At 54.6% G+C, this 57,671-nt stretch carries 39 protein-coding genes (1 of these 39 running past the window's edge); 27 read left to right on the top strand and 12 right to left on the bottom strand.

Translation table 11 applies throughout. The features are described from left to right. Positions 1-117 carry the beginning of an N-acyl amino acid synthase FeeM domain-containing protein gene (locus ACUHMQ_RS02525; RefSeq protein WP_445293872.1) on the bottom strand. It extends 717 nt beyond the left edge of the window, so 117 of the gene's 834 nt are visible here — the first part of the coding sequence; its start codon is at positions 115-117; the stop codon falls past the left edge of the window. Between the two features lie 447 nt (positions 118-564). Here ACUHMQ_RS02525 and ACUHMQ_RS02520 point away from each other — a divergent pair, with 447 nt between their 5' ends. The 24 genes from ACUHMQ_RS02520 (at position 565) to ACUHMQ_RS02405 (ending at position 29,915) form a co-directional block, all read left to right on the top strand. Then, positions 565-1,197, top strand: a complete 633-nt coding sequence (locus tag ACUHMQ_RS02520; protein WP_445293871.1) for an XrtA/PEP-CTERM system exopolysaccharide export protein — start codon at positions 565-567, stop codon at positions 1,195-1,197. 64 nt (positions 1,198-1,261) lie between these two features. Further along, positions 1,262-2,821: an XrtA system polysaccharide chain length determinant gene (locus ACUHMQ_RS02515; RefSeq protein ID WP_445293870.1), complete on the top strand. Its 1,560-nt coding sequence runs from the start codon at positions 1,262-1,264 to the stop codon at positions 2,819-2,821. Between the two features lie 9 nt (positions 2,822-2,830). After that, the gene (locus ACUHMQ_RS02510; RefSeq protein WP_445293869.1) at positions 2,831-3,814 is read left to right on the top strand and encodes an XrtA-associated tyrosine autokinase; all 984 of its coding nucleotides are present in this window, start codon (positions 2,831-2,833) and stop codon (positions 3,812-3,814) included. Next, complete coding sequence (locus tag ACUHMQ_RS02505; RefSeq protein ID WP_445293868.1) at positions 3,786-5,360, top strand: TIGR03016 family PEP-CTERM system-associated outer membrane protein; 1,575 nt, start codon at positions 3,786-3,788, stop codon at positions 5,358-5,360. Before ACUHMQ_RS02510 ends, ACUHMQ_RS02505 begins: the two co-directional genes overlap by 29 nt. A 9-nt stretch (positions 5,361-5,369) precedes the next feature. Next, the gene (locus ACUHMQ_RS02500; protein ID WP_445293867.1) at positions 5,370-6,509 is read left to right on the top strand and encodes an XrtA/PEP-CTERM system-associated ATPase; all 1,140 of its coding nucleotides are present in this window, start codon (positions 5,370-5,372) and stop codon (positions 6,507-6,509) included. Continuing rightward, the gene (wecB, locus tag ACUHMQ_RS02495) at positions 6,506-7,666 is read left to right on the top strand and encodes a non-hydrolyzing UDP-N-acetylglucosamine 2-epimerase (protein WP_445293866.1); all 1,161 of its coding nucleotides are present in this window, start codon (positions 6,506-6,508) and stop codon (positions 7,664-7,666) included. The genes ACUHMQ_RS02500 and wecB overlap by 4 nt, the downstream gene beginning before the upstream one ends. A 19-nt stretch (positions 7,667-7,685) precedes the next feature. Beyond that, positions 7,686-8,576, top strand: a complete 891-nt coding sequence (locus ACUHMQ_RS02490) for an XrtA system polysaccharide deacetylase (RefSeq protein ID WP_445293865.1) — start codon at positions 7,686-7,688, stop codon at positions 8,574-8,576. After that, positions 8,569-9,681: a FemAB family XrtA/PEP-CTERM system-associated protein gene (locus tag ACUHMQ_RS02485; protein ID WP_445293864.1), complete on the top strand. Its 1,113-nt coding sequence runs from the start codon at positions 8,569-8,571 to the stop codon at positions 9,679-9,681. Before ACUHMQ_RS02490 ends, ACUHMQ_RS02485 begins: the two co-directional genes overlap by 8 nt. A 12-nt stretch (positions 9,682-9,693) precedes the next feature. Further along, on the top strand, positions 9,694-11,292 hold the full coding sequence (xrtA, locus tag ACUHMQ_RS02480; protein WP_445293863.1) for an exosortase A: 1,599 nt from the start codon (positions 9,694-9,696) through the stop codon (positions 11,290-11,292). After that, positions 11,289-12,497 (top strand): TIGR03088 family PEP-CTERM/XrtA system glycosyltransferase, encoded by a 1,209-nt coding sequence (locus ACUHMQ_RS02475; RefSeq protein WP_445293862.1) that lies wholly within the window; start codon positions 11,289-11,291, stop codon positions 12,495-12,497. Before xrtA ends, ACUHMQ_RS02475 begins: the two co-directional genes overlap by 4 nt. Before the next feature lie 14 nt (positions 12,498-12,511). Next, positions 12,512-14,452 carry an XrtA/PEP-CTERM system amidotransferase gene (locus ACUHMQ_RS02470; RefSeq protein ID WP_445293861.1) on the top strand — a complete coding sequence of 647 codons (1,941 nt, stop codon included), beginning with the start codon at positions 12,512-12,514 and terminating at the stop codon, positions 14,450-14,452. After that, positions 14,449-15,666 carry a TIGR04063 family PEP-CTERM/XrtA system glycosyltransferase gene (locus ACUHMQ_RS02465; protein ID WP_445293860.1) on the top strand — a complete coding sequence of 406 codons (1,218 nt, stop codon included), beginning with the start codon at positions 14,449-14,451 and terminating at the stop codon, positions 15,664-15,666. Before ACUHMQ_RS02470 ends, ACUHMQ_RS02465 begins: the two co-directional genes overlap by 4 nt. 9 nt (positions 15,667-15,675) lie before the next feature. Beyond that, positions 15,676-17,598: an asparagine synthase (glutamine-hydrolyzing) gene (gene asnB / locus ACUHMQ_RS02460; protein ID WP_445293859.1), complete on the top strand. Its 1,923-nt coding sequence runs from the start codon at positions 15,676-15,678 to the stop codon at positions 17,596-17,598. Further along, positions 17,595-18,812 carry a TIGR03087 family PEP-CTERM/XrtA system glycosyltransferase gene (locus ACUHMQ_RS02455; protein WP_445293858.1) on the top strand — a complete coding sequence of 406 codons (1,218 nt, stop codon included), beginning with the start codon at positions 17,595-17,597 and terminating at the stop codon, positions 18,810-18,812. Before asnB ends, ACUHMQ_RS02455 begins: the two co-directional genes overlap by 4 nt. Continuing rightward, positions 18,809-20,125: a nucleotide sugar dehydrogenase gene (locus ACUHMQ_RS02450; protein WP_445293857.1), complete on the top strand. Its 1,317-nt coding sequence runs from the start codon at positions 18,809-18,811 to the stop codon at positions 20,123-20,125. Before ACUHMQ_RS02455 ends, ACUHMQ_RS02450 begins: the two co-directional genes overlap by 4 nt. After that, a complete protein-coding gene (locus ACUHMQ_RS02445; RefSeq protein WP_445293856.1) occupies positions 20,116-21,174 on the top strand; it encodes a transglutaminase-like domain-containing protein in 1,059 nt (352 codons plus the stop codon). Before ACUHMQ_RS02450 ends, ACUHMQ_RS02445 begins: the two co-directional genes overlap by 10 nt. Then, on the top strand, positions 21,171-22,304 hold the full coding sequence (locus ACUHMQ_RS02440) for a glycosyltransferase family 4 protein (protein WP_445293855.1): 1,134 nt from the start codon (positions 21,171-21,173) through the stop codon (positions 22,302-22,304). Before ACUHMQ_RS02445 ends, ACUHMQ_RS02440 begins: the two co-directional genes overlap by 4 nt. Continuing rightward, the gene (locus ACUHMQ_RS02435) at positions 22,301-23,680 is read left to right on the top strand and encodes a phenylacetate--CoA ligase family protein (RefSeq protein WP_445293854.1); all 1,380 of its coding nucleotides are present in this window, start codon (positions 22,301-22,303) and stop codon (positions 23,678-23,680) included. The genes ACUHMQ_RS02440 and ACUHMQ_RS02435 overlap by 4 nt, the downstream gene beginning before the upstream one ends. A gap of 1 nt (position 23,681) precedes the next feature. After that, entirely contained in the window at positions 23,682-24,995 is a 1,314-nt protein-coding gene (locus tag ACUHMQ_RS02430; protein ID WP_445293922.1) for a putative O-glycosylation ligase, exosortase A system-associated, read from the top strand. Further along, complete coding sequence (locus ACUHMQ_RS02425) at positions 24,992-25,954, top strand: polysaccharide deacetylase family protein (protein WP_445293853.1); 963 nt, start codon at positions 24,992-24,994, stop codon at positions 25,952-25,954. Before ACUHMQ_RS02430 ends, ACUHMQ_RS02425 begins: the two co-directional genes overlap by 4 nt. Before the next feature lie 72 nt (positions 25,955-26,026). Further along, complete coding sequence (locus ACUHMQ_RS02420) at positions 26,027-26,632, top strand: arsenate-mycothiol transferase ArsC (RefSeq protein ID WP_445293852.1); 606 nt, start codon at positions 26,027-26,029, stop codon at positions 26,630-26,632. After that, a complete protein-coding gene (locus ACUHMQ_RS02415) occupies positions 26,629-27,585 on the top strand; it encodes a polysaccharide deacetylase family protein (RefSeq protein ID WP_445293851.1) in 957 nt (318 codons plus the stop codon). Before ACUHMQ_RS02420 ends, ACUHMQ_RS02415 begins: the two co-directional genes overlap by 4 nt. 9 nt (positions 27,586-27,594) lie before the next feature. After that, positions 27,595-28,689 carry an acyltransferase family protein gene (locus tag ACUHMQ_RS02410; RefSeq protein WP_445293850.1) on the top strand — a complete coding sequence of 365 codons (1,095 nt, stop codon included), beginning with the start codon at positions 27,595-27,597 and terminating at the stop codon, positions 28,687-28,689. Then, positions 28,686-29,915, top strand: coding sequence for a carboxylate--amine ligase (locus tag ACUHMQ_RS02405; protein ID WP_445293849.1), 1,230 nt, complete (start codon positions 28,686-28,688; stop codon positions 29,913-29,915). The genes ACUHMQ_RS02410 and ACUHMQ_RS02405 overlap by 4 nt, the downstream gene beginning before the upstream one ends. 237 nt (positions 29,916-30,152) lie before the next feature. Here ACUHMQ_RS02405 and ACUHMQ_RS02400 read toward each other — a convergent pair whose 3' ends face one another. From ACUHMQ_RS02400 to ACUHMQ_RS02390, 3 genes are all read right to left on the bottom strand, one after another. After that, positions 30,153-30,320 carry a putative adhesin gene (locus ACUHMQ_RS02400; protein ID WP_445293848.1) on the bottom strand — a complete coding sequence of 56 codons (168 nt, stop codon included), beginning with the start codon at positions 30,318-30,320 and terminating at the stop codon, positions 30,153-30,155. Next, a complete protein-coding gene (locus ACUHMQ_RS02395) occupies positions 30,283-30,606 on the bottom strand; it encodes a putative adhesin (protein WP_445293847.1) in 324 nt (107 codons plus the stop codon). Before ACUHMQ_RS02395 ends, ACUHMQ_RS02400 begins: the two co-directional genes overlap by 38 nt. Before the next feature lie 375 nt (positions 30,607-30,981). Next, a complete protein-coding gene (locus tag ACUHMQ_RS02390; RefSeq protein ID WP_445293846.1) occupies positions 30,982-31,782 on the bottom strand; it encodes an AraC family transcriptional regulator in 801 nt (266 codons plus the stop codon). Positions 31,783-31,877: 95 nt separating this feature from the next. Between ACUHMQ_RS02390 and ACUHMQ_RS02385 the strand changes: the two genes are divergently transcribed. Next, positions 31,878-33,077 (top strand): MFS transporter, encoded by a 1,200-nt coding sequence (locus ACUHMQ_RS02385; protein ID WP_445293845.1) that lies wholly within the window; start codon positions 31,878-31,880, stop codon positions 33,075-33,077. Here the strand turns inward: ACUHMQ_RS02385 and ACUHMQ_RS02380 are convergent. From ACUHMQ_RS02380 to ACUHMQ_RS02365, 4 genes are all read right to left on the bottom strand, one after another. After that, positions 33,045-35,471, bottom strand: a complete 2,427-nt coding sequence (locus ACUHMQ_RS02380; RefSeq protein WP_445293844.1) for a two-component system response regulator — start codon at positions 35,469-35,471, stop codon at positions 33,045-33,047. The two genes, ACUHMQ_RS02385 and ACUHMQ_RS02380, sit on opposite strands and share 33 nt — an antisense overlap. After that, positions 35,468-37,237 carry a PAS domain-containing sensor histidine kinase gene (locus ACUHMQ_RS02375; RefSeq protein ID WP_445293843.1) on the bottom strand — a complete coding sequence of 590 codons (1,770 nt, stop codon included), beginning with the start codon at positions 37,235-37,237 and terminating at the stop codon, positions 35,468-35,470. The genes ACUHMQ_RS02380 and ACUHMQ_RS02375 overlap by 4 nt, the downstream gene beginning before the upstream one ends. A 447-nt stretch (positions 37,238-37,684) precedes the next feature. Beyond that, on the bottom strand, positions 37,685-39,172 hold the full coding sequence (locus ACUHMQ_RS02370) for a polysaccharide lyase (protein WP_445293842.1): 1,488 nt from the start codon (positions 39,170-39,172) through the stop codon (positions 37,685-37,687). A 64-nt stretch (positions 39,173-39,236) separates the two neighbouring features. Beyond that, positions 39,237-39,443, bottom strand: coding sequence for a hypothetical protein (locus tag ACUHMQ_RS02365; protein ID WP_445293841.1), 207 nt, complete (start codon positions 39,441-39,443; stop codon positions 39,237-39,239). Between the two features lie 41 nt (positions 39,444-39,484). Here ACUHMQ_RS02365 and ACUHMQ_RS02360 point away from each other — a divergent pair, with 41 nt between their 5' ends. Beyond that, positions 39,485-41,278 carry an ABCB family ABC transporter ATP-binding protein/permease gene (locus ACUHMQ_RS02360; RefSeq protein ID WP_445293840.1) on the top strand — a complete coding sequence of 598 codons (1,794 nt, stop codon included), beginning with the start codon at positions 39,485-39,487 and terminating at the stop codon, positions 41,276-41,278. A gap of 235 nt (positions 41,279-41,513) precedes the next feature. On the opposite strand, the gene ACUHMQ_RS02355 is transcribed toward ACUHMQ_RS02360, so the two are convergent. The 4 genes from ACUHMQ_RS02355 to ACUHMQ_RS02340 form a co-directional block, all read right to left on the bottom strand. Continuing rightward, a complete protein-coding gene (locus ACUHMQ_RS02355) occupies positions 41,514-42,743 on the bottom strand; it encodes a M23 family metallopeptidase (RefSeq protein WP_445293839.1) in 1,230 nt (409 codons plus the stop codon). 656 nt (positions 42,744-43,399) lie between these two features. Then, positions 43,400-46,678, bottom strand: a complete 3,279-nt coding sequence (locus tag ACUHMQ_RS02350; RefSeq protein WP_445293838.1) for a DUF8616 domain-containing protein — start codon at positions 46,676-46,678, stop codon at positions 43,400-43,402. Positions 46,679-46,963: 285 nt separating this feature from the next. Beyond that, on the bottom strand, positions 46,964-50,476 hold the full coding sequence (locus tag ACUHMQ_RS02345; protein ID WP_445293837.1) for a DUF8616 domain-containing protein: 3,513 nt from the start codon (positions 50,474-50,476) through the stop codon (positions 46,964-46,966). Between the two features lie 538 nt (positions 50,477-51,014). Beyond that, positions 51,015-51,194, bottom strand: a complete 180-nt coding sequence (locus tag ACUHMQ_RS02340) for a hypothetical protein (RefSeq protein ID WP_445293836.1) — start codon at positions 51,192-51,194, stop codon at positions 51,015-51,017. A 121-nt stretch (positions 51,195-51,315) separates the two neighbouring features. Between ACUHMQ_RS02340 and ACUHMQ_RS02335 the strand changes: the two genes are divergently transcribed. Then, a partial coding sequence (locus tag ACUHMQ_RS02335) for an FG-GAP-like repeat-containing protein (RefSeq protein ID WP_445293835.1) occupies positions 51,316-57,671 on the top strand: 6,356 nt, incomplete at its 3' end.

Raw genomic sequence — 57,671 nt, 5'->3', positions numbered from 1 at the left:
TTCATGGGTAGTCTTGGGAAGAGGGGTATCACGAACGGCACGACCGGAATGGTAACTAGCTGATTGATAGGTGGATGTGTCGTAAACCGTTGCGCCAAGATCGAAAATCGAGTCCAAGATGAGTGTCCCTGTAGCACTGCCTTGAATAGAAGTGGATTGCTGTGCTCGATGGCACATTTGCAGTGAATTTATGCAATCCGAACAAATGACTTTGCAGTCGGTTATTCGATAAGCATACGTTGTGCCACACAGAGAATTCTTTCATCACTGGCGGTATTGCTAATAATTAGACATAAATAATTTAATTAATTACAGCATTAAATTGTCGTAAATTGGCGACGGGAAAGAGAGGGAATTAGAGATGCTGTTGTAATTATTTACGTTAAGTATGTGATTTAAAATGCTTTGGCATAAGTAGGGCTAATTGTCGTGCCTTGGCGACGCGATGTTTGGATGGTAAGCAAATTTCCACGGGCGGCCATATGTCCTAGAATGTCACCCTGCGTTACGATGTTTGAATTACTCTTAATAAGAACGCAAATCTGAGTATATTGGAGGAAACTTATGAGTATCGACCAGTATCGATTCTTCGGCATTGGCATTCGTAGTGTTGTGACTAGTTTTCTCGCAGTGTTCCTCCTAGTGGGTTGTGCGTCGCATTATCCTCCTGCACCGGCAAAAGCCGCTTCATCTGAATATAATTATTTAATTGGTCCTGGCGATAATGTGAATATCGTTGTATGGCGAAATCCTGAATTATCAATGTCGGTTCCGGTCCGGCCTGATGGAAAAATTTCAGCACCGTTAGTCGAAGATTTACCAGCGTTGGGTAAAGACTCCTCGCAGCTTGCGCGCGACATTGAAAAGGCATTGGGTAAATTCATACGTGATCCAGTTGTAACGGTGGTGGTGACCAATTTCGTGGGCCCTTACAGTGAGCAGATCCGCGTTATTGGCGAAGCTGCCCGGCCACAAACTCTTCCATTCAAGCAAAAAATGACCCTGCTTGATGTGATGATTGCAGTAAATGGCATTACTGACTTTGCAGATGGCAATGGTGCGACTTTGATGCGCACGACCGAAGGCTCCAAGCAATACCGTGTCCGTTTGAAAGATTTGATGAAGCGCGGAGATGTTTCTGCCGATGTGGAAATGAAACCGGGTGATGTGTTGATTATTCCGCGTAGCTGGTTTTGAACGTCATTAATCTTTTATAAGGCGTCGGGATTTATTTCGGCGCCTGTAATGGAATACAAGGCTTATGGATGATTTGATTCGGCAGGTGATAAAAGTATTACGCGATATGTGGACGCGTCGCTGGCTCGGATTGGCCATTGCATGGATCGTCGGCATTATCAGCGTGGCGGTATTACTTAAAATGCCAGACAAATATGAGGCGAGCGCCCGGATATTTGTTGATACTCAATCCATTCTGAAACCACTTATGTCAGGACTGGCGGTTGAGCCTGATGTTGATCAACAGATTTCTATATTAAGCAGAACACTGATCAGCCGGCCGAATGTTGAGAAGCTGGTGCGCATGGCAGATTTGGATCTAAAGATAAAAACAAAAGATGCGCAGGAGGAATTGATTGATGACTTGATGAAGTCATTGGTTATAAAAAGTACCTCCCGCGATAATCTCTATACATTAAGTTACCGGGATACTAAGCCCGACCAAGCAAAGCGTGTGGTGCAATCGTTGGTTTCTATTTTTGTGGAATCCAGCCTAGGTGGTAAGCGAGAGGATTCGGATACAGCAAAGAAATTTATCGACGATCAGATCCGTGTATATGAAAAGAAGCTTGAAGACGCAGAAAACAGATTGAAGGAATTCAAGCTGCGCAATTTCGGTGTGCAGTCGTCCGACGGCAAGGACTATTTCGGGCGGGTCAGTGAAGTTGGCACGGCGTTGGAATTGGCCAAGTTGGAATTGCGTGCAGCCGAGAATTCGCGGGATGCGCTAAAGCGCCAAATCTCTGGGGAAGATGCGGTATTGCTGCCCGATGCACCGCAATCGACAGTCGGGATCTCCATTCCTGAAATCGACGGCCGTATCGAGGTCATGCAAAAGAACCTTGATGCGATGTTGCAGCGGTTTACCGATCAGCATCCCGATGTCGTTAGTACGCGTCGCTTATTAAAAGACCTGGAAGAGCAGAAAAAGCAGGAAATTGCCAACCGCCGTAAGGATGCGCAAAACAATCCTACCGTTTCGGTCAATGCAAACCCGGTCTACCAGCAGTTGAAGATATCCCTGGCGGAAAGTGAAGCCAATGTGGCGTCGTTGCGCGCCAAAGCATCGGAATATCAGTCGCGCTATAACAATCTGCAGGCCTCTGCTCGGTTGATCCCACAGGTCGAAGCCGAATTTACCCAATTGAACCGCGACTACGACATTAATAAGAAGAATTACGAAAGTCTGGTTGCACGGCGCGAGTCGGCCACGATTTCGGGTGAAATGGAAGCCAGTGCAAGCGGGTTGGACTTCCGACTGATTGACCCACCTCGTGTCTCGCCTCAGCCCGTTGCGCCCAACCGTCTGTTGTTACTTCCCCTTACCTTGTTGGCGGCACTGGCTGCGGGTGTATTGGCAAGCTTCCTTGCCAGCCAGATTCGCCCTGTCATTCTCGATTCGCGCACGCTGCGTGAACTGAGCGGGCTTCCTTTGCTGGGCACCATCACGCTGGTGGCCAGCGATGCGGCGAAGCGCCGGGAAAAAAGGAGCCTGTACCGGTTTGTGGCAGGGTTTATTTCGTTGGTCGGGGTGTATGGCGCGGGTATTGCGCTGTTGTTTGTTTTTTCCTCCCGAACGGTTTGAGGACTACTGATGAACCTCATTGAACAAGCAGCAAAACGCCTTGAAGAGTTGCGCTTGGCTGGCGTAGAGGTGCCGGAGTCTACGCATACCGCGCCTGCGCCAGTTGCGCGTCATGCCGACATCAAGCCGGTACCGAACCCGGTGCCCACATCGATGCCGGTACCTGTACCCGCACCTGTCGTGGAGAAAGTAGCTGCCCCAAGCCGTCCTGCACCTGCAGCAGCGCCGCCAGTGCTTACCGAACCGGTATCGATCAAGTCACGCCATATCAATCTTCAGATGGAGCAGCTTGCTGCCGCGGGCCTGATTTACCCGAATGCACCCCGTTCCCAGTTGGCAGATGAATTTCGCGTCATCAAACGCCCATTGATTGCCAATGCAATGGGCAAAGGTGCAGCGCCTGTGAAGAACGGCAATCTGATCATGGTGACCAGTGCGCTCCCGAATGAAGGAAAGAGCTTCACCGCGGCGAATCTGGCCATCAGCATTGCCATGGAGTTGGACAAGACGGTGATGCTGGTCGATGCCGACGTGGCACGGCCCTCGATATTGAAGATGTTGGGCTTACCGCCAGCACCGGGGCTGCTTGATGTGCTCGTCGCTGAATCGAACGATCTGTCCGGCGTGCTGCTGCGTACCAATATCGAAACCTTGACCATATTGCCTAGTGGTACTCCTCATGTACGGGCAACCGAGCTGTTGGCCAGCGATGCGATGAATGAACTGCTGGAGGAAATGGCCTCGCGTTACCCTGATCGGATCATCATCTTCGATTCGCCCCCTTTGCTGGTTACAACAGAAGCGCGCGTGTTGGCGGCGCATATGGGGCAGATCGTCATGGTGGTACGTGCCGAGGGAACGCTGCAGAGCGATGTGCGGCATGCACTGAGCGCTATCGAGGAGTGCCCGGTGAAGATGATGTTGTTGAACCAGGTCAAGTCCTCGAAGCATGGTGGATATGGTTATGGCTATGGTTACGGCTATGGCGCGTAGTCCTGCGCGTAGGCGTACTGTGGCCGAAGTATGTGGGGATCAGAAAGCGAATACGGCATGGGGAGTCACCCGGTCGTTGGCCGTGGCGATGGGGTTGGTATCGGTCCCATCCCTGGCAGGCAATTGGTCTCTGGAACCCAGTGTTTCCGTTACGGAAACCATCACGAACAATGCGGAGCTGAAACAGGGCAAGCAAAAGAGTGAGTCGATCACCGAATTGAGTCCGGGTATCCGGCTGAAGGGGGAGGGCGACAGAGTGAAGCTCAATTTTGACTACCGCCGGCAGAAATACCTGTATGCCGAGGACTCCTCGCGCAATAAGAACACCAACTCGCTGGGGACCAATGGTTGGGTTGAGTTGCTCAACGACTGGATGTTCCTGGATTTTGATGCGGTGATTGCACAGCAGGATATTTCGGCTTTTGGGGGCTCGCCGACGAGTAATGCAAACGTCAACAGCAACCGTACCGAAACGGCGAATTACCGGGTATCGCCCTACATGCGAGGCGTGTTTGGCGGGTTTGCCGCCTACCAGCTTCGGTATCGCGAGTCGTTGACCAGGGCCAAGTCAGCCCAGGTACCCGATGTGGATACCGGAGAGTGGTCTGCCGGGCTTAGCGGGTTGGGTGGTGGCAGCCTGACCTGGTCGCTCGACAGTGGTGGCCAGCAGATCAAGTATGAGAACGGCCGCAAGACCGACTCGGAATACGCCCGCTTAGTGCTGGGTTATCAGCCCATGACACAGTTGAAACTGTCGCTCTTCGGCGGGGTGGAGCGTAACGATTACGCCAGTGAGAAAAAGGAGAGCACCAGTACGCCCGGCGTGGGGGTCGAGTGGAACCCGACAGAGCGGACCCGGCTCGCATCAAGCTGGCAGAAACGGTTTTTTGGCGATAGCACCAGTGTAAGCCTCAGTCATCGGACACCATTGAGCACATGGCAGATCAGTAACAGTCGGGATATTTCAGTGGTGCCCAATCAGTTCACCACAGGCGATATTGGGACTTTCTACGATATGTACTTCAAGCTCTTCGCGACTATCGAGCCGGACCCGATCAAGCGTGAAACCTTGGTCAATAACTTTCTGGCCTTGAATGGCATCCCGCCCAAGGGTGTCATCAAAGGTGGATTTTTGACGTCACGTATCTCAGTGCAGCAGCGGCGTGAAGTTAGCGTTGCTTTGCTGGGCGCGAGCAATACTGTCACTTTCTCTGCGAGCCAGTCTGAATCGCGGGGCCTGCTGGCTGGGGCGAACCTACCTGACGACTTCTCCAACAATGAACGCATCAAACAGAAGAGCTATGCCATGCAGTGGGCGCATCAAATCTCGCCGCTTTCTTCACTGACTGCCATGTTGATGCATCAACAAAGCCAAGGTATAGGCGCCACCCCTTTGGAGACGACTACCGATGGGCTGAGTCTGCTGTTCACCACTCAGCTTTCCCCGTTGACGCGCGCCGTACTCAGCCTGCGCCGGACTCTGGTCGATGGCACCAGTAACTATGCCGAGAGTGCGCTTACCGGCACGCTGTCGCACCAATTCTAGCCAACTGCCATGTACGAATCCTTCTATGGCTTGTCCAGCAAGCCTTTCCAACTGAACCCGGATCCTTCCTTTTATTTTGGAAGCACCCAGCACAAGCGCGCTACGGCTTTCTTGGAATATGGTTTGCACCAGAATGAAGGGTTCATCGTTGTCACAGGGGAAGTGGGGGCTGGGAAGACGACCATCGTGCGAGGACTGCTGAACAAGCTGGACTCCAACAAGGTGGTGGCAGGCCAGCTGGTAAGCACGCAAATGGATGCCGAGGACACGCTCCGCATGGTGGCAGCAGCCTTTGGGGTGCATATCAAGAACAACAGCAAATCCGAAGTATTGCTGGCGTTGGAAGCGTTTCTGGTGGATATCGCGCGTCAGGGCAAACGATGCCTGCTGATTGTCGATGAGGCGCAGAACCTGACGCCACGGGCGGTGGAAGAGCTACGGATGCTGTCGAACTTCCAGTTCGAAACCCATGCTTTGCTGCAGAGTTTCCTGATAGGCCAGCCAGAGTTCCGCAGCATCATGCAAAGCCCGCAGATGCAGCAGCTGCGCCAGCGCGTGATTGCTGCCTGCCATATCGGCCCGATGGATCAGGAAGAGACGCAGGGCTATATCGAACATCGGCTTAAGTGCGCAGGCGCGCAGAACACAGCGTTGTTTGATACAAGCGCAGTAGAGGCGGTATTCGAAGCCAGCGGCGGTGTGCCCCGACGTATCAATACCGTGTGTGACCGCGTGCTCCTCTCGGGTTTTCTGATAGGCAAGTCACACTTCACCCGATCGGATGTTGAAGAGGTGGCGCTGGAAATCAACGAAGAGCTGCTTTCGCCCGCCGCTCGTCACAAGCGTGGAACATTGGGTGGGGAAGATTTGCACGGCTCGCTGATCGACAGCTATCTGCACGACCTCGATATTTCCCGTGGCGTACTCGATGGCACCTTGCCTGAAGAGGCAAACCGGATGATTGCTGAACTGCGTGGTGGGCAGGCTGAGCAGCGGATGATTCGGATGGAACGGTCCATGCTGCGGCTGGAGCGCCATACGGCGTCGCTTATGTCCATTATGCAGCAGCTGGTGAGCGTACTGCGCCCGGCGGCGTCTGAAAGTGCCGCGGAAAAAGAAAAGCATAACGACAAGGAGAAACAGACTTGATCCTCCAGCCTTGGCCGCGAGATCTAGGGCCCGTCATCTGCGTTGTCGGCGCACGTCCCAACTTTATGAAGATGGCGCCCATACTGCGTGCGTTTGCGGGCCATCTGCCGGCGATCCCGACAGTGCTGGTGCATACGGGTCAACACTACGACAAGGACATGAACGACAAGCTGTTCGATGACCTGAAGCTGCCCAAGCCCGATATCAATCTGGGTGTCGGTTCTGGATCGCATACGGTGCAGACCGCCGAGGTCATGCGGCATTTCGAACCGGTTGTGGACGAATACAAACCGTCCTGCGTACTCGTAGTGGGTGATGTGAATTCGACCTTGGCTTGCAGTCTTGTCGCGGCGAAGAAAGGCATCAAGGTCGTACATATCGAAGCAGGTTTGCGCAGCTATGACCGCGCTATGCCCGAGGAAATCAACCGGTTGCTGACCGACCAGCTGGCAGACCGGCTTTACACGACCGAGCTGGGTGCGCAAGACAACCTGGTACGCGAAGGGATTGCGGCTGAGCGGGTCTGCTTCGCCGGCAATGTGATGATCGACTCCTTGCTGCACAACCGTTCCCTGGCGCGGCCGGTAACCCAAACACTGGCTGATGCCGGTTTGCCGACTGACCTGTTGGACAACAAGGACGGCTATGCAGTGGTGACCTTGCATCGCCCATCGAATGTTGACCAGCTGGCAACCCTGCAGCCGTTGTTGAAGGTGTTGCGGGAGATATCGGAACGCCTGCCGATTGCCTTTGCCATCCACCCGCGTACCCGGGCCAATATCGAACGCTTCGGTCTGATGGAATTGATGCGCAGCCCGCGTATTGCTTTGTTGCCACCCCAAGGTTACCTGGAAATGCTGGGTCTGATGTCTGGCGCCAAGCTTGTGCTTACCGATTCGGGCGGGCTGCAGGAGGAAACCACCGCTTTGGGCATCCCTTGCCTGACACTGCGTGAAAATACCGAGCGCCCCATTACGATCGAGCAGGGAACGAACACCCTGGTCGGTATCGACCCGAAAGTGATATGGCAGTACGTGAATGAAGTGCTGGTGCAGGGAGGCAAGTCGGGCCGCGTGCCAGCACTATGGGATGGCAAAGCGGCAGAGCGTATCGCTGACGATCTGGCACGCTGGCTGATGGCCACCGTGTATCCCTAAGTACGGAGGGCCTTGCCCTATGCGTAGCAACGCCATTACCAATGCACTGACAATTGATGTCGAGGATTATTTCCAGGTCTCGGCGTTTGCCCCCTACATCCCGCGTGAAGAATGGGATGCACGCCCATGCCGGGTGGAACGCAATGTCGATCGTATTCTGCAGATGCTGGATGATCGTGGCGTCAAGGCCACGTTCTTCACGCTGGGTTGGATTGCGGAACGCTACCCGCAGGTGGTGAAGCAGATTGTCGCGGGCGGGCATGAATTGGCCAGCCATGGTTATGGCCATGAGCGCGCCAGTGATCTGAGTGAAGCAGCGTTCTACGCAGATATATCAAGCGCAAAGCAGATATTGGAATCTCTGTCTGGTCAGGAGGTAAAAGGTTACCGCGCCCCCAGTTTTTCAATCGGGAAGCGCAATTTGTGGGCGTTCGATTGCCTAAGTCGTGCAGGCTACCGCTACAGTTCGAGCATCTACCCGATTGAGCATGACCATTACGGCATGCCCGATGCGCCGCGCTTTGCGCATTCGGTACGCGATGGACTGCTGGAAATTCCAGTCAGCACCGTGCGCTGGCAAGGGCGTAACTGGCCTTCCAGTGGTGGTGGGTATTTCCGGTTGATGCCGTACCCCCTTTCCCGCTGGTTGTTGCAACGTATCAACCAGACTGACTGCCAGGCTGCGATTTTCTATTTCCATCCTTGGGAGATCGACCCGGATCAGCCACGTATCAAGGGCATCAACGCCAAAACGCGTTTCCGGCATTACCTGAACCTGAACTATATGGAGGCTCGTTTACGCCGCCTGCTCGGTGACTTCCGTTGGGGCCGGATGGACGAAGTGTTTCTGAATCAGAACCGGGCGCAGGCAGCATCGCCACTCAGCCAGGATATTGCCGCTCATGCATGAGTCGAGCTTGTTGATGAAGCAATCTGGGCAGGTGCCCGCTGGCGATGTTGCAGACAGCGATACCCACCCATTGCAGGTGAAATGGCTTCAACCTGAAGACACGGCACTGTGCGCCCGCTGGGACGAGTTCGTGTTGGCTTGCCCGCAGGCGACTTTCTTTCATCGCGCTGGCTGGCTGCAGATCTTCCGCGATGTATTCCGCCATACCACGCATTTCCTGTATGCCGAGCGTGCAGGGGCGATCGAGGCTGTGTTACCGCTGGCGCAGATCAAGAGCTGGCTGTTTGGCAATTCGCTTATCTCGTTGCCCTTTGCTGTATATGGCGGTGTGGCTGCAAACAACCCGGCTGCGGCGGAGCGCCTGGAAATTGAGGCGCAGGTCCTGGCCCGTCGTCTGGGGGTGGAGCACCTGGAGCTGCGCAATGTGAAGCAGCGCCATGCCGATTGGCCCATGCAGGATCTGTACGTGAGCTTTCGCAAGGAGATACTGCCTGAGGTGGAAGCCAATATGCTGGCCATTCCCCGCAAGCAGCGTGCGATGGTACGCAAAGGTATTAAGAATGGTTTGAGCAGCCATATCGACAGTACGGTGGACCGTTTCTTCGCCTTGTATGCCGACAATGTGCACCGCCATGGCACGCCGGCGTTGCCTAAACGTTACTTTGCCGAGTTGCAGAAGGTCTTTGGTGCAGATTGCGAAATCATGAGCGTGCAAGATGAATCAGGCCGCGTGCTCAGCAGTGTGCTCAGTTTCTATTTTCGAGATGAGGTGCTGCCGTATTACGCCGGCGACGATGTGCTGGCGCGCGATATGGCGGCCAATGACTTCAAATATTGGGAGTTGATGCGGCGTTCCTGTGAACGTGGCTTGCATGTCTTCGACTATGGCCGTAGCAAGCAGGGTACGGGTTCGTATTCATTCAAGAAGAACTGGGGGTTCGAACCACAACCCTTGTTCTATGAGTACTGCCTGTATAAACGCGATGCGATTCCCCAGAACAACCCTTCCAACGCCAAATACCGTTACTTCATTGAAGCATGGCGGCGTATGCCGATCGGCCTTGCCAATCGCATCGGCCCTTTGCTCGTGCGGAACCTGGGATGAGTGTGGCGTTGAATGGATGTGGGCCGTGGGATGTGGGGTGCTGCGATGAATGATGTGAACCATCAGGCGGCATTATCGGTACAGGCGGATGACGACACGAAGGCAGCGTCGGCTTGGCAGAAGGCGTTGCCCGCGTTGCTGCTTGTACAGGCATGGCTATTGTTCTGCTACCACGAGACGGTCCGGGACATGGTGGGTGTTTGGTCCCGTTCAGAGACCTTTGCCCATGGTTTTCTTGTGTTGCCCATCAGCCTCTGGTTGGTTTGGCGCAGCCGTGATGCTTTGCGCAGGTTTACCCCGAGCCCCGGTTGGCTGGCTTTCCCGTTGCTTGCGTTGACGGGATTTGCCTGGCTGCTCGGTGCGTTGGCGACGACCAATGTATTGGCGCAGTTTGGCCTGGTATTCAGCTTGATTCTGACGGTGCCGGCAGTGCTTGGGTGGCAGGTTGCCAGGCAGATAGCCTTTCCCCTGCTGTTCCTTTTGTTTGCCGTACCGTTTGGCGAGTTTGTGATTCCCACTTTGATGACCTGGACGGCTGATGTCGTCGTGCTGGGTGTTCGTTTCAGCGGCGTACCGGTTTATCGCGAGGGCCTGGAGTTTGTCATCCCCTCTGGCAACTGGTCGGTGGTGGAGGCCTGCAGCGGTGTGCGTTATCTGATTGCATCGCTGATGGTAGGCACCTTGTTCGCTTATATGAATTACTACTCGCTCAAGCGCCGAGTGATTTTTGTCGTGGTGGCGAGCCTTGTGCCGATAGTGGCCAACTGGGCCCGTGCTTATTCGATTGTGATGATCGGGCATTGGTCGGGCAATAAGTTGGCTGTGGGGGTGGACCACCTGATCTACGGCTGGGTTTTCTTCGGTGTTGTGATTCTGGCGATGTTCTCAATTGGCGCGCGCTGGCAGGAAAATGCACTGCCGGTTGTGGCCTCACCGGTCGATCTGATGGGCGTGAGCCGTGCCGGGCGTGGTCCGGTCTGGCCCGCTGCCATCCTGCTGCTGGGTTTGATCAGTCTTTGGCCTGGCTGGTTTTGGTTCACTGGCAATAAACAGCTGCCGCCCTTGGCTGATCTGTCGGCCCTGACGGGGGGGTGGCAGGTGTCGAATTACCCTATCACCGATTGGCAGCCGGTCATGGAAGCGCCATCGACACAGCACAACGCGGCTTATCAGCAGGGTAAACAGCGCGTGGGCCTATATATGGCCTACTACCGCCAGCAGGACGACAACCACAAGGCGATCAGTTCGCGCAATGTATTGGTCAGACTGGACGACCCGCATTGGAAGCAACTGAGCCACGGCGGGTATCGTGTTGATCTGCCGGACCAGTCTTTGCCGGTACATCAGGCCGAACTGGTCAACCGGCAGGGCGGTAAGTTGCTGATATGGCGTTGGTACTGGGTGGATGGTCGTTGGACTGACAGCCCACGTTGGGCACGTGCTTACACAGCGCTGTCGCAACTGAGCGGGCAAGGCGACGATACCGCGGTGCTGATGCTCTATGCCTTGCAGGACAAGGATAATCCGGCCGAGCCAGCCATGCAGGCATTCCTCACCGCATCGATGTCGGCATTGGTGTCCCGCTTGCAGCAGGTACGGGGGACGCCATGACTTCGCCAGCCGATATCCGCCCACTGGTCGCCCATGTGGTCTACCGCTTTGATGTGGGTGGACTGGAAAATGGGGTGGTGAATCTGATCAACCGTATGCCGTTGGACAGCTACCGCCATGTGGTGATTGCGCTGACGGAGGTGACGGACTTCCGCTACCGCATCTGCCGCGACGATGTCGAATGTATTGCCCTGGCCAAGCCGCCGGGTCACGCCTTGCGTATCTATCCGCAGCTGTACCGTCTGTTCCGCCAGCTGCAGCCTACCATTGTTCATAGCCGTAACCTCGCCGCGCTGGAAGCACAGGTGCCGGCCTGGTTCGCCGGAGTGAAGGTAAGAGTCCACGGCGAGCATGGGCGCGATGTGGATGACCTGGATGGCAGTAGCCGTAAATACCAGTGGTTGCGCCGTTGTTACCGTCCATTTGTCACTCATTACATCGCGTTGTCGCGTGATTTGGCAGACTACCTCACTCAACGTGTCGGGGTGCCGACAGCCAAGGTGACACAAATCTATAACGGCGTGGATGCCGGCAAATTCCTGCCTGCAACCCACCGTAAAGCGATTGAGGGATGCCCGTTCACCGACCCGGCGCATTATCTGGTTGGTACGGTTGGCCGTATGCAGACCGTGAAGGACCAGACCAATCTAGCCAAGGCCTTTATCCGTGTTCTGCAAAAAGTGCCGGCGTTGAAGGCCAGATTGCGATTGGTATTGGTGGGGGATGGTCCCTTGCGCGAACAGGTCATCGCCATGCTGACGAAAGCAGGCGTAGCCGACCTGGCGTGGTTGCCTGGGGGGCGCAGCGATGTCGCCGACATTCTGCAAGGCCTGGACTGCTTCGTGCTGCCTTCGTTGGCTGAGGGAGTATCCAACACGATATTGGAAGCCATGGCCAGCGGCCTGCCGGTGATCGCTACTGAAGTGGGCGGCAACGCCGAGCTGCTTGAACCGGGCGAAAGCGGGTTTCTGGTGCCCGCGGCCGATCCTGAATCACTCGCAAACGCAATATTGCATTACGCCCGGTCGCCCGACGAGGGACATGCAGCAGGCCGGCATGGTCGACAACTGATAGAACGGCGATTCAGCCTCGAAGCCATGGTGGGGCGCTATCAGCAACTCTATGACCAACTCAGACAGGCGCTCAATGGCGCGGCCGGCGCTTTGCCGGTGCAGCATAGCCCGCAACCCCCGATCAACGACTAGAAGCGGACAAGACCATGTGTGGCATTACTGGTATTTTTGATACCCGCAGCCAGCGCGAGATTGACTGCGCGGTACTGCATCGGATGAACGAATCGCAGCATCATCGCGGGCCGGACGAAGGTGGGGTGCATGTTGAGCCGGGTGTGGGCCTGGGGCACCGGCGCTTGTCCATCATTGACCTCTCCACCGGCCAGCAGCCTTTGTACAACGCCGATGGCAGCATCTGTGTGGTCTTCAATGGCGAAATCTATAACTATCAGTCGCTGATCACCGAGCTGCAGGCATTGGGTTTTCTGTTCCGCACCCGTAGCGATACCGAGGTGATCGTGCATGCTTGGGCCGCCTGGGGGGCGGATTGCGTCAAACGTTTTCGCGGCATGTTTGCCTTTGCGCTGTGGGATAGAAAGCAGGAAACGTTGTTCCTCGCGCGCGACCGGTTGGCAGTGAAGCCGCTTCACTACGCGGTTCTGCCTGACGGCACCTTTATCTTTGGTTCGGAACTCAAGTCCCTGCTGGCGCATGGTGGACTCACGCGTGATATCGACCCCTTGGCGGTTGAGGAGTACTTCGCCCTGGGCTATGTGGCCGAGCCTCGGACTATCTTCAAGCAAGCGCGCAAGCTGTCGCCTGCACACACACTGACGCTGCGCCGTGGTCAGCCTGTCTTTGAAGAGCAGCCCTATTGGGATGTGCTTTTCAGTACCGATAAGTCCCTGCCAGTGGAAGAAGCCTGTGCGCAGATGACCGACAAGCTGCGTGAATCCATCCGGCTACGCATGATTGCCGAGGTGCCGCTGGGCGCCTTCCTGTCAGGGGGAGTGGATTCAAGCGCAGTGGTGGCCATGATGGCGGGCTTGTCGCAGGAACCCGTCAATACCTGTTCGATTGCGTTTGACGACCCGGCTTTCAATGAATCGGCATTTGCCGAGATGGTCGCCAAGCGTTACCAGACCAACCACCGTATGGAGACCGTCAAAAGCGATGACTTCGATCTGATCGACACCTTGGCGCGGCTGTACGATGAACCTTATGCCGACAGCTCAGCCATCCCAACCTACCGGGTATGCGAGCTGGCGCGTAAACATGTGACAGTGGCGTTGTCGGGCGATGGTGGGGATGAAAGTTTTGGTGGATACCGGCGCTATCGCCTGCATTTGATGGAGGAGCGGCTGCGCGCTGCCCTGCCGCATGGAGTACGGCGGCCATTGTTCGGTTTGCTGGGCCGCGTGTACCCCAAAGCGGATTGGGCCCCGCGTATCTTCCGCGCCAAGACCACGTTTGAAGGCATGGCGCGCAGCTCGGTCGAGGCGTATTTCCATTCGGTTTCCATCCTGCGTGGTCCGATGCGTGAGCAGCTGTTCAGCTCACGTTTCAAACAGGAGATCGCCGGCTACAACGCTCGTGAGGTGTTTGACCGACACGCTGCCAAAGCGGGAACGGACGACCCGTTGGCATTGATTCAATATCTCGATCTGAAGACCTATCTCGTTGGCGACATCAACACCAAAGTCGATCGCGCCAGCATGGCTCACTCGTTGGAAGTACGCGAACCCTTGATGGACCACGAACTGGTGGAATGGTTGGCCAGTCTGCCATCTTCGCTGAAGATCCGTGGGCAGGAAGGCAAGTTCCTGCTCAAAAAAGGGATGGAGCCTTACCTGCCCGATGATGTGCTGTACCGGCCCAAGATGGGGTTTGCCGTGCCTTTGGCGCGGTGGTTCCGTGGACCACTGAAGCAGCGTGTACGTGATGCGGTACTGGGGCCACGTCTGGCGGCTACTGGTTGGTTCAACCAGGAATACCTACGCCATCTGGTTGATACCCATCAGGCGGGGACACGTGACTACAGTGCGCCGTTGTGGACCCTGCTGATGTTCGAGGCTTTCCTGCGCAATGTGCTTGATGCCGGTACGGTGACGCCGCAACAGCAAGCCGAGGCGGTGGCCTTGTCATGAGCCTGCGTGTGCTTCATGTGCTCGATCATTCGGCGCCATTGCATAGCGGCTATACCTTCCGCACCTTGTCCATTCTGCGCGAACAGCGTGAGCTGGGCTGGGAGACGGTGCATCTGACCACACCCAAGCAAGGGCCAGGCTCAGCGGCGAGTGAGGAGGTGGATGGCCTTATGTTCTATCGCACTCCCAGTGCAGAGGGGACAGGTCTTCTGACGCAGATGCGGCTCACAGCGAAGCGCCTGGCCGAGGTAGTGCGGTCGACCAAACCCGATCTGATCCATGCCCACTCACCAGTGCTTAACGCGCTGCCCAGCCTGTGGGTGGGCCGCAAGCTGAAGTTGCCGGTGGTGTATGAGATGCGTGCTTCCTGGGAGGACGCGGCGGTGGACCATGGTACGACGCAGGAGGGCAGCATTCGTTACCAGGTGTCGCGCGCGCTGGAGAGCTTCGCGCTGCGCCGCGCTGATGAGATCACCACCATTTGCGAGGGGCTGCGTGGCGACATCGCGATCCGCGGCATACCGAAATCGCGCATTACGGTCATTCCCAACGCGGTGGATGTGACTGCTTTCAGCTTTGGTGTGGAGCCCGACCCGGCCCTGCGCAGCAAGCTGGGACTGGATGGCGCGACAGTGCTGGGATTTGCCGGCTCCTTCTATGGCTATGAGGGTTTGAGCCTCTTGCTGGGTGCGGCGCAACGCATGCTGCCACGCCACCCCAATCTGCGTGTGTTGCTGGTTGGTGGCGGCCCGCAGGAGGCGGCGCTGCGCAGTCAGGTGGAAGCGGCCGGTATGCAGCAACAGGTGATTTTCACCGGGCGCGTACCGCATGCCGAGGTACAGCGTTATTACGAATTGATCGATGTATTGGCCTACCCAAGGCTGCCAATCCGCCTGACCGAGCTGGTCACGCCGCTCAAGCCTTTGGAGGCTATGGCGCAGGGACGGATGTTCGTGGCGTCTGATGTGGGTGGGCACCGTGAATTGATTCGCCATGGCGAAACCGGGTTCCTGTTCAAGGCGGGCGATGTGGGCTCGTTGGAAGAGGCTTTGGAGTCGGTTTTGGCGCAGAAGGAACGTTGGCCCCAGGTCAAGGCGCAGGCCCGGCAGTTTGTCGAGCAGGAGCGTACTTGGCGCAGTTCGGTGGCGCGTTATCAGGAAGTCTATGGCCGGGCCCTTGCGGGCCACGGTGTGGTGCAACCCTTTAGCCCTTGAGTGACCGCCATGTGTGGCATACACGGACTTTACCGACTTGATGGCCAGCGCGTCTCATCCGAGGCGCTGTCGGCTATGGGCAATATCACCCGGCACCGCGGCCCGGACGATGAAGGCATGCATATCGATGGCGCCTGCGGCATCGCGATGCGACGCTTGTCGATCATCGACCTTGCTGGCGGCCATCAACCACTATCGAACCAGGATGACACGCTTTGGCTGGTCTGCAATGGCGAGATCTACAACTACCGCGAACTGCGTACCGAGCTGCTGGCCAAGGGGTATACCTTCAAGACCGGATCAGATTGCGAGGTGATGTTGCACCTGTATGCCGAGGAGGGCGACGCCTTCGTACAGCGGCTCAACGGCATGTTCGACTTTGCCTTGTGGGATGCGCGCCGCCGCCGTTTGCTCATCGGCCGTGACCGGATCGGGGTAAAGCCGCTCTATGTGCTGCAGGACAGTCAGCGCCTGGCTTTTGCGACTGAGGCCAAAGCCCTGCTGGCGCTGCCTGGCGTGACGGCGGAGCTCGATCGCAGTGTGCTCGCGTCCTACTTACAACTTGGTTATGTGGCTGCGCCGAACTGTATCTTCAAAGGCATACGCAAACTGCCGCCTGCCACGTTGTTGGCGATAGAGAACAACCAGGTACGTGAATGGCGCTACTGGCAGCTGCCCGACCGGGTCGATGCCATGATGAGCGAAACGGAATGGGTAAGCAGCGTGCGGGCGCAGTTGGAAAAATCTGTCAGCATGCAGATGGTCAGCGATGTGCCGATCGGTGCGTTCCTGTCCGGCGGTGTGGATTCGAGCGCGGTCGTGGGCATGATGGCTAAGCATTCCGACCAGCCTATCCGTACCTATGCCATTGGCTTTGAAGGCGGCGAAGCCGAAACGCTTTACAACGAACTGCCTTATGCGCGCCAGGTGGCAAAGCTGTTTGGTACCCAGCATCGTGAGATCTTGGTCAAACCTGATGTTGTCGGTCTGTTGCCCAAACTTATCTGGCATATGGACGAGCCCATGGCGGATACCGCCTTCATCACGACCTTCCTGGTGTCGGAGTTCGCCCGCCAGGATGTGAAGGTGATTCTGTCCGGTGCCGGGGGCGATGAGATTGCTGCCGGTTACCGGCGGTACCTGGGCGGTCACTATGCCGAGCGCTTTCAAGCGTTGCCAGCATGGCTGCGCCGTTCTGCAAGCTACGCGGCCAAGCACCTGCCGGCAGACCGGCATTCAGGCTTACTCAATACCTTGCGGCTCGCCAAGAGCTTTCTCGCATCGACCGAACTTGGGCCGGATGAGCGCTATCGCAGTTACTTGCAGGTGCTGGGGCGCGAGGCGGTGGCCACCATGCTGCTGCATGACCAGGGTGGGCCCGACCCCTTGCAGGCGGCGTTCGGACGGGTGGGCAACAGCGACGATTTGCATCGCATGTGTGCGGTGGACCTGGAAACCCAGCTACCCGATGACATCCTGATGTTGACCGACAAGATGAGCATGGCGGTGTCGCTTGAATGCCGCGTGCCCCTGCTGGACCATGAGCTGGTAGAGCTGATGGCGGCGATTCCGGCGCATATCAAGGTGCGCGATGGCCGGCTCAAACACATCCTGAAGCAGGCGCTGGCTGATCTGCTCCCCAGCGAGATTCTGGACCGGAAGAAACGTGGTTTCGGTACGCCGATGGGCGCGTGGCTCAAGCGGGAGCTTGCGCCGCTGCTGCAGCGTCTGTTGTCGCCGGAGGTGATTCGCACCCGTGGTTTGTTCCGCAGCGATGCCATTCAGCAGTTGATGGCGGACCACGCCGCTAACCGCGTGGACGGTACGGAGGCGTTGATCGCTTTGCTCAACCTTGAGGTCTGGAGCCGCATCTACCTCGACCGGCGCGACCCGGCCGATGTTGCCGATGAATTGAAGAGCTACCTTGCATGAATATCCTGTACCTGTGCCATCGCTTTCCTTTTCCACCCAAACGCGGCGGCAAGATCCGGCCGTTCAATATGATCCGTCACCTGAGCAGCCAGGGGCATAAGGTCACGGTGTGCTCGCTGGCGCGCAGTCCTGAGGAAGCCGCAGAAGGGCAGGGCATTGCCCCACATTGTGATCGTTTCGAGGTCGGCAATGTATGGAATCCTGTACAGGCGCTACGCATGGTGGCGCGACTGCCGATCACCACGCCATCCTCGATGGGGTTTTTTTACTCGGCGGAGCTGGAAGGCAAGGTGCGCCGGTTGCTGGCTGAACAGAAGTGGGACCTGATCTTCGTACATTGTTCGTCGGTCGCGCAGTATGTCGAGCACGTGGAGGACATCCCGAAGATTCTCGACTTTGGCGACATGGATTCGCAGAAGTGGTTCGAATACGCCAACTACAAGCCTTTCCCGATTTCGCTGGGTTACCGCCTGGAAGGCAGCAAGATGCTGGCGGCGGAAAAGCGATTGGCCAGGCGCTTTGACCTGTGTACTGCCACAACGCGGGCGGAATGGGAGACTTTGAACGAATACGGTACGGGCGCCGCGACAGACTGGTTTCCAAACGGGGTTGATGCCGGCTTTTTCTGCCCAATCGATGAGCCCTACGAGGCTGACACCATCAGCTTTATCGGGCGTATGGACTACTACCCGAATCAGGAATGCATGAGCCGCTTCTGCGAGCAGGTGTGGCCCTTGCTCAAGGCCAAAAAGCCTGAGATGAAGCTCCTGATCGTGGGGGCGGACCCGTCGCCGGCAATGCGCAAACTCGGTGAATTGCCCGGTGTGACGGTAACAGGGTCGGTACCCGATGTGCGGCCGCATATCCGCAAATCCGCCCTGATGGTCGCACCGCTCAATATCGCCCGCGGTACGCAGAACAAGATTCTGGAGGCCATGGCCATGGGCGTGCCGGTGGTGACCAGCAGCATCGCAGCAGGGGGGGTGGATGCGGATGCCGAAACGCATTTTCTGGTGGCCGATACGCCCGACCAGCTCGCGCAGGCCATTCTGCGTGTCGTCGACAGCCCGGAGGAACGCCAGCGCCTGGCTACAGCCGGGCGGGAACGTATGCTGAGCCACCATGCCTGGCCGCATTCGATGGCGCGCCTGGATGGGATCATCGCGCGTGGCGTAAAGAATTTCAGCGATAAACGTGGGGAGAGGAAACAATGAAAATAAGTATCTTTGGCCTGGGTTATGTGGGTGCGGTGTCCTTGGCGTGCCTGTCGCGCGATGGGCACTCGGTCATCGGCGTTGATATTGAGAAAACCAAGCTGGACCTGATCCGCGAGGGCAAGACGCCTGTTGTCGAAGAAGGTATGGTCGAGCTGATGGAACAGGTGGCCAAAAGCGGCCGGGTGTCGGTAACGACCGATGCGCAACAAGCCGTTATGGGTAGCGATATTTCACTTGTGTGTGTTGGTACGCCGTCGGCGACCAATGGCAGCCAGGACCAGGGCGCGGTGCTGCGCCTTGCTGAGCAGATCGGCGTTGCGATCGGCAACAAGGCCGAGCCGCATGTTGTGGTGTTCCGCTCCACCCTGGTGCCCGGTACGGTGGAGGACGTATTGCGCCCTATCATTGAGCGTACTTCGGGCAAGAAGGATGGCGAAGGCTTCTACCTGTGCTTTCAGCCGGAATTCCTACGCGAGGGCACGTCGATCCGCGACTACGACAAACCGCCCTTTACCATCGTCGGCGCGAACCACGCCTACCCGGTCGAGCGTCTACGCGCCTTGTTTGGCCACTTGCCGTGCAATTTCCTGGAGACGTCGGTACGCTCAGCCGAGATGATGAAGTACTGCTGCAACAACTTCCATGCGCTGAAGATCACCTTCGCCAATGAAACCGCCAGGCTGTGCGAGGCATTGGGGGTTGATCCGTTTGAGGTGATGGATCTGGTCTGCCAGGATACCCAGCTCAATATCTCGCGCGCCTATCTCAAGCCCGGTTTTGCGTTTGGCGGTTCCTGCCTGCCCAAGGATTTACGCGCCACGACATATCTGGCGAAAAAGCACGATGTGGAAATTCCGATGCTGGCCGGCATCATGCCGTCGAACCGCGCCCATCTCGACGTAGCGTTGCAAAAGATTCTGGACAGCGGCAAGCGCAAGATTGGCTTTGTCGGCCTTTCATTCAAGACCGGTACTGACGACTTGCGCGAAAGCCCTTTGGTGGCGCTGGCCGAGCAGCTGATCGGCAAAGGCATGCAGCTGTCGATTTATGATCCGGAGGTGCATCTGTCACGTCTCTTGGGGGCCAACCGGCGCTACATCGAAACCACCTTGCCGCACATTGGCCAGTTGTTGCGGCCCGAGCTGGCGGATGTGATTGTAGAGTCGGAGGTGCTCGTCGTGGGCTTGTCGGGCCAGGCTGTTGCCGAAACCTTGGCCAGCATATGCAAGCCCGGACAATTGCTGCTTGATCTGGTCCGCCTGCCCAATGTAGGAGCCATCCATGCCGAGGTGGAGGGCTTGTGTTGGTAACCACGGCAGAACAACTAATGATGCCGGAGGCGGTGCAACCGGGGCGTAATTGGCGAAGAGGCGCTTGGGTTTGCGTCGGTATCCTGCTGTTGGGGGCGTTATCGTTATTGCCGTATGTGCTTGGCGGTGGGGTGGAACTGGTGCGATTGCGCAATGCCTGGGTGTTGGAAGACACGCGTAGCGTCGATTTTGATTGGACCCCGGATTCACTGCCGGCCGATTACAAAGTCGAGCCCGGCCCGCCGATGCCTTTCTTTACGAAGAAGGTAAAAGAGTTGGGGCTGGCGGGTATGGCGGACGATTGGCAACGCGCCACCGCCATCAGTGACGATTTGCTGAGTAGCGCGCCGGCGTTGCGTGGTGGTGCGGTTCAGGACGACTTGCTGTCGACCTATCGTGACATTACTGAGCGTGGTGATGGTTATTGCGGTGATTTTGTGCGTACCTTCTCGGCCTTGGCGTTGGCTGCGGACATACCGGTGCGGCAATGGGCGTTTTCCTTCGATGGGTTTGGCGGATACGGCCATATCTGGCCGGAGATATGGAACCGGCAGCAACGCAAGTGGCAGCTGCTCGATATCTTCAATAATGCTTACTTTACCGGCCCCGATGGCCAGATTCTGTCGGCCCTGGCATTTCGCCAAGCCATGTTGACCAAGCCGGACAGTATCCAGATGCACCGCGTCGTGCCTACAGTCCGGCCAGGCTATATCGATGAAGCCAAGGCGTGGGACTACTACCGACGTGGCCTGAACGAGTGGTACCTGTGGTGGGGTAACAATGTATTTGAATATGACCAGGCTTGGCTGGTGCAGGCGCTGGGTGATATGCATCGGTCCCTGGAGCAGGTTGGCGGCATCGTGCAAGGGGTGCAACCCCATGTCCAGGTACTGGCCGAACCGGCAAACATGACTCAACTGCAAGCGATGTGGGCATTGCATGTCCGCTTGCGTGTGCTGGTAGTGGTCAGCATGCTGGCGCTATTTGGTCTGATTGTCTGCCTGATAGCTGCCTGGCGTGCCAAGCACTTGGGTGGGGCAAAGCCATGAAGCGATGGGAGGCGGGCGTGGCGACTCAATATAGCCAAGGTGTTTTCTTGCCGCGCGTTGGCATTGTCGGGCCGTTGCCGCCACCCTCGGGCGGCATGGCTAACCAATGCGAGCAATTGGTGCGGCTGTTGCGCGCCGAGGGATTGCCGATTGAGCATGTGCGCACCAATTCGCCTTACCACCCAGCCTGGGTGGCCCTGGTGCCGGTGATTCGCGCCGGTTTTCGTTTGTTGCCCTACCTGTGGCAACTTTGGCGCACCGCAGGGCGGGTAGAGGTGCTGCATATCCTTGCCAACTCGGGTTGGGCATGGCACCTGTTTACCGCGCCGGCGGTGTGGCTGGGGCAATTGCGTGGCTGCGCGGTGGTCATCAACTATCGTGGAGGCAATGCCGAGCCTTTCTTCGCGTCCGCCCCTGCCTATGTGTTGAAAATGCTGGGCAAGGTGGCGCTGCGGGTGACGCCCTCCAACTTTTTGTTGCGGGTGTTCGCCAACCATGGCTTGGTCGCAGAGGTGATTCCCAACATCATCGATTTATCGCGTTTTTCAGTTGGGCCGCTGCGCCACTTCGATAATGCGCCGCATATCGTCGTTACCCGGAATCTGGAACCCATCTACGACATCCCCACCGCCATCCTGGCCTTTGCCCAGATACGAATCCATTTCCCAGCCGCCCGGATGACGGTGGCCGGCAGCGGCCCGGAATTGGCCAATCTTCAGGCGCTGGTTGCTGAGCAAGGATTGACCGAGGCCGTGTATTTTTCCGGGCGGATCGAGAACGCCGATATCCCCAAGCTCTATGCCGAAGCCGATTGCATGCTCAACCCCAGCACCGTCGACAATATGCCGATCTCCATCCTCGAATCGTTCGCCAGTGGCGTACCGGTGGTGAGCACGTGTGCGGGCGGCATACCCGATATGCTCAGTGACGGGGTGTCGGGCCTGCTGGTGCCGATAGGCGACCCGGCAGCCATGGCAACCGCTGCACAAAAAGTACTGCAGGATCGCAAGCTTGCAGAACGCTTGCGTCAGGCGGGGCGTGAGGAAGCCGAGCGCTATGCCTGGCCCAGGGTGCGCGAACAGTGGCTGGATGCTTACCGCCGTGCTGCGGCAACAAGGAGTATGTCGTGAGTGTGTATACCGCGCTTTGTTCCGGTGTGTTTTTTCCACTGCACGAGCGGCTGAAAGGGCACGACTCGGTTGCCCTGCGTCGTCGTCTGGAAGCCACTCAGTGGTGGTCGGTGGAGCAGTTGGATGCCTATCGAAGCGAGCGCTTGAAGCAGTTTCTTACCGAAATCGGCCAGCGCGTACCGTATTACCGCGACCTTTTCCGCCAACACCGTTTTGACCCGACTATGGTGCGCAGCACTGCCGACCTGCGCCAGTTGCCGCTTCTGGGCAAACCCGAGATACGCGCGAATGCCGAGCAGCTGAAGGCCGAGGGTCATGGTCCACTGACGCGTTACAACACCGGCGGGTCGTCGGGTGAGCCTTTAATCTTCTACATGGGCAAGGGCCGCAAGAGCCACGATGTTGCTGCCAAGTGGCGCGCTACACGTTGGTGGGGGGTGGATATCGGCGATCGGGAGCTGGTGGTATGGGGCAGCCCGATTGAGCTGGGGGCACAGGACAGGGTACGGCGCATGCGCGATGGTTTGATGCGCAGCCGTCTATTGCCCGCCTTCGAGATGTCGGCAGCGAACCTGGACCGGTTTATCGAGACGATCCGCACCCAGAAGCCGGCGATGCTGTTCGGTTATCCATCGAGCCTGTCGTTGATTGCGCGGCGTGCGCGCGAGCAAGGCATTGCTCTCAATAAGCTTGGTATCAAGGTCGTGTTCGTCACCTCTGAGAAACTGTACGACGAACAGTGTGAATTGATCAGTTCGGTGTTCGGTTGTCCTGTAGCAAATGGTTATGGCGCGCGGGATGCGGGGTTTATCGCCCACCAGTGCCCCGCGGGCAGCCTGCATATCAGTGCGGAGGACATCATCGTCGAAACACTGTTGCCCGATGGCAGACCAGCCCCGGTGGGAGAAGCTGGTGAGATTGTCGTGACGCATATGGGCACGGTGGACTTTCCCTTTGTGCGTTATCGCACCGGCGACATGGGGGTGCTGGGGAGGGAGCTGTGTGCCTGCGGCAGGAGTTTGCCGGTATTGCAGGAAGTGCAGGGCCGCACCACCGACTTCGTGGTGGCGCAGGATGGCACGGTGATGCATGGTTTGGCGCTGATCTATACCGTGCGTGACCTGCCTGGTGTGGAACGCTTCCGTATCGAGCAGCGCTCACTTGCACAGACCGTGGTGAAAGTGGTGGCGGGCGCGGGGTTTGACGACGCCGCCGAAGCACGCATCGTGCGTGATTTCAAGGCGCGCCTGGGGGCTGGGGTCGATATCCAGGTCGAAAAGGTGACCGAAATCGCAGCGGAAAAATCGGGCAAGTTCCGTTATGTGGTCAGCGCGGTGCCTGCATTCGCAACGGATAAGGAGTCCAGCAGTGCGTGATATGGCATTGGTCGCGGTGCTGCTGGTCGCGACGTTCTACGCGTTGCGCCGGCCCTGGGTGGGGGTGCTGATCTGGACCTGGGTCAGCATTATGAATCCGCACAAGCTGGCATTCGGTTTCGCCAACAACGCGCCGTTCGCAGCGATTGCGGCAGCGGTGACTTTTCTGGCCATGGTATTCACCAAGGACAAGATCAAGGTGCCGTGGAGTCCACCCGTCGTGGTGTTGCTGCTGTTTGTACTGTGGATGTGTTTGACGACAGTGTTCGCCATGCATGGCGAGGCTTCGTGGATTCAGCTGAACAAGGTGTTGAAGATCCAGCTGATGACGCTGGTTGCCTTGGCGGTGTTGTATGAGCGCAAGCACATCGAACTGTTTGTCTGGGTCAATATCCTCTCGATCGGGTTCTACGGTTTCAAGGGCGGTATCTTCACGATCACCAGTGGTGGTGGTGCACGGGTGTGGGGGCCGCCGGGCGGGTTTATCGAAGGGAACAATGAACTTGCCGTGGCGCTGATCATGACGATCCCGCTGATGTACTACCTGCGCGTGGTAGCCACACGGGTCTGGGTGCGCCAGGGCTTGCTTGTGCTCATGCTACTTACGGTGGTGGCTGCGTTGGGCACCCAGTCGCGCGGGGCGTTACTGGCGATCTGCGCGATGGGTGTGGTGCTGTGGCTGCGTTCGCAAAGCAAGGTGTTAACCGGGGTGATGGTGGCGGTGGTCGCATCCGGCCTGCTTGCCTTCATGCCGGATAGCTGGAGCAACCGGATGGGGACGATCCAGACCTATGAAACCGATGGTTCTGCCATGGGGCGCATCAATGCATGGCATATGACCTACAACCTTGCCAATGATCGATTTCTCGGCGGTGGTTTCGCCATCTACCAGCCGGATCTGTACGCCATCTATGCACCCAACCCGAATCTGATATTGGGTGCGCACAGCATTTATTTCTCGGTACTGGGTGAGCATGGCTGGGTCGGTCTGGGGCTGTTCTTGCTGGTCTGGATACTGGCGCTGCGTACTGCTGCCCGTGTGCGCAAGGAAGCCAAGCAGCGACCGGAAACGATGTGGCTGTTCCATCTGGCGGGGATGTGCCAGGTATCCATCATCGGTTATGCCGTGGGCGGAGCTTTCCTGGCGCTATCGTATTTCGACCTGCCTTACAACATTCTGGTCGTGCTGCTGGTGTCGGAGCGCTGGCTGAAGGAAAAGCGCTGGGAAACCGAAACGCATGGCGCGTTCGGTTCCGCTGCACCTGCACAGCGCATTCAAAAACCGCAGGGCAAGGCTGGGTGGGCGGGCACATGATTTTGCGCAGCATTGCGGGACTTTTATCGCCGGCAGGGCCGAGAGCCCGTTTGTCGATCCTGACGTTTCACCGGGTGCTGGGCCAGCCTGACCCCTTATTGCCGGACGAGCCGGATATACACCGCTTTGACGAGGAGCTACGTTGGCTGGGCCGCTGGTTCCAGGTTCTGCCCTTGGATGAAGCCGCCAACCGGTTGCAAGCCGGCACCTTGCCGGCTCGCGCCGCGGCGATCACGTTTGATGACGGTTACGCCAACAATGCGCTCCATGCGCTACCGGTTTTGCAGCGGCACGGTATGAGTGCGACCTTCTTCATCGCCACCTCATTCTTGGATGGCGGCCGGATGTGGAACGACGAGATTATCGAGACCGTACGGACCTGCCGGTATGAATTGCTGGATTTAGGGGATATGGGCCTGGGGCAGCATGCTCTGGCGACGGTGGCAGATCGCCGCGTCGCCATCAATGCCTTGATTGGCAAGATCAAATACCTGGAGCCTGTTACGCGCGCCAAGACGGTGGAAACGGTGCGCGAGCGCGCGTCAGTGCAACTGCCTACCGACTTGATGATGCGTTCCGAGCAGGTGGTGCAACTGCATCAGGCAGGTATGCAGATTGGTGCGCATACCTGTACCCACCCCATTCTGAGCAATATTCCGGATATTGAGGCAGACCAGGAGATCGTGCGCAGCAGGCAGCAGCTGGAAGGATTGATTGATGCACCAGTAACGCTTTTTGCCTACCCCAATGGGCGACCCGGCCGTGACTACCACGCCAAGCATGTGGCAATGCTGCGCCATGCAGGCTTCAAGGTGGCGGTTTCCACTGCGGTGGGGGCAGCGACGCAAGCGTGTGATCTGCTCCAGTTGCCACGTTTTAAACCGTGGGACCGTACCGCCCTGCGTTATGGGGTGCGCATGCTCAACAACCTGCGCGCACCGGTCGCGCAACTGGCTTGAGAATGCGGCATACACTCACCAAGCCGTGCTGCGTGACTGCGGCGTTGTTGATCTTCATCGTCTAACTTGTCCATGTTCAAACGACTTAAAGCTACCCGCCAGATGCTGACAGAGCTGACACAAACCAACTACGGTACCTTCCGCGGATGGGTGCGCCATCTGTTGGCGCAGATCGAACTTGTCACCGGGCGGGTGGACCATTGGGTAGGGTTGAACCCAGCCAAAGTGCAGCGCTTGGTATTCGTGTGCCTGGGCAATATCAATCGTAGTGCGTTTGCAGAAGGTGTGGCCCGCTCGCGTGGCGGCAGGGTCTGCTCGCTGGGGCTGGCCACCACGACCGGCGCACCGGCGTTCAAGTTGGCATTGCAGACGGCCCCCCGGTTCGGCATCGACCTGGGTAAACACGCGGCTACCCATATCGGCGACTACGAATACCAGGAAGGGGACCTCCTGCTGGTAATGGAAATACGCCATGCCAAGCAACTCGTGGCTTATGGCATCCCCATCGGTGCGATTGCCTTGCTGGGTGCTTGGGCTACACCCAAGCGCATCCACCTGCACGACCCGCATACTTTGTCGGAACGTTATTTCTATACCTGCTTTACGCTGATCCACGTGGCGGTTATCAACCTGTTGGAGGAGCTGCGCCTGGCTGGCAGCCCTTGTGTGCAGTCATGAAAATATTGCTGACATTCGATGTTGAGGTCTGGTGCAATGGTTGGTACGACCTGGACAAGGCCTTTCCCAAAAGCTTCGAGCGCTATGTGTATGGCCACTCGTCCAAGGGGGACTATGCTCTGCCGAAGACGCTGGAGATCCTGAACCAGCATGGCCTACATGGTGTGTTCTTCGTCGAGCCGTTGTTTGCCGCGCGCTTTGGTCAGCAGTATCTCGATACGATCGTGCAGCTGATTCTCGCAGCCGGACAGGAAGTGCAGTTGCATCTGCACCCGGAGTGGACCGATGAAATCACGCCTGCGCTAATACCCAACAACGAGGACAAGCGCCAGCACCTCAGTTATTACGATCTGGATGAGCAGACAGCCCTGATAGCGCATGGCAAAAAGATGCTGGAGGAAGCGGGCGCTGGGCCGATCACGACCTTCCGCGCGGGCAGTTTTGCTGCGAACCGCGATACCTTCATTGCCTTGCAACGTAACGGCATATATATCGACAGCAGCTTGAATCGTTTTTACGCCGTCAGTGGTTCAGACCTGCGCCCAGAGTACGACCTGCTGACGCCGATGCTGATCGAAGGGGTGTACAGCTATCCGGTCACTGTGTTTCGCGATGGTTTTGGCCGCGAAAAGCCGGCGCAGGTTGCCGGCTGCAGTTTTGCCGAGCTGCGCGGTGCCATGCTCAATGGTTGGCGGGTAGGGCAGGAAATGTTCGTGATTGTTTCCCACAACTTCGAATTGTTGAAACCTGACAGTGCACAGCCTGACATGATCGTGGTGAATCGCTTCGAGCAGCTGTGCACCTTTTTGGCGGCGCAGCAGTATCGATTGCCGACAGTAGGGTATAGCGACTGCGATCCTGTTGTGGTCAAGCCGCCCAGGTTGGCAATGCCACGTGCCAGCAAGCTGGCAACGACACGGCGCTATGCCGAACAGCTGTTGCGTCGACTGTGAGTTGACGCCATGAACCGTGCTTTTTCCGTTTACCTCGACGCTGTCCGCTTTATCGCCGCCTGCCTCGTCTATATCTACCACTCCAACCAGCGTCTGCTGGTGAAGGAGATTCTGCCGGCCAGCACCTATGGCCATAGCTCGGTAATCGTGTTCTTCGTGCTGTCGGGTTTTGTGATCGCCTACATCACCGATACCAAGGAGAAGCATTGGGCCACCTATACCGCCAGCCGGTTGTCGCGGGTGTATTCGGTGGCGTTGCCGGCGCTGTTGCTCACACTGGTGCTCGATAGCATCGGGCGGCAGCTGTATCCGGCGCTGTATGCCTATCCATTCGACCAGTTTCTGGTTCGTTCAATCAGTAGCCTTCTCATGTTGAACGAGATCTGGTTCGTCTCCATCACAAGTTTTTCCAATGTGCCGTATTGGTCGATCTGCTACGAACTTTGGTACTACGTAGGGTTTGGTCTGCTGATGTTCCTGCCGCGCAAGTTAGGGTGGTGGGCTGCGGCTGGATTGGGCCTGGTGCTGGGGCCCAAGATATTGCTGCTTGCGCCCATATGGGCGGCGGGTGTCGTGCTTTACCGCTGGCAACGTTTGCATACCTTGCCGATGGGAGTGGCATGGGCGCTGGTGGTGTTGTCGACCATAGGCATCGTGGCTTTTCATGTCTATGAGGTCGAAGCGCAGGTAAGCGCCGTATTCAAAGGCATCATCGGTAAGGGTTGGCATACCCAGCTGACCTTCTCGAAATTCTTTATCAGCGACTATCTGCTTGCTGTGCTGGTGTTCGCGAATTTTGCAGGCATGAGGCGTGTTGCCCCGGTATTGGGGCCTATGCTGTTGAAGGTCGAGCGGCCTATTCGGTTCCTCGCGGCGTATACCTTCACGCTTTATCTCTTACACCAGCCGCTATTTCTGTTCTGGGCTGCGGTGCTGCGTGGCGACCCGTCAGGCTATGGGTATTGGGCAGCGACAACTGTCTTGTTAGTCTTGTCGGTGTTGGCGGTAGGGTATTTTACCGAGAACAAACGGCATGCCTTGCGTATCTGGCTGGAGGCACAGCTGCGTGGTCTGGGGGCGGCGTTTTCCGTTAGGGCAGCATGAACTCGGTCAGTAAGGCCCAGCCTCCCTGCATTGTGTTGGGCTTGGAAACCCAGATTGGCCTGAGCCTCGTGCGTGAACTTGGGCGGGCGGGTATCCGTGTTATCGGTATTACGCAAGATCCACACGCTATTGGACTGCAATCACGGTTTCTCAGTGAAGGCTTGGTAGTCAAAACTGCGCGCAGCCCCGAGTTGATGGAGACCATCCGTAATCTTGGTGAGCTTTATGGGTCGTGCCGCTTGATGGCGGTAGCGGAAGTGAATCTGAACTGGTTGAGCGAACATCGCGGCCAGTTCGGCAAGGTGGAACCCATCCTGCCCAACGCAGCTGCGCTGGCCACGGTGCTCGACAAGCAGGCCACCTTGCAAACCGCGCAAGCGGTAGGTATTCCGATCCCCCAGTCGGTGGAGCCGAAGTCGCAGGATGAATTGGCAGCGCTGGCTAAACAGTACCCGCTACCTGCTGTATTGAAGTGGAAGGACCCGAACCTGATCGCTCCTCTTCTGGCGCAGCATAGGTTGAGCCTGATCAAAGCAGAATATGTCTATACGGCCGAAGCATTGCAGGCTGCGCTGAGCCGCTACAACGCTATCGGCGCGTGGCCCCTGGTGCAGGAATACTGCGGAGGCTATGGCCTGGGGCAGTTCTTCTTTATGCACGAGGGGCAGGCGCTACGGCGTTTCCAGCACCGACGCGTAGCCGAGTGGCCGCCAGAGGGTGGATTCTCCAGCGTCTGCGATGCGCTACCGTTGCATGAACATGCAGACCTGCAGGAAAAATCCATTGCCCTGCTGCGTGCTATTGGGTGGGAGGGCGTGGCGATGGTTGAGTACCGTTACGACCCTGTCCGCCAGCGTGCAGTGCTGATGGAAATCAACGGTCGGTTCTGGGGCAGCTACCCGTTGGCTTTATACGCCCGGGCGGACTTTGCCCTGCTGAGTTACCAAGTGGGCAGTAACCTGCCAGTCAGTACCTTGCCGGCGCCACGCAGCGATTTGCGTTGTCGCATGGTAGCGACGGAACTGAAACGCCTGGTGCGGATCTGCCTGCAACCGGGCAAGATCGCCGACCGTACATTTCCTATACGGCCTGCGGCTGAACTTGCCCGTTTTATCACCGACTTCTTTCGCCCAGGTGTGCGTTACTACGTGTGGTGCTGGGACGACCCAAAACCATTTTGGGCAGACTTGACCAACTTGCTGCGCGGGGCATTGCGGCACAGATGACCGATAGGGGGCTTTCTGCGCGGCAGGCAAAACCCCGCGAAGCGCCTCTGGCTAGGGGGAAAACGTAGGCACAGAAGGGTTTTGTCCATTGCGCTTAGAACCTGTCTATAGTCTGCTGCGCGTCAGCAATACGGCGTTAAAAACAGCCTCGGAATGCTCATTTACCACGCGTAAACTCTGCTTCCTCGGCTGTTTTCGCCTTGTCTTGCTCTAGCTCGCGAGACTTTAGACAGGTTCTTAGAATAGCGTAAAGCTTCTGCAGAAGTAGCAGTGGATGTCGCGATACAGGTGCAAGGAACGGACGCGTTGGAGCACCGTAGACAGCTTGACGTTGGAGTCCATGAAACGGTTGCGTATCGTGAGTACGTCAAAATCGTTCGCTACCAATGTACCGGGCGGCGCCATAGATATAGGCGAGTTCGCTCTCGATGCTCTGGTAGGTTTCAGCGGGATTGCCTTTGGTGCCGCCATGCTTTCCCTGGTATTTACATAGCGAGTAATCGTAACAGCTAGAGTTGGGTGGCAATGTTTCCACACGCTGGCGTGAATTAGCGTCATACAGGAAATTGCGTAGCCCTTTATCTTGTGTGACTACGCCATGCGGCGAATAAAAGTACAGTGTTCCTGTCGAATTATTGAACTTGGGTGAATGAGACTTGCGTATTCCGCCATGGGCGGAAATGACCAACATATCTGAAAATTAATTGGGATCTTTTTTGAAGAGATACAGATTATTACTAATTACTAAGGGCGATCATCGCCATAACGAATCCTTTGACACTATTTAAACAGACAGACTTCCCGGCTGCATTGCCCTATTTTCATATGACATTGGGTTCCCGGGTAATTGCGGTTTTTCTTAGGGTCTACCCAGAGCCTGCTGTACTTCAGCAATACAAATGTTTCGCGCGCTCAGGGAAAAACTCTGAATAGGTACTTGGTCGGGCAGCGTTGATTGTTATGACAGATTAGTGCCAATTTCTGCGACTGCAAACTTCTCGACGTAAAGTGCCGTGACGGTTATTCGTCTCCTTGCGACGGCTCCCGAGCAGCACATAAGCCCTGATCACGGCTGCGAAGTAAGATCGTCCAGGCCTGACTGCTTGAACTGCCCTGGCGTTTTCCCCGTTACTTTGCGAAACATGGCGATGAAGGCGCTTTCCTGGGCATACCCCAGGTTGAGCGCGGCTGCCGTGATGCTCATTCCTTCGGCCAGATATCGCCTTGCAGCCATGATTTTCAGCTGCTGTCGCCACGCGGAAAAGCTCAGGCCGGTCTGGTTCTGGAACAACCGATTGATGGTGCGGCTACTGGCCCCGGCCTGGGTGGCGAGTTGGTCCAGCGTCGCGGGGTTGCCCGGCTCATCCATCAGCAACCCTGTGATGCGTAGTAGCCGCCGGTCTTCCGGCAAGGGCAGGCTTAGTGGCGCTACCGGCGCATTGCGGATTTCGTCCAGCAACACCTCGATCAGCCGTTGTTGGCATGGATCTGCCGGTGCTAACGGCCATTCGGCGATGCGTACGATCAACTCCCGTAACAGCGGGTCAACAGCCAGGATTTGCGCTTTGGCTGGCAGGCTCGTGAATGCGGCCGGGTCGAAATACAGACTGCGATAGGCAAAGGGTTTGGTGGCCAGGGCCTGGTGCGACGAACCCGCTGGTATCCATGCCGCCATATGGGGAGGAAGCACACAACATAGGTTGTTCACCTGGATTTGCAGCACCCCGCTTACTGCATAGAGCAACTGGGCGCGCTGGTGGCAGTGCAGGCCGGAGTCATGCGGGGCAGGCGTATCGATGGCGAAACCAGCCAGTGGCACCGGCAGTGTGTCGGGGTTGGGGGCCGTAGTCGAAAGGTAGCGAGGCATATTGTCTTGTTTGCGATGCTTTTTGGCATAACATCGATAATGCGCCGTATGTGAATTCCCTACAATCTCCCACAGCTTTTGTTGGGAGTTGTTGTATGGATACGCGTAAGACAGCGGGCCCGCCGCTGATACTGTTAATGTTGCTGCTGGGGTTTCCACAGCTGAGCGAAACGATTTATGCCCCGGTATTGCCGGATATTGCCAGGGTATTCAATGTCACGGCCGGGCAGGCGCAGTGGACGATGAGCATCTATTTCATCGCATTTTCTGCCGGCGTCGTCTGCTGGGGCCGTTTGGCCGACCATTGGGGACGCCGCCCTGCCTTGTGGGCAGCATTGTGTTGTTATGGCGGTGGTGCATTGCTGGCCTTGTATGCCCCCGATTTCAACGTACTGCTGTTGGCAAGGGTGCTGCTGGCTTTCGGTGCGAGTGCCGGGTCTATCGTGGTTCAGACGATCTTGCGTGATACCTACCAGGGTGCCGCACTGGGTGTGGTGTTCTCAACCGTAGCGGCTGTACTGTCGTTGTCGCCAGCGCTTGGCCCGCCGGCTGGTGCATTGTTGGCGGCCGCCTATGGCCATACCGGAGTGTTTGCCGCACTCTGCATATTGGCCCTGTTGCTGCTGGCGTCCAGCAGCCGTCTGGTTGAAACGAAACCGGTTGGTCAACCACCGCCACCGCCTTTTATACAGGTGGCAAGGCGTGTACTGGCAGATCAGCAAATCCTTGCTTCAGCCGTGCTGGTAGCGGGGTTCAATCTGCTGCTGTTTGGTTACTACACCTTGGCACCATTTACGTTGGCACAGCTGGGGATGCCGCATTGGCTATTCGGTGCGAGTGGGTTGATGGTGGCAGCAGCCAGTGCTGGCGGTGCCTGGCTTAATCGCCATGGTTTACGGTGGTATTTACCCACCAGACTGGTCCGGTTTGCGGTGCTCGCAAGCATTGCCGCTTCGGTATTGCAGTGGGTATGTGTGAGCTTATGGGGAAGTATGCCTTTGGCTGCGACAACGGGGCTGTTGTTGACACAAGCCGTGCTACTGGTCGCATATGGCTGTGCGATACCCAATGTACTGTCGACAGCATTGCTCGCCTATCGATCGGTGCAGGGTAGCGCCGGTGCTTTGTTCAGCCTGTTGTATTACTTGGCGATCGCAGGTGGTTTGGGCTTGGTGGGTACGTTGTATCAGCCTGGGCTTTGGTTCCAGCCTTTGGTGATGCTGGTTGTCAGCCTGACGATGTGGCCAGCATTGCGTAGATGGTTAATGGTGCAAAGCGCTGCCGTGCATCAATAGTCGTTCAAAGCTTGCCGCATTGACGGGGGGCGAGAAATAAAAGCCTTGCGCATAGTCGCAGCCAATCGATTTGAGCAGGGTGACGTGCTCTTTCATTTCGACGCCCTCCGCAATCACCTTCAAGCCCAACTTGTGCGCCATGGCGACGATTGCCTCACACAGGGTGAAGTTGCGGCTACCGTCGGTGAGGGTTTTAACAAAGGATTGGTCAATCTTCAGAAAATCCATGTCGAATTTGGAAAGGTAGGAAAGCGATGAGTAACCCGTGCCGAAATCATCAAGTGATATTTGCGCACCTTTCTCCCGGCAATAAGTTAGAAACTCATATACCGTAGAATTTGCTTCTAAAAGCATGTTCTCAGTAATTTCTATCGCTAAAGCCTCTCCACTAATCCCAATATCATCTAATGGCTTTAGTAGATCTAATGCAGCTGCTCGACTACGGATTTGTAAGGGAGAAAGGTTAATGCTGATTTGTAAGTCAGGTACGTTATTACGCCATTGGTGTACCTGCTTGAGTACCTCCAGAAGTGTCCAACTTCCAATGGTAGAAATAAACCCTGTATCTTCTGCAATTTTAATAAAAGTGGCAGGGTCCATTACCCCATATTTTGGGTGTTTCCAACGAATTAAGGCTTCACCCTTATAAATCCGGTAATTGATTAAATCCACTATGGGTTGATATGCAATCCAGAATTGATTAAGCTCAATGGCTTTGTGCAGGTTGTTGGAAATTAACAACCGGCTTTCTGCTGCCTTTTGCATGAAGGGTTCGAAAAAACGGTAACAATTTCGGCCGTTCTTTTTGGCTTCATACATTGCCTGGTCGGCATTCTTGACCAGTAACGATGTTTCACCGCCATCTGCAGGAGCAATCGCAATACCGATACTGCCGCTGATATAGCAAATCTCTTCGCCAAGCCGGAATGGGTTGCTCAGGTGTTCGAGTATGTTTTGCGCAATCTTGTCAACGATGCCGATGGTTTCCAGATCGCTGATGATGATGGTGAATTCATCACCACCCAGTCGTGCTATAGTGTCAGTGTCTCGTATACAGGTTGCCAAGCGCACTGCTACTTCCTTGAGCAGTAGATCGCCCGCAGCATGGCCCAAGGTGTCGTTGACAATCTTGAAGTGATCGAGATCGATCAATATTACCGCCAATGATTTTGCAGTACGCATGCAACGGCTAATTTCAATATTTAGCCGATCCATAAATAACCGCCGATTACTAAGGTTGGTCAGCGTATCATGTTTTGCGAGATATTCTAGCCGTTCTTGGATCGTCAAAATGGCACTGATATCGGAAAACACCAGCACGTAATTAACTTGATCGTCTTCACTTTGTATAACGTTGACGGTCTCCCATACTGCTAATTCGTTACCATCTTTTTTCTTATAGCGAACATGACCATACCAGTGTTGACCTTGTACAACGTGTAATTGTTCGAAAAATTGCTCGCTATGAGGTTGGGAGTATAAGGCATTAACCTTTCCCCAGCCACGTGCTTCGACCTCGCTGTAACCCGTCAGTTCCGAGAAGGCAGGGTTAATTGAGATAATCTGCAACGCTTTATCGAGGATAATAATGCCATCGGAGGTAGTCGCGAAAACTGCGGCGGCTTGGCGTAAACTTTCTTCATTTTTTCGGCGTTCCGTTATGTCCTGTTCAACGCCGATAATCCTGGTTGTATCAGTCCCTAACTTTGTTGCGTGGATCTCAATCCAGCGGGTCTGATTATCATTGCGCTTTTCTCGGAAAGCAGCATTAATACTACCCCCTTCGTTCTTTATCTTTTCAATGGCGGTTTGGATGTTTTCTAGGTCACGCTGGTCGATCCGATTATAAAATTTGGAAAGAGTTTCATTGACTGGAAAGCACATTGAGGAATAATTTGTATCGGTCAGGTTATAGAACTGAAATTGGTTAGACTTAACATCCCATTCCCAGAAATTAACCAGAGCTGCAGTTGAAAGTGCTTGAGTTGCTTTGTCATTGACACTTTCCAGTTGTTTATTCTTGGCATAGCGAGCAGTTGCCATTTTTAAGGTAGCATTCAGTTCCCTTGATGAGACAGGCTTGATCAGATACCCATAGGGTAGTGCAGCAGAAGCCCGTTGCAGAGTTGCATCCTCTGCGAAGGCGGTCAGGAAGACGATTGGAATATTGACTTCGTTGTGAATTTGTTTTGCGGCTTCAATGCCATCCATATCCCCTTCGAGATTAATGTCCATCAAGACAATGTCTGGCCGTAGCTCTATTGCATATTGAATCGCCATTAACCCGGTGGTGGCTGTTTGGCAAACCTCATATCCTAATGAGAGTAAATTTTGCTTAAGATCGAGAGCAATAATACGCTCATCCTCAACGATTAATACCTGAATCGGATTCATGGGCTACTTTCCTCTTCAATCAAGGGAATACGGATCTCATATCGAACACCAGGTTTATTATTATGACAGGATATGATGCCGCCTAATTGGTCTGCCAATATTGGTACTAGCTGCAATCCTAGTGATTTGGAGGTATTCATTTTTGGTTGGTCACCCATACCAATCCCATTGTCTTCGACAATCAATAAGGCTTGCTTTTCACTTAATTTACTAAGTCGCACCCAGATTATTCCATCTCCTTCCGGGTAAGCATGCTTGATGGCATTGGTGACCAGTTCGTTGATGAGAAGTCCACAGGGTGTGGCGCGTTGTAGCTCGATATGGATGGGCTCCTCGGCTGTTACGATCTTCAGTTCGCTTTTTTTAAGTGTTGAGCCAAATGTACTCAGCAAAAGCTGGCCGAATTTCTGGATATATTCACCGAGCTCCACCCGCGAGAAATCATGTCTTTCATATAGCAGTTGGTGGATCAGCGCTATAGACCGTACTCTGATCTGGCTGTCCATCAAGGCATTCTTCGCATCACTTTCCGCCATGGTATGCATCTGCATATTCAGGAGGCTGATGATGATTTGAAGATTGTTTTTTACCCGGTGGTGGATTTCATTCAGCAGAACGGTTTTTTCCTGCAAGGCATTTTCTATTTGCTGCAAGGAGGTTTTACGCGCGGTAATGTCTACAATCGCAGCTAACACCATACGGCCTTCATTTGCTTCAATTGGTGTCAGTCCAATTTCTACCGGAAATTCATTTCCGTCCTGGCGCAGTCCGTACAGCTCCCGCCCCAGGCCCATGGGCCGTGCTTCTGGGCTTGAGAAGTAGCCGCCGCGCAGAGCAGGGTGAGCAGGCCGGTATCGTTCGGGCACCAGTATTTCTATGGACCGGCCGATAACCTCTTGAGCCCGGTACAGGAAGGTATTTTCCGCTTGCCGGTTGAATAGAATGATCTCGCCTTTGGCGTTGATCAGAATCATCGCATTCGGTGCTTCCTGAATGACTTGGCGAAAGTGTTCCTCAAGCTGTTTGCGTTTGGAAATATCCACCACCACGGCAAGCACCATCAGGCCGACTTCGGTTTCGATCGGGTTGAGCCCGATTTCAATCGGAAATTCGCGCCCATCCTGGTGCATACCGTACAGGTCGTGCCCTATACCCATGGGCCGGGGGCTGGGAGCGCTGAAGTAATTGTTACGCAATGTTGGATGCTGTGCGCGGAATCGATGGGGCAACAACACTTCAATCGGCTGACCCAGGATGGCCTCACGTCTATACCCAAACATCTCCTCGGTCTGGGTGTTTACCATTTCTATTTTGCCGGTGGGGTCGATCATGACCATTCCATTCGGCGAGGACTCCACCACCATGCGGAACCGGTCTTCCATGCGCTGGCGCAGCGTGATGTCGCGTACTGCTTTCAGATAGCCGGTTATTTTCTGTCCGCTGCCACGCAGTGGCGTGATGGCAGCCTGCGCCAGGAACAGGCTGCCATCCTTGCGTTTGCACCAGAATTCCATTTCATAGAAACCCAGCTGGCGCGCTTTTTCGAGTTCGTCCTGTGCAGTTTCCAGCGAGGAGAAAACGGAGAAATGCTTACCGATGATGTCTTTCTCGATATAGCCATACAAGCGTTCTGCACCGATGTTCCAGCTGGCGACTAGTCCATCGGCATCGAGCCGGTAAATGGCATATTCCCTGGCGTAATCGATAAGTAGGTGGAAGGCGGCGTCGTCGCTATCGGGGTAGGAGCTGGTGCCTGTTTCTATCATGGGAAGGGCCACAAATCAGATGTGTGATAGAAAAGTACAGCACACGGCTTGGGGGAGCTGGAATGCAGGGAGCTGAACTAAGCGCGATAAACAAAACGCTTTCCGGGTTGCGGTGTAGACTTGCCGTACGCTACGTACAGCCTGTGTTTACACTGCTGGCCAGAACCAGCCTCGCTGGGTTTTGTTGACCGTGCCAGATGCAAATAGTCAGGAAATCCTCCAGAAGCCTCATCCCCATCGCAATAAAGTGCTGCCTGCGGAATCTTCTAATTTTGTTTAATTGGTTTGACAGCCAATACGCCAGAAAGCGCCCGTCATCCACGACATTCGGTTTTTCTCTTCCTATGTCATAGCAAACGGGGGGTGTAACAGGCAAGTACGGCGCAGGAATGGCATCTGCTGTTGGGCGGATAGATAGTTGCTAGGAATTAACCGCCTGATATCCGGCTATGGCTTCATCGGGCCGATGTATTTGCGCGAGATCACGACATTGTCGATATACAGCGACATATCGTGCGGGCTGGGTGAAATACCGCCGTGGTAAACATCGAGCCAGACGGTTTCAATTTTCAGGTCGGGTGTATGTCGAAAGCGGATGTCGGTTTTGTCCATGACCATCTGGCCATTGATCCAGGCGCGCATTACGCCGTCTTTGATGCCCGGTGTGTTGAGCTTGAGATATTGCTCGACCGAGTACCAACGGTTGTTTTCCAGCAGGGCGGCGTGGCCTTTACCCCAGGGCCAGATATCGCCCGATGCATCGTTGATGTCGGCATGGTAGCTATAGGTGTTCAGCGCTGTGAGGTTACGCATATGCTTGGCTTCGGCAGGCCGGGCGAAGAAGCCGCCCCGTGCAGACCAGCCGTTGTAGCCATCGGTTTTGCGCATTCCCCAGCCCGCACGGCCATAGGTGCCGGAAATGCCAGGCATCTTGCCGCCGTCGAGCGAGGGATTCCAGTCGTCGGCAAAACGCAGGTAATAGCGGAAATAGATTTCTTCAGGCTCGGGTTTGCCGTCCTTGGCGAACAGATAACGTAAATCCAACCCCAGGTTTTTGCCTTGCAACAGGGTAATCCGTAACGCCTTGCCTGAAAGTGGGACGAACAACCGCTGCGCGTCTTCACTTACTGCACTGGCTTCGCTACGTAGCGACCAGTCGCTCCATTCGGTCATCCAGAGTTTGCTCTCGAAGCCATGGGCGAAAATGACATCGGGGTCTTTCTCTATGCCTTGGTCACGCGGGTACTTGCTGGCCAGACCGTGCTGAACATCATTGCTGGCCCGCTCGAATGGCGCTTGAACCCGAAACACGCCGATCTTGCCGCCGCTGCCGTATTGCACGTCCGAAGCCAGATACAACGTGGCTTCCTGCAAGGAGCCTTTGTCGGTAGGAAGGTCGAAACGCAGTAAGGCGTTCTGCTTGGTGCTGACTTTTATTTCGGGCCGGCTGCCCAGGCTGGAGAGCGAGGTACAGTCCAGAAAGGTATCGGCAGCGGGAGAGAGCCGGGTGCGCGAGCCATCCTTCCACTGCAGCTTCAACATCGGCCGGCCACTGAGGTCGGGCGATTCTTTGCTCAGAAACTCGATGACCCCGCTTAATGGCCCGGGCAGGCTGCGCAACAGCATGCCCTGGTTTGGTTGGCTGGCAGACAGCCACTGCTCCACCAGGCCGGTGACATTGAATTCCACCAGTTGGCGACCTTTCTGCGCTTTTACATCCTGGGTGGTGTACGGTTGCTCGCCATATAGTTTGCCTGCCTTGTCCACCCAGTCGCCCAGGGGTTTTTCCCAGGGGAATTTGCCCATGAGCAGATAGCTGACGCAGGTTGCCCCCACTATATCGTCACTGACCACAAGGCCCTTGGGTACCGCTAAAACAGGGGAAATGGCCTGCAGCAGGAAGAGTAATAGACAACAAATACGTGGCAGACGCATAGCGGAACAGCCTTGTCGGTTGATTCAAGCCACGTTGGGCTTGTTGTATTCGGCGGCGGATTACCTATAAAGCGTTGCTGAGCACCAACCGGTGCAGTGTCGCCTCTATGCCTATTTTTGCTGCCCAGTATCGTTTTTTTCCGTCGAATCCTGTTTTTTCTTGGGCAGGGTCCACCAGATAATCAACACTAACAATAGGCCGGCAATGCCAGCTTCCAATAGCAACCATGCCATCTTCACACCTTGATATCTGAGAGTAAGCCGCCATCATAGCGGGATCGTCTTCGCTACTGAATGCGCTTCATATCCGCTATGGTTCCGCTTATTCCCGCCCACACAACACGCAGTGATTGGCAAACACTCAAAACCCTGCTCCCCTACCTGTACAACTATAAGGGGCGAGTTGTCCTGGCGCTGACCTGCCTGGTGTTGGCCAAGGTTGCCAACGCGGGGGTGCCGCTGTTATTGAAAGCCATTGTCGACCAGCTTACCGCCAAGCCAGGTCTGATGCTGGCCATTCCTGCGACGCTCATTCTTGGCTATGGCTTGCTGCGCTTGGCGGTGACCAGCTTTGGCGAGCTGCGCGACGCCATTTTCTCCAAGGTGGCGCAAGGCGCTATACGCCAGGTGGCGTTGGAGACTTTTCGCCATCTGCATACGCTGAGCCTACGCTTTCATTTGAACCGCCAGACCGGTGGGGTGACGCGCGACATTGAACGCGGCACCCGCGGTATCGGCATCCTGTTGCGGCTGATGCTTTTCAACATTTTGCCCATCATCCTGGAAATCCTGCTGGTGACAGGCATTCTGGTTTGGATGTACGACTGGCGTTTTGCTGCGGTCACCTTGGTGACCATCCTGCTGTATGGCATGTTCACCATCTGGGTGACGGAGTGGCGTACCCAGAACCGGCGCAAGATGAATGAGCTCGATACCAAAGCCAATGTGCGGGCGGTGGATTCGCTGCTTAATTACGAAACCGTGAAGTATTTCGGTAATGAGCGCTTCGAAGCCCGTCGCTACGATGAATCGATGGCGCGCTGGGAGAAAGCCGCGGTACTGAACGAAACCTCGATCGGCCTGCTCAACAGTGGCCAGAGCGGCATCATTGCGCTGGGGGTGACGGGTCTTGTGTGGCTGGCAGCCGACGGCGTGGTAAAGGGCACAATGACCTTGGGTGATCTTGTCGCGGTCAATGCCTTCCTTATTCAGCTTTATGTGCCGCTTAACTTTCTGGGCATGGCTTACCGCGAGATCAAGCAGTCGCTGACCGACATGGAGAAGATGTTTAGCTTAATGGTCGAGCACGCCGAGATACAAGATACCCCGGGTGCTGTGCCTTTGCAGACCCAGGCCGCAGGGGTGCGGTTTGAGCAGGTGGACTTCGGCTACGAAGGAAATCGCCAGATATTACAGGGGGTGGATTTCACGATTCCAGCTGGTAATACGGTAGCGGTGGTGGGTAGCTCCGGCGCGGGTAAGAGCACGTTGTCACGCTTGCTGTTCCGATTTTACGACGTAAATAGCGGCGCAATCCGCATCAATGGGCAGGACGTACGTCAGCTTACGCAGTCGAGCCTGCGCGCCCATATCGGCATCGTGCCGCAGGACACGGTGCTCTTCAACGACAGCATCTACTACAACATCGCCTATGGCCGGCCTGATGCAACGCGTGCCGAGATTGTTGAAGCAGCGCGGTCCGCGCATATTCTGAGCTTTATCGAACAGTTGCCCGATGGTTGGGAGACCACCGTGGGTGAGCGTGGACTAAAACTCTCGGGCGGCGAGAAACAACGGGTGGCGATTGCCCGCACCATACTCAAGAACCCACCCATCCTGATTTTTGACGAAGCCACTTCGGCTTTGGACTCAAAAACCGAAAAGGCGATACAGGTCGAGTTGTCGGCGATTTCCGCCAACCGCACGACGCTCATCATCGCGCACCGATTGTCTACGGTGGTCGAGGCAGACGAGATACTGGTGTTGGAGCAGGGCAGGGTGGTGGAACGCGGCGGCCATCGCAGCTTGTTGGCGCAGAATGGCGTGTATGCGCGGATGTGGGCGTTGCAGCAGAGTGAGTTGGAGCAGGAGGCGGATGTAGCCTAGCGCAACTTCAAAATCCTTCTGGCGTTGTTGTGCAAACTTGCCGTACCTACGTACTGCTTGCGTTTGCACGCCTAGCCAGAAACGCTACGCTGGCTTTTGTTAGCTGCGCGCTGAGTCTTGTCCGAATCTCCTTCACAGATGTGATCAGGGCTTGTGTGCTGCTCGTGACAGATCAGAAAATCCACGCGATACCCTGCGTGGATTTTTTATTGCTTAGGTCATGTGCTTACACAAGTTAAACATCATTGGGTGATGCCGCGCAAGGTGGCGCAACAGCCTGATTGCTGCCAGTATCAAGGAACCCATCGCTCACCCAGGCGTTGATCGTCAGCCAGTTCCATAATTGGGTGCGTCCCCATACGCCATCCACCCAGTCCCCCTGCGCTGTACAGCTGATGGTGACGGTTTCACCGTTGGGCAAGGAGCCGACAATGGGGGCATTCAACGATGGTGACTGTCGCAGGTTGACCTTGTCGTTTCCTTTCCCTGGTGTAATGCTGCCCATCGGTAAAGAGCTGCCACCCCCGCCATAGTTGCGCAGACTTCCCCCGACATTGACGCGTGTGCCATTGCGTATGGCATAGCCCTCGTAAGGGCGGCCGCCTTCCCTGAATGTCCAGCCGCCGATGATTTTGCTGTCGACCGCTGTCTTATTGCCACCTTGCTTCAAGGCGAAATGCACATGGGGGCCGGTAGTAGAGCCGCCGCAGGGTAGCCCTACCCCGATACGCCCAAGGTAGGTTCCCTTGGCGACAGCCACGCCGTTACCCAAGTTTGTCAGCTCCTTCATGTGGTAATAGCTGGTGCTGAAGCCATTGTCGTGGACGATGGAGATCAGTCCGCTGCCATTGCGTACACAGCTCTGGTATATCCTGCCATCTCTTGGGGCCCGTACTACGCCGTCCCCACCCGCGAAGTCGAGCGAGTTGTAGGGGCGGCTCGTCTGGTCATCGCCATGTGCACCACCCGTCAATCGCCAGCTATCGTTTTCTGCCCACGGCAGACCCAGGCCGGTCTGTATATCTGCGAGCAGCCTGTCCTGTAACTCGGGGGGGAGTGGCGCATTGAGTGACTTGAGTAGCCAAGGCTTCTCTCCACTGACAAAAAGGTTGTCGGGCGCTTGTTCTATCAGCTGTTTGAACTGATCAGTGCCTTCGATGCCAACCAGCCAGTTGTTCTTCACATACTGGCCCATGAAGAGGCGCGTTTCGGGTGCCTCGTCGATATGGTCAGGCAAGAGCAAAGTGGCACTCCCCATCACCCATTGTTTGCTGGGGTGCGTTTTCTGAACCTCGACCAATACCCCTTTATGCTGGGCCGGCTGCAATTGCAGCAGCATGGCCTGGCTGGTGGCCTTTTGTAATTCGGCTTGAAAGTTGGGGCTCGGTTCTGCTGCCAGGACATGGCAAGGTAGAGCACTGGAAAGAAGTAGCAAGGCAAGCTGAGTAACGCGATGACTATGCATACAGACCTCCTAGGAAATACAACAGCGGCCCTGAACGGAGTGTTTGGCCGCCGTCGGGCGTCGTCCTTTTTTGTCTTGCTTGAAAGGGCCGACAAGGTCATGGTCGGCAAATGCGTATACCGAGTCAATGCCGTAGGTTCTGTTAAGTACTTGGCGATAAAGCCATTAATCAACCGGGGCAAGAGTAACGATGGGAGTAAGGAGGGGTGAGGAAACTGTAGGGGAAGTACCAACAACCGGCATTGGGTGTCGATTGAGCGTGCGTTTGATGTTGCGTGCCCAAGAGTTGGCCGTGAGTGGGCCTTGGAACCTGTTTAGAGTCGCTAACAAAACCCCGCGAAGCGATGCTGGCTAGGCACGTAAGCGTAAACAGTACGTGGGTACGGCAAGCTTACGCAACAACGCCAGAAGGGTTTTGTTAGCGACGCTTATGATCTTACTGTGCAGCTTGGTGCAAGGTATTGTGCCAGCATGAGTTTGGCGTTCAGCAGAGCCAGGCGCCACGTTGTCTTATATTCTGCCCTGCAAATCGATGAAATGAATAAAGCCACCTCCAATACAGGGCAGCTTTATTCATTTACTTGTTCATGAACTGATATCTTTCAGATTGATATACAGCCAGGTTGATCTGTTGGATTCAATGCTTGCGTAGAGATTCAGCCTCCAATAGGGTGGAACACTTTGGCATGCTTTTCCAGATATGCTTCGCTAAATGATTGATGAACTTTAATTGTATAAGCTTTTACGGGTACATTCATCGCATTGGCGAAACGCTGTGCAAAGGAAAATCTCCCCCCTCTGGCCGTATTACAGGAAAATAGCCGTATCGGCGTACCTGGTTCGTAATACCTAACATAGCGTCTTATGTGCTCAGCAAACGTTTTTGGCCCCACCACTTTGCCTTCAATAGATCTTACTAGGATAGGGCAACCATGGACATCGATATCGAAATAGGGTTGACCAGGTCTATATTTATTGGCTTTCATTAGATGTATGGCAGGATTGCCTTCCACATCAAAGCTTTGTTCATAACGCTTTTTACCTTTTATATCTTTGTAAATCTGCGCTAATGTTTCCCTTCTGGCGTCGTGAAATTTATCCTTGCTAGCCATTTCAGGGTTGTATAGTTCATTCATGGAAGGGATATTGGCCGGAGTGCCCTCGTTGATCGGGTTGCCACCTTTTATTCCAGTATCGCTATGTATCTCCCATTCACCATTTACGTAGCGAACTGGTACGGCTGGTTTGGTGAGATTTTCAGGGAAATATACCTGCCAGGTTCCATTGTCGGTATCGTAGCGTACCCGATAATAGTGTTCGCCAGACTTGATATATTTTGCACTCTCATCAAGGTAAATGCCGTGGTCATTGGGCAATATACCCTCGCGTGGTCCAGGCGCGTGGTATCTTTCCATATCTGGGCCAAATGCCGAAGCTGATGCAGTGGAACTTGAAGCCTCGGTTTGCAATTCATGCTGTGTGATGTCTGATTCGATGTCGTAAAGGTCCCCTGGTGGGAGAATAGAGCGGGTATGTGGCGAATTCTCTGACAGTGATTCAAGATATTCGGTACCACGTAATGGTATATCCACTGCTTTGCTAAGTGAGAGGTAGTTACGTAAGCCAATGGCATGCGCCGTCGGTAATTCTGTTTCTTTCAGGACTGTATGCCCTTCGGCTTCATCGTCTGTTAAGCCCCCTTTTGCCATGGCCAGATCAAGAATAAAGGCTTCTCCACTCAATGTGACATCGATACCATCTCCCTTACGTAGTGCTTCCTCCAACCGATAGCCACTTCCAATAATAGGAATGGCGCTTATTGCGCGGGCCGTATCGCCATGGCGTACGCCTTCTTCAAATTCATAAACATTGCCAACAACAGGTATGGCGCCAATGATTTCCTCTGGGTTGCCGGTGTAAATGCCTTCGAGAAATCGCCAGATGTTGCTGATAATAGGTTGGTCCTTGATGAATCTTAATACTGCATTCCTTTCCTGATAGGACTCAATTTCGACATGGAAATAGTCGATTAGCTGCACCCGCTCAGTTTGCAATGTATTGGCGTCTAATACTCGCCCGGATACCCTTATTCTTTCTTTGGCGCGGGCCAGTATCCATGAGTTAGTTAATAGTGCTTGATTGTATTCTTGCTTGGCTGTTTGTAATTGTGATTCTGGGTTAAAAACACGTGCTCTAAATTTCCGCCAGCCGACATTAAGAAAAGTTTTTTCAGGTATTCCTAAATTTCTTGAAGCAGCCTTCTTCATAAGCGCCAACAACGCTGTATCCGAGTTGAAACGCTCGGGAGGTTCCCCATAATTAGCAAGCCAACGTTCGGCAAGATAGTCCTCTAACGCAGCTATTTTCTGTTGGGAGGTTGTCATTCCTAGCGTGATATTTTCGCCGCTCGCATGTGTAAGGTATTGTGCCAGCATGAGTTTGGGATTCAGCATGACAGCCTGCTTGGTTTCCCAGGTACGGCAAAGTGCTAGAAATTTCCCGACCATTTCCATTTCTGTGCCAAAGGAGTTGGGTACCACTTTGCCTTGTAATAGCCACGAGCGTTTTAAAACAGTCGCCATACCGTGTTGTAAGGTGCCGAATTTATATTCGGTCGACTCACCTAACCGGTTCAACTTCTGTTTGACCAGATTTTCCCTGGTCTGTTGCGACAGTGTATTCATACCGGGAATACGGGTTATGGATTCATCATTGATTAAATCGGCAATTGTTTTACCCTTTGCGTGAATCAGGGCATTGTGGTCGAAAAAGACGTTGCTGCGCGTACTGTTGGGTAGAAACATCTGCGACATCAGCCATTCGTCACGCAGAGCAGAAAGAAAATTCTTCCTGATATGAAGTAGTTGGTCGCCTAGCGCTAGTGTAGGGTGGTCCTGTAATTTGAGATTGGGATCATTAGCCAGAGCAAATAGTAATGCGGCTTTATCCAGTTGCGCTTTTTGAGGGTTGCTCATTCTAGCTGTTACATGGAAATGCTTATCACCTTTTGCCAGCCCCTCCCCAATAATTAGTCCATCTAGCTTTGGATAGATTCTATTGTAGTTAAACACATATAAAGCATGGATGGCTTGCAAGGGTGTGTGGACATTTCTACTTGCCTTTTTCCAGTCGATCCAGTTGAGGTCCTTGAGTAGTTCATCTGAATAACTGATAAACGGCTCGGAAATATTGACTGGTAAAAGCTCATTTTCATTATTGTTTTTTAGAAGCGACTTGGCAAAGTCAATCAACTCACTATCGATAGCATTTGGATTTACGCTGATGTGGCGACTGATCAAGTTCTTGTTATTCCAGAAGTCGGCAACGCCACGAGCTGCATGCTTTAAACGGTCCTGTATAAATATAACCAATGTTTTTTCTTCGGAAAAATGGGCGTAGATATTTGCGATGTCATCCATAAAGAGTTTGAAATCAAGCTTGATTGCATCAATTTCATTTTCCGTCATCTGCCTACTTTGAATAAGTGCTTGAACCAGAATATGGGTAATACGTCTATCCTGCTCTACTTGTTGATGCAGATATGAAAACATGGTACGGATGGTTTTATTAGAGTCGGATAGCGGTGGAGGAGTAATACCGTCAGTATGGCGCCTGGGACGTCTGGTTCCGGCAACATTTTCAGCGGGTGATTCTGAAGAAGTGCTTAAGTCAGTGCTGCCCGAGAAGCTCAACGAGGCATGACTATTATGAGTAAATTGGGCTTGGTAATTATAAGTTTTTGGATGATTCACATTGCTAGTATCACCAGGTAGGAATACATCCTCCTGTTGTATAACAGAATGACTTTGAGCGATGTTTTTGCCGGTTCTTCTATTTGTGTGATGAGTATCACCAACTGGGTACTTTGCCTCTGGCGTTGTTATTGAATTAACTTGGAAAAAAGGTGCATCTTGTCTTGCAACAATACTGGTCATGTCTAACTATCCGAAAGTCTAAAGTTGAGTCAACGAATAAGTTTTCCTTATGTACAGTGAAGTTGTTTAACCTTGTAGGGGAAATACTAATAAGCGCCATCAATGGATAGATGGATATCGTTTCTAAGATAGTGTTAATGTAAGTTTGATATGAATGAATTTATTCAATAGAGTTAGAGCAGCAATGGGATGGATGGGTTTTTAGGGCGGCACAATGCACCAATACAAAGCCCTTACAAAGGACTTTGCATTGATGCGATAAGGTTTTGTATTAGCTATCTTCGTCTATGTTTCTGGTAGAAAAATCTTTGCAAACTTTTCTCTTGCGAGTTTATTGTCGATGTTTGCGACGTCAGCCATATAAGCTTTGACAGGCACATTCATTGCGTTAGCAAAGCGTTGTGCGAACGATCGACTACCCCCTTTTGCTGTCTCACAAGCAAATAATCGTATTGGCGTGCCGGGTGGGTAGTACTTCACATAGCGTTTGAACTCAGTGGCGAATTCAATAGGGCCAACAGGTTCACCGGTAATGGAAAGAACCTTTTTGGGTGAACCATGCGTGACGATATCGAAGTAGCGAATACTCTTTTTGTCTCTTTCAACGTAAAGCTCTGGGGCCATTTGGTGTCCGGTAATGCTGCCTTCAACATCAAAACTACCTTCATAAGCCTTCTTTCCGAATTGCGCACCATATTTTAGTGGCCCATAATATTCTCCCATACTCTGCTGGCGCCTATTGTAATAGTTGTCGGAAGCACTCATTTCTTCGTTATATAAAGTGCGCATTTCAGGGGGGGGAGGGTCGCGTAGCTCAAGTGGGGTGTTGTCGTTATTGCCAGCATTGCTATGCGAAGTCTCATCATTGGTGGACTTCGGTATTTTGTATGGGCCACCACCTCTTAGGCCAACATCGCTGTGTATTTCCCATTTTCCGTTTACATAACGTACAGGTACTGCAGGTTTAACAGGATTGTCTGGAAAGTAGACTCGCCAGGTAGCGTTATCGATATCGTAGCGTACGGGGTAATAGTGTTCACCTGATTTAAGGTATTTTAGATTTTCATCAATATAAATACCTTCTTCATTAGGTAATATGCCATCCCGTGGTCCTGGCGAGCGATATTTATCCATCTCTTCACCAAAGGCATTGAATGGAGAGATGGGTTCTTCTGTTATATCTAAAGATAATTCACCATGATTGATGAGCGATTCAATACCATAAGGGTCAATTGCAGAAAGACCAGGGCGGGACTGTTTGAAATTCTCGACCATCGTATCGATATGCTCTGGCCCTTTTAACGGTATGTCGAGTGTTTTACTCAGGGTCAGGTAGCTGCGTAAACCAATAGCGTGGGCCGCGGGTAGTTCGGTTTCCTTGAGAAGGGTATGTTCTGTAATACCAAGTTTGGACGCGGCTGACTTTGCTGCACCCTTTAACGTGGCCAGATCAAAAATAAAAGCCTCAGCACTAAGTACAACTTGCAGCCCATCACCCTTACGTAGGGCTTCTTCCAGTTGATAGCCACTACCAAGAACAGGAATGGCGCTTATTGCACGGCTAACATCACCATGGCGTATGCCTTCTTCAAATTCATAAATATTACCTACAACCGGAATAGCACCAATCATTTCCTCGGCGTTGCCATTGTAAAGGCCCTCTACAAACTGCCAGATACTGCCTATGATAGGTTGGCCTTTAATGAATCTTAGTATTGCATGCCAATCCCGCTCTGATTCAGTTTCAGCATGAAATTCACTAATCAATGCCTCTTGCGCAGTTTTTAATGTTTCGGTATTCAACTCACCGCCGGTTATTCTGATATTTTCCTTTGCACGCGCTTGTATCCATGGGTTGATTAGCAGCCCACGGTTATATTCTTCTTCAGCGGCTTGTAAAAGTGCCCGAGGTAGGAGCCTATGGTCTTCAATTGCCATCGAATTATCTATGAGGACTGGATAGTCAGCCACGTAAAGGAACCGGTCCAATGGCGTTTGAGATTTCTGTTCGATGACTGAATTTGTGACCACTCTGGTGTATTCCTGCGGGACTATTGTCAGGTCATACTCTGTCGTACTGGGCCCTACAGTCGTTTTCAGAATATTCAATGCGGCTGCTCGGCGGTCAAAACGCTGGGGTGGTTCGCCATAATTGGCTAACCAACGCTCTGCCAGATAAGTTTGTAAGGCAGTAATTTTTTGTTGGGTACTGGTTGCGCCTACCAAGACATTCTCACCACTCGCGTGTGCGAGATATTGTGCCAGCATCAGTTTGGGATTCAGCATGATAGATTGCTTTGTTTCCCAAGTGCGACAAAGCGTAATAAATTGCCCAACCATTTCCACTTCAGTACCAAAGGAGTCGGGTGTTGCGTTCCCTTGTAATAGTAGGGAACGTTTTAAAATAGTGGCCATGCCGTGTTGTAGCGTGCCAAACTTATATTCAGTTGACTCGCCAAGCCGACCCAACTTTTGTCTGACCAGTCGTTCTATGGCTTGAGGGTGTCGGGTATTGATACCCGGAATACTGGTAATGGTAGTGTCGTTTGCTAAATCGGTAATGGTCTTACCTTGCGCATGAACCAGCGCATTCTGATCAAAATAAATATTACTGCGTGTATTGTTAGGCATGAACATCTGAGACATCCACCACTCATCACGTAATTTGAGTAGGAAACTCTCCCTGAGTAATGTCAACTGCGTGCCCAGAGTCATGGCGTCTCTTGGTGCTTCTTGAATCTGAAGGTTGGGTTCTACAGCTAGGCAGAATAATAGTGCTGCTTTGTCGAGCTGTATTTTTTCATAGTCGTTTAGCCCCACTGCAATATTGATAATAGGGCTGCCTTTGGCAATACGTTCCCCTAATGCCAAACCATCGAGTTTTGGCATGTCACTAAAATATTCTGGCCTGTTCTTATGATTTCCATATACGTATAAGGCGTGAATGGCCTGAAGTGGACTGTTGATATTTTTGTTTGCCTTTCCCCAATCAACCCAATCAAGCTCGTACAACAAGGTATCTAGATATTGTGAGAAGGGCTCGGAAACATTAATTGGCAGTATTTCGTTTCTGGCTGTCTCACTGAGTAGCGACTTTGCGTAATCGAGCAGATCACTATCAGTGGCATTAGGGCGTGCACTTATCCAGCGATTGATGAGGTTCTTATTGTTCAGGAAATCTTTAATGTCATCACTCTCTCTGGTTAGACGGTCATGCATAAATTCACTGACTGTTTTATCTGCTGAAAAATTGGCGTAATGTTTAGCAACATCCTTCATGAGACGATCTGTATTAAAGCAAATCCCCTCTATTTTGGATTCTTGCATCAAACCGCCTTTTTGCTTCATTGCCTTAATTAGAATATCGGTACTACGCCTATATTGTTCTGCTTCCTGTTGCAATCGGGCAAATTTTCCACGGGTTGTTTGGTCGAAGTTCTGGGCAAACGTGTTGGTAGATGTAATTGAATTGCGCTTAACCCTTTTTCTTTGTGTGCTATCAGTCAAGGTATGAGTTGATTCTGCATTGCTAGACGAATTGAACAGTTCTCTGTCAGTAATCTGGGCTCGGTTGTTATAGGTACCTAATGGATAGGTGTTGTCCGTAGTACTGAGCAGGAATGCGTCGCGTTGCTGTGGGTTGGCACTGCCATGAGTCATGCTGGAAGAAATGTTCTTGTCCGCTCGCTCTAAGGTAGATCCAGCATTTGGTCGTGAAATCCTGTTGCCCTGGAGTGGATTCAAATTCATATCCTGCTTTATAACGATGCCAACCATTTTCATTTTCCAAATAAACAAGCCGCCTGTTTATAGGGCGGCTGTGGTCTTGCTGATTAATAAGTAAAGGGGGGCGATTTGTCAGCGAAGGTCAGGAAAAGTTTAATGAAAATCAGAAGTTTTTCAGGTCTCTACTGAATGCGGTGAATGGTATCCACCAAATAAGCCCACATATGTGGTTGAAAATAAAGCGTTATGGCTGAGTGAGCCATAAGGGCTTGAGCATGTCCTTTTATGGCCTGGACTAGGGGTCATGCATTGTTTGTGAAGGTAAGTATTAAGGCGGCAATTAAACAGGGCGCACAACATCCTGAAATATCATTTAAAATCAGTTGCTTGCAAATATTATCCGGTGCAAGTTTATGATCTGTTTGATTGCCGGATTAATACATTCCGGTTTCTGGGCTTCACGCTGCCAACAGTTGCTCGTGATAGATCGTAAACAGGCTTCCAGGTACGAGTGGCATGCTTTGGCTTCTATCCCCAGTCTCCCTGTAAAAATATCCCGTCAGCGCTAAACATGTCCGGATCTGGCCTGGATATATTGATTCGACTGGTGTCATGGCGCGTTGCGCCGGGTGCCAGCGTAAGCGCTTACCCCATCTGTACCCGTCATTTCATCGAGGCGATAAGGCGGTGAGTCGAGGTACTGAGGGAGTAGCCCAGGGATATCTGCTGGTGGCAATGCTGCCAGCGACGGATGTGTCAGCACATCCGACATTGTTGCAATCAATAGCATCAGGGCGAAGTGCCTGTCGTTGTGTTGGCTGCATGCGTTTGTGTATCGGGTTTTAGCCCGTAAGAGCGCGTGTACCAAAGACACTGGCAGGTAATTTGAAAGCCCGTTTGGAAAGTAATTCATGGTCGCGATCGTATTGGGTAATCAGTTGGGTTTGTCGGCAGGCGCTTCGGCTGTTTCTTCGGGTAATGCCGCATTGGGGCAGTCGCAAACGGGCATTTATGTGAATGCTGCAACCGGCAACCTTGCCATTCAGGATCGTGACGAATTCCTTGCAGCCAAAGGCTTCAAGCTGGGTTTGCTAAGGACCTACAACAGCCAAGCCGGCCTTGATGGCGACAACAATGATAATTGGAGCATCGGGGTCTACAAGCAGGTACGGCTGGAGAGCGGGGCGGTTGGTGAAGCCGGCAGCACCTTATTGCGGGTGCGTGAAGATGGCAGCGAAGTGCGCTACCAATACGATGCCGCTACCAAGACATACCGCAGCCAGGATCAGGGGGTCGAGGGCGGTACGATACGTCATGCCGACAACCAATGGCGCTGGACCAGCCAGGATGGCGGGCTGACCGAACAGTACAGTGCTACGGATGGCGGCCGGTTGACACAGCTTGCCGACCGCGATGGTAATGCCCTGACTTATCACTATGCGGCCAATGGATTGATCAGCCGTATTGACAACGTGGGGGGCGAGGCGCTCGTCTTCCACTACCAGGGCAGGTTGCTGACGGATATTCAGCATGTCTTACCAGATGGTAAGACTCAGACCCGCACACGCTACCAATACGATGCGCAGGGAAGATTAAGCCAGCTGATTGTTGACCTGACACCCGACGACAACAGCGTTGCAGATGGTAAGGCCTATGTCACCCGCTATGAATATGCGGGCGCAAGTCACCGGATCAGCAAGCTGACTCAGGGTGATGGTACCTGCATGCAATTCGACTATGTCGAATCGTCTCCCGGGGAATGGCAGCTCAGCCAGATCACCGATGGCGAAGGCAAGGTCACTACGTTGCAGCACAACGCGCCTGGTGTGCGAGACCAATTCAGTACGGCGCAGGTCAAAACGGCGCTGTTAACCGGTGGGAACCATACGGTTGTACCGGCCGATACCTGGGCATCGCTTGCAGAAAAGCTATATGGCAATGCCAAGGCGGCTGATGCATTAAGGCTGGCCTTCAAGCCGCAGGATCTGGTTAGCGGCAGCACATTGAAGATGCCGCCTAGTTTGGTATATGCCGCCGTGGTTGGCCAAGGTGGGCAAACCACAGTGACCGATCCGCTCGGCAACAAGACGGCCTATCAATACGATGGTGCAGGCCGTGTAACGGCGATGGGCAAATCTGTTTCCGCCGCCAATGGGCAGTGGACCCGTGTCGAACAAGTGCGTTACGAGTATGACCCGGCGGGCAACCTGTGTCGCATGGTGGATGCACAGGGCAATGTCACCACGTATTCGTACGATGCTGCAGGCAATCTGATTGAACAGCGGGACCCCAATGGCCTGCGTGTTACCCGCCGCTATTCCGCCGACAATCAGCTAATCGCCGAGTCGCGTTACCAGTATCGTGCAGTAGATGGCGTGGCTTTTGATTCGACGGTAGCTTCAATCTCAACACGGTGGATTTACGAAAACCAACACTTACGCTTTGCCGTGGATGCCAGCGGGCGGGTGACGGAATACCGTTACGATGCGGCTGGCCAGCGTACAGCCGAGCTGGTGTATCTGCAAAATACCTACGATGTTGCAGCATTGGCCGAAGGTGTTGACCCTACATTGGCGCAGATGGTGGCGTGGCAGGCGAAACAGGAAGCTGCGTCTGCCAAGCGCACGGATTACAGCTACGACTTTCGCGGCCAGCTGGAAACCGAGACCCGCTATGTTGTTTCAGGCGCAGGCAAAGCCGAGCCGCTGACGACACGATATGTCTATGACGCGATGGGACGGTTGCTCAGTAAGGTTGATCCGCTGGCACACCAGACCAGCTTTGCTTACGACGGCCTGGGTAGATTGACGATCAGTACCGATGCTGCCGGTGTGGTGACAACCACCCGTTATGACGATGCAGCGCATAAGGTCAGCACTACCTTGGCCAATGGGGCAACGACTACCCGCGTTTACAACGGTAATGGCGAAGTGGTTTCCACCCAAGTCAGCGATAGCGCAGGCAAGGCTTTGTCGGGTGAACGACGCTACTACGACGTGGCAAACCGTCTGCGTGTCGTCGAGGACGCCCTGGGTGGCCGGCGCTGGTATTTCTATGATGCTGCGGGCCGCAAGGTCGGCGAAGTAGATGGGCAGGGATCGGTTACCGCGTTCTATTACGGCCGTGACGGGAAACTGAACCACAGCGTGCGCCATGCCACAGGCGTGGATACCAGCGGCTGGTCGCTGCCGGATGGCAGCCCGGATGTCGCCCGTCTTGGCAAGTTGGCCGACAGTGGTGTTACGGCGGGGGATAACGACCAGCATGAGTGGTGGCTGTATGACAAAGCCGGACTGCTGTCGCGCCATATCGACAATGGCGGCAATGTTATCGACTACCGTTACGATGGCGCCGGCCGCAAGATAGCCGCCATCCACTATGCCGGTGCTGTGGATGTGGTTGCGCTGCGCCCGATAGCAGCGGATAAGGACGAGGTGCGTCTGGCGCAAATCGCGGTGGGCGCTTCCACGCATGATCGCATCAGCCGTTATGTGTACGACAAGTCCGGCACCCTGACCGCAGAAGTAAGCGCGGCGGGTGTGGTAACCCGTTATCGCCATGATGCGGGCGGCAATCTGATTGAAGAGATTCGCCATGCGACGCCGCTGAGTCAGAACATTGTGCTGATAGACCGCCACTGGGTGGAGGAACAGGGCCTGAAGAGTCTGGTCAGCAGCGACAATGACCAACATGTCTACCACTATTACGATGCCGCAGGCCGGCGTGTGGGAACGGTGGATGCCGGTGGTTACGTTAATGAGACCCGCTACGATGCCGCAGGCAACAAGACAGCTGAAATCCGTTATGCCACTCAGGTGCAAAAGCCCTCGGCGACGTTGTCTGCAACACGTCCGGCCACGTCTCCGGCAGATATACAGACAAGCTATACGTACGACGCCAATAACCGGCTGATCGAGAAGACCGACCCGAACGGCACGCTGACTCAGTACCGCTACGATACGACAGGCAACCTGATAGACACCCGTCAGGCGATGGGGACTGACGAAATGCGCGGCACTACCAAGCGCTACGATGCCGCAGGTCGTGTGGTTGCAGAATTGGACGGCGAAGGTGCTGCGCGCTTGCAAGCAGCAACAACGCCTGCCGACATTGAAAAGGTATGGCAAGAGCGCGCTACCCAGTACCGTTACGACCTGGCGGGGAACCGTGTGGCGGCGGTTGACGCGCAAGGGCAGACCACACTGTATTACTACGACGGTGCAGCGAGGTTGACGCACGTCGTCAATGCGCTGGGCGAAGTGACTGCCAGCCAGTACAACGGGCTGGGCCAGTTGTCGGAGAGCGTGCAATACAGCGCGCGGATTGATACGGCAGGACTGGTTGGCGGTCGCGTTGATGGTACGTTGACGACGCGCTTGCAAGCCGCATTGAACCCGGCGCTGGATCGGCGCGTGCGGTACAACTACGACGCAGCAGGGCGACGCCAGGCGACGACGGACGCCTTAGGCTACCGCATCGTACAAAATTACGACGCATTTGGCGCCGTGGTATCGATCAGCCAGGAGCGGGGCAGTCAGCAACCGGCGCAGTTGACGCGTTACCGGTACGATAAAGCTGGCAATAAGGTCGAAACCATCAACGACCCGGCTGGCGACCAATTCGTTACTCTGGACGAGTTCGATGCTTTTGGCCGTGTGCTGCAGCATACCGATGCCAATGGCAACACCACCCGTTATCGTTATGACAAGCTGGGTCAGGTCATTACCCGTACCGATGCTTTAGATGGCGTAACGCGTTACAGCTACGACGCCCAGGGCCGTAGCCTGAGCGTGACAGACCAGCTCGGTCATGTGACGACGTATCGGTACGACGATAAAAACCGGCAGATCATCCAGACCCTGCCCGGCAATATCCAAACCACCACGCAAAAGAATCGGTTCGGCCAGACCATCGCCCTGGTCGATGCAAGTGGCAACCGTACCGAGCACCACTACGACCGCAACGGCAAGCTCACCAGCATCGTCAACCCGCTGAAGCAAAAGCAGGAGAAAGCTTACGACGCTGTGGGCCAGCTTGTGCTGGAAACCGATGCCAGCGGCCGTAAGATCCGATACGAATATGACGTGGCAGGCCGAGTTGTACGCCAGGTGGTAGACCCGGATGGGCTGAAGCTGACCAGTCGCTACGAATACGATGCATTTGGCGCAAAAGTGGTCACGATCGATGCGGACGGCCGGCGCACATTGACCGAGTACGATCAGAAAGGCCAAGTGTGCCGACTGGTCAAAGACCCGGCCGGCGTCGCACAGAGTTTACGCTATGAATACGACGGCGCAGGCAAGCGAATTCGGTTGATCGAAGGTGCAAAGGACCTGGTCGCAAAGACCATCGAATACCGTTACGACAAGCAAGGCCGGCTGCAAAGCGAAATCGTCGACCCCGCGGGCCTTAAGCTCACCACCCAGTACCAATACGACGCGGTTGGCAATGTCACGCAGAAAACCGACCCCACCGGCGCGACGCTGCGTTATGTATACGATGCGGCTGGTAGGCAGACCTACACCATCAACCCACTGGGCGTTGTGACCGAAAACCGGTACGACGCTACCGGTAATCTTATCGCTACACATATTTACGATGCGGTGGATGGTTTGTCGGATACCGCCAAATTCAAGACGGTGAAGATAGATAACCAGGTCGATACTAATGCGATTCGCCCTAGCCTGACGGTAACGCAAACTGGTGGCAATCCAGCACTGATGCGTGACACCCGCTTTATCGAAGGTGACTTCAACGGCGATGGCCGGATGGACCTGCTGGAAATCCGTCATGAGGCGGACGGCAAGGCCATGGGCAAGCAATGGCTGGCTGGTACCACGGGGTATACCGAAGGCGCAACCATCCAGTTGGGGCAATGGCATGCCGATACGCAATACCTGCTCGGTGATGTCAGCGGCGACGGTAAGTCTGACCTGGTAGCGGTACGTAAACGTCAGGATGGCAAGGCAGTCGCCACGATCCGCCTGACCACTGCGGATAGCATGGGTGAAGCAACCGAGCTGGAGCTCGGTACCTGGGTAGCGGAGACCCGCTATCTACTGGGTGATGCTACTGGGGATGGCAAGGCCGACCTGTGGGTGCTGTCGCTGGAGGCAAGTGCGTACAAACCTGTTCAGGCTACGCTGTGGCGCGGTGATGGTAAGACCTTTACTGCGGGCACCACGGTTACCAGTGGCTTCCATTCGGGTCCTGGCATGCAGTATCACTTGGCCGACATCAATGGAGATGGTCGGCAGGAATTAACCGTATCGCGTTACTACACCCCGAACAGTAACGACTATGTTCTTGTGTTCTTTGCCAGTGAGAATGGCACTTTAATTGCTAAGCAAGATAATGGGCATGTTGCTGGCAAGACTCGTCAGTACCTGAGGGCAGATATCCAGGGAGATGGCCGGGATGACTGGGTGGAGGTGTATCAGGATGCACAGGGGATTGAACACCTACGTAATGCGATTAATCGGGGTGACGGGAATTGGGATTGGGGCAAGGACATTGCGGTAAGCAATAAAGCCCAAAGCCGCTATCTGGCAGCCGATCTGAACGGCGATGGTCGTACCGATGTGGTGCAGCTGTGGCGTAACGAAGCCGGTCAGGCGGTGGCGACAGCGTGGCTGTCGAATGGCACAGGCTATACCCAGGGCAGCGACAGTGTACTGGGTACATGGCGCGATGAGGCGGTCTACCGCCTGGGTGATCAGGATGGTGACCACCGGGCTGACCTGGTCGGCACCTGGGTGGAAGCCGATGGCCGGCAGGTGATTGCCAGCTGGCGCAGCGATGGCGTCCAGTTTGTGCAACGTGGCGATTGGCGGCGCGATACCCGCTTTATCGAAGGTGACTTCAACGGCGATGGCCGCATGGACCTGCTGGAAGTCCGTCATGAGGCGGATGGCAAGGCGGTGGGCAAGCAATGGCTGGCCAGTGTCACGGGTTACACCGAAGGCGCAACCATTCAGCTAGGTGAGTGGCAGGCGGATACGCAGTATCTGCTGGGCGATGTCAGCGGCGATGGTAAGTTGGACCTGGTGGCGGTACGTAGACGCGGAGATGGCCAGGCGGTCGCCACCATCCGGCTGGCCACAGCAGATGGCATGGGTGAAGCGACAGAGCTGGAACTGGGTACCTGGGTAGCGGAGACCCGCTATCTACTGGGTGATGCTACTGGGGATGGCAAGGCCGACCTGTGGGTGCTGTCGCTGGAGGCAAGTGCGTACAAACCTGTTCAGGCTACGCTGTGGCGCGGTGA

This window comes from Chitinimonas violaceus (assembly GCF_052601015.1).
The sequence above is the reverse complement of the archived record's forward strand: the minus strand, read 5'-3'. Positions and strand labels throughout refer to the sequence as shown.

Bases quoted from the DNA above. Each gene is read 5' to 3' on its own strand.
- ACUHMQ_RS02510 (WP_445293869.1), top strand. From the start codon at position 2,831: ATGAACCTCATTGAACAAGCAGCAAAACGCCTTGAAGAGTTGCGCTTG.
- ACUHMQ_RS02400 (WP_445293848.1), bottom strand. From the start codon at position 30,320: ATGGCGCCGCCCGGTACATTGGTAGCGAACGATTTTGACGTACTCACG.
- ACUHMQ_RS02360 (WP_445293840.1), top strand. From the start codon at position 39,485: ATGGTTCCGCTTATTCCCGCCCACACAACACGCAGTGATTGGCAAACA.
- ACUHMQ_RS02425 (WP_445293853.1), top strand. From the start codon at position 24,992: ATGATTTTGCGCAGCATTGCGGGACTTTTATCGCCGGCAGGGCCGAGA.
- ACUHMQ_RS02520 (WP_445293871.1), top strand. From the start codon at position 565: ATGAGTATCGACCAGTATCGATTCTTCGGCATTGGCATTCGTAGTGTT.
- asnB (WP_445293859.1), top strand. From the start codon at position 15,676: ATGTGTGGCATACACGGACTTTACCGACTTGATGGCCAGCGCGTCTCA.
- ACUHMQ_RS02380 (WP_445293844.1), bottom strand. From the start codon at position 35,471: ATGAATCCGATTCAGGTATTAATCGTTGAGGATGAGCGTATTATTGCT.
- ACUHMQ_RS02440 (WP_445293855.1), top strand. From the start codon at position 21,171: ATGAAGCGATGGGAGGCGGGCGTGGCGACTCAATATAGCCAAGGTGTT.
- ACUHMQ_RS02355 (WP_445293839.1), bottom strand. From the start codon at position 42,743: ATGCATAGTCATCGCGTTACTCAGCTTGCCTTGCTACTTCTTTCCAGT.
- ACUHMQ_RS02340 (WP_445293836.1), bottom strand. From the start codon at position 51,194: ATGCTATTGATTGCAACAATGTCGGATGTGCTGACACATCCGTCGCTG.
- ACUHMQ_RS02420 (WP_445293852.1), top strand. From the start codon at position 26,027: ATGTTCAAACGACTTAAAGCTACCCGCCAGATGCTGACAGAGCTGACA.
- ACUHMQ_RS02395 (WP_445293847.1), bottom strand. From the start codon at position 30,606: ATGTTGGTCATTTCCGCCCATGGCGGAATACGCAAGTCTCATTCACCC.
- ACUHMQ_RS02430 (WP_445293922.1), top strand. From the start codon at position 23,682: ATGGCATTGGTCGCGGTGCTGCTGGTCGCGACGTTCTACGCGTTGCGC.
- ACUHMQ_RS02365 (WP_445293841.1), bottom strand. From the start codon at position 39,443: ATGATGGCGGCTTACTCTCAGATATCAAGGTGTGAAGATGGCATGGTT.
- ACUHMQ_RS02465 (WP_445293860.1), top strand. From the start codon at position 14,449: ATGAGCCTGCGTGTGCTTCATGTGCTCGATCATTCGGCGCCATTGCAT.
- ACUHMQ_RS02505 (WP_445293868.1), top strand. From the start codon at position 3,786: ATGGCTATGGTTACGGCTATGGCGCGTAGTCCTGCGCGTAGGCGTACT.
- ACUHMQ_RS02410 (WP_445293850.1), top strand. From the start codon at position 27,595: ATGAACCGTGCTTTTTCCGTTTACCTCGACGCTGTCCGCTTTATCGCC.
- ACUHMQ_RS02470 (WP_445293861.1), top strand. From the start codon at position 12,512: ATGTGTGGCATTACTGGTATTTTTGATACCCGCAGCCAGCGCGAGATT.
- ACUHMQ_RS02455 (WP_445293858.1), top strand. From the start codon at position 17,595: ATGAATATCCTGTACCTGTGCCATCGCTTTCCTTTTCCACCCAAACGC.
- ACUHMQ_RS02375 (WP_445293843.1), bottom strand. From the start codon at position 37,237: ATGATAGAAACAGGCACCAGCTCCTACCCCGATAGCGACGACGCCGCC.
- ACUHMQ_RS02405 (WP_445293849.1), top strand. From the start codon at position 28,686: ATGAACTCGGTCAGTAAGGCCCAGCCTCCCTGCATTGTGTTGGGCTTG.
- xrtA (WP_445293863.1), top strand. From the start codon at position 9,694: ATGGATGTGGGCCGTGGGATGTGGGGTGCTGCGATGAATGATGTGAAC.
- ACUHMQ_RS02490 (WP_445293865.1), top strand. From the start codon at position 7,686: ATGCGTAGCAACGCCATTACCAATGCACTGACAATTGATGTCGAGGAT.
- ACUHMQ_RS02515 (WP_445293870.1), top strand. From the start codon at position 1,262: ATGGATGATTTGATTCGGCAGGTGATAAAAGTATTACGCGATATGTGG.
- ACUHMQ_RS02500 (WP_445293867.1), top strand. From the start codon at position 5,370: ATGTACGAATCCTTCTATGGCTTGTCCAGCAAGCCTTTCCAACTGAAC.
- ACUHMQ_RS02390 (WP_445293846.1), bottom strand. From the start codon at position 31,782: ATGCCTCGCTACCTTTCGACTACGGCCCCCAACCCCGACACACTGCCG.
- ACUHMQ_RS02415 (WP_445293851.1), top strand. From the start codon at position 26,629: ATGAAAATATTGCTGACATTCGATGTTGAGGTCTGGTGCAATGGTTGG.
- ACUHMQ_RS02485 (WP_445293864.1), top strand. From the start codon at position 8,569: ATGCATGAGTCGAGCTTGTTGATGAAGCAATCTGGGCAGGTGCCCGCT.
- ACUHMQ_RS02370 (WP_445293842.1), bottom strand. From the start codon at position 39,172: ATGCGTCTGCCACGTATTTGTTGTCTATTACTCTTCCTGCTGCAGGCC.
- ACUHMQ_RS02475 (WP_445293862.1), top strand. From the start codon at position 11,289: ATGACTTCGCCAGCCGATATCCGCCCACTGGTCGCCCATGTGGTCTAC.
- ACUHMQ_RS02385 (WP_445293845.1), top strand. From the start codon at position 31,878: ATGGATACGCGTAAGACAGCGGGCCCGCCGCTGATACTGTTAATGTTG.
- ACUHMQ_RS02450 (WP_445293857.1), top strand. From the start codon at position 18,809: ATGAAAATAAGTATCTTTGGCCTGGGTTATGTGGGTGCGGTGTCCTTG.
- ACUHMQ_RS02350 (WP_445293838.1), bottom strand. From the start codon at position 46,678: ATGACCAGTATTGTTGCAAGACAAGATGCACCTTTTTTCCAAGTTAAT.